Consider the following 56,432-nt stretch of genomic DNA (forward strand, 5'->3'; position numbering starts at 1 on the left):
GAACAGAGGGTTTTGCCACAAACGTTCGAGCATCGCCGCGCCGATTTCCTTGGCCAGCGGGTGGCCTTCGGGCAATTGCAGATTGTGTTTGGCTTTGGCGGACTGATGCCCAGCGGTAATTTTTCCGTCGGCCCAATCGGCACTTTCCAGGGCTTGGCGGATGCGCTGCACTTCCTCGCGAGAGAACAGGCCGGGAATGTGCAGCAGCATGGGGCAATACCTGTAGGCAGAGAGGCGCCAATGGTATTGATTCTTATCCGCCCTGTAAAACGCCATGACGGACGAGTCTGTAAAAACCGTAAGCCAAAAGTGTAAAGAATGTAAATTCAGCGCAATTAGCAATGTATCGCAATTGATATGAATACTTGTTCACCCTATATTCCGCGGCCTCACATCCTTGGGGAAAGGACACGTCATGTCGCGCACTACGCTAAAAACAACTGCCAGTTCACCGCGTTTGCTGGCCTCGGCCATCGGCGTCGCCCTCGGTGCCAGTTCTGTCGCCCATATGGCGCAAGCGGCCGAAGACACAGAACAAAAAGGCCAGCGCAACAGCATCTCCCTGGGCGCCACCAGCATCACCGGGGAAGAACAGGACGCCACCTCCTACCAGGTCGAGAAAGCCTCTTCGCAGAAATACACTGCGCCTCTGGTGGACACGCCACGTTCCGTCACCGTCGTGCCGCAACAAGTACTCAAGGACACCGCCGCTACCTCGTTGCAGGATGCCTTGCGCACCGTACCGGGCATTACCTTCGGCGCCGGCGAAGGCGGCAACCCTCAAGGTGACCGTCCATTCATCCGCGGCTTCGATGCCCAGGGTGACACCTACCTGGACGGTGTTCGCGACACCGGCGGCCAGAGCCGTGAGATTTTCGACATCGAGTCCATTGAAGTCAGCAAAGGCCCGAACTCCTCTTTCGGCGGTCGTGGCTCGGCCGGTGGCAGCCTCAATCTGGTGAGCAAAACCCCGCAAGCCCGGGACTTCACCAACGGCGGTTTCACCTACGGTTCCGACCAGACCCGTCGCTACGTGCTCGATGTAAACCGCCAGTTCCTCGACGACAGCGCCGCGTTCCGCCTGAACCTGATGACCCATGAGCAGAACGTGGCCGGCCGTGACGCCGTGAATTACGACCGTTGGGGCGTGGCCCCGTCGCTGACCTTTGGCCTGGGCACCCCGACCCGCGTCAACCTCAGCTACTACCACATGGAAAGCAACGACCTGCCGGATTCGGGCATTCCCTACGGCTATAGCTCGTCGACCGCCACCACCCACGGCCATGACAAGCCCACCGACGGCGGCGACAGCAATAACTTCTACGGTCTCAAGGATCGTGACTTCCGAAAGACCCGCGCCGACATCAGCACAATCTCCATTGAGCACGACCTGAACGACGACATGACGCTGAAAAACACCCTGCGCCATGGCAGCACCGGCCAGGACTACGTCCTTACCCAGCCCGACGACAGCCAGCGCAACGTCAACCGTTTCGGTACCGTTTGGCGCCGCGCCAACACCCGCGTGTCGACCACCACGACCACCACCAACCAGACCGACCTGTTCGGCAACTTCCAGGCCCTGGGCTTCAAGCACAGTTACTCCACCGGTCTGGAATTCACCGGCGAAGAAACCCGCGTCAGCGGTTACACCGTCAGCCCGAACACCAACCCGACCTGTACCGTGGCCGCCGGCAGCCTGGGCGGTCAGTGCACCTCGCTGAGCAACCCGAACCCGGATGACGCATGGACCGGCAGCATCGCGCGCAACTACAACGGCACCAACACCAAGGCCACCAGCCGCGCCGCCTACGTGTTCGACACCATTGAGCTGGACCCGAAATGGTTGCTGAACGTCGGCCTGCGCTACGACACCTTCGACACCGAAGCCAACACCAATGCCGTGCCCTCCTCGACGGTCAAGGCACGCAGCAAGGTCAAGGACGACAGCCAGTTCTTCAACTGGCAAGCCGGTCTGGTCTGGAAGCCGTTGGACAACGGCAGCATCTACACCTCCTACGCCACTTCGGCATCGCCGGCCGGCGGCCTGGTGGGTGAAGGCGTCGACAACAACGCGATCCCAACCGGTATCAACACCAGCGACCTGAAACCCGAAGAAACCGTCAACTACGAGCTGGGCACCAAGTGGGACCTTTTCCACAACCGCCTGTCCCTGGCTGCAGCGGTGTTCCGCACCGAGAAGAAAAACACCCGCATCCTGGTGGATTCCAACACCTACGAAACCGCGGGCGAGTCGCGAGTCGATGGCCTGGAACTGTCGGCCAGCGGCAAGATCACCGATCAATGGCAAGTGTTCGCCGGCTACAGCTACCTGCAAGCCGAACTGGTTGACCCAGGCAAAAACGGTAACCGCCAGGGCGTGGTCCAGGCCGGTTCCAACAAAGGCAACCAAATGCCCAACACCCCGAAGAACGCCTTCAGCCTGTGGACCACGTACGACGTAACGCCGAAGCTGACCGTCGGCGGTGGCGCGTTCTACGTCGACCAGGTTTATGGCGATGCGGCCAACACCGTGTACGTGCCGTCCTACACTCGCTACGACGCCATGGCCAGCTACAAGCTGACCAAAAACGTCGACCTGCAGTTGAACGTGCAAAACCTCACGGACAAGACTTATTACGACAAGGCCTACGCCTCGCACTTCGCCAACCAGGCGGCTGGGCGCACGGCGCTGGTGTCCACCAGCTTCCACTTCTAAACACCGCTCCACATAGCAAAAAGCCCCACGCATCGGATGCGTGGGGCTTTTGCGTGTTAAACAGAATGTTTCTCGACAGGCCACGGCATAATGCGCGCCGTGCCCTACATACCCAGATAGACGAGGCGGTCAGACGTGTTGAAGAAAACCCTGTTCCAGTTGCACTGGTTTTTCGGCATTACTGCCGGGCTGGTGCTGGCCTTGATGGGGATCACCGGGGCTGCGGTCTCGTTCCAGGATGAACTACTGCGGGCTCTCAACCCCCACGTACTGAGCGTAGAAAAACGCGAAGCCGGCGTGCTTCCGCCTGCCGAACTGGTGCGCAAACTGGAAGCCACCGAAGGCAAGACCGTGTCCATGCTGTTCGTGGAAAGCGAAAGTGGCAACGCCGCGCGCGTGTTCTTTACCCCACCGCCGGGTGAGCGACGTGGCCAACTGCGCTACTTCGATCCCTACACCGGCGACTACATGGGCGACGCGGTTGGCCAGGACTTCTTCGGTTTTATCCTGCAACTGCACCGCTTCCTCGCCATGGGTGAAACCGGGCGAAATATCACGGGCGCCTGCACGCTGATCCTGGTGTTTTTCTGCCTGTCCGGCCTGTACCTGCGCTGGCCGCGCCAGGTGGCAAACTGGCGTGTGTGGCTGACCTTGGACTGGCGCAAAAAAGGCCGCAGTTTCAACTGGGACCTGCACTCGGTATTCGGCACCTGGTGCCTGCTGGCGTACTTGCTCGCGGCGCTCACCGGGTTGTCCTGGTCCTATGACTGGTACAGCCAGGGCCTGAACAAACTGCTGTCCGATGCGCCGCAAACCGAGCGGATGCGCAAGCGCGGCCCGCCGCCGGAAGGCCCAGCACCGGTAGCCAACTATGACGCGATGTGGAGCAGCATCTACAGCCAGGCCGGCCCGGGTTTGAATGCCTATAACATCCGCATGCCCGCCGTTGCAGGGCAACCGGCGACCGTCTACTACCTGCTGAAAGACTCGCCCCATGACCGTGCCCTCAACCAGATCAACCTGGACCCGGCCACCGGCGAGGTCAAATCCCATGACCAGTACGCCAGCAAAAGCTTCAAGGCGCAGTTGCTGACCAGCATCTATGCGCTGCACACCGGCAGTTACTTCGGCCTGGCCGGGCGAATCATCCTTACCGTCAGCTCATTGCTGATGCCGCTGTTCTTCATCACTGGCTGGTTGCTGTACCTGGACCGTCGCCGCAAAAAACGCCAGGTGCGCGACGCCCGCAACGGCCTAAGCGCCAACCACAGCGACGCTCCGGCCTGGCTGATCGGCTTTGCCAGCCAGAGCGGGTTTGCCGAGCAACTGGCCTGGCAGACCGCCGGACAATTGCAGGCAGCTGGCCTGCCAGTGAAAGTGCAGTCCTTGGGCAGTGTGAGCCAGGACGACCTGCGCCAATCAGAAAATGCGCTGTTCGTGGTCAGCACCTTCGGCGACGGCGAAGCCCCGGACAACGCCCGTGGTTTTGAACGCTCAGTGCTCGGCCAGGACCTGTCCCTCAAGGGCCTGAATTACTCGGTGCTGGCCCTGGGTGATCGTCAGTACGAACACTTCTGCGGCTTTGCCCGGCGCCTGCATTTCTGGCTGACCAACCAGGGCGGCAACCCGCTGTTCGCCCCGGTGGAAGTGGACAGCGGCGACACGGCCGCGCTGCTGCATTGGCAACAAGAGCTCGGACAGTTAACCGGTCAGGCACCGGCCGCTGCATGGCCGACGGCCCAGTACGAACACTGGACACTCACCCAACGCAGCCTGCTCAACCGCAACAGCACGGGCTCGGACGTTTACCTGCTCGGCCTCACCCCGCCTTCGCCACAAAGCTGGCAAGCCGGCGATTTGGTAGAAGTGCTGCCCCGCAACTGCCCATGGGCCATTGAGCACTTCCTGAGTGGGCTTGGCCTTACCGGCACCGATGGCGTGTTGATCGACGGTTTGTCCACTCCACTCGCTCAAGCCCTGGCCACGCGCCAACTGCCGGGAAACCGTGCGCATCTGGTGGGCATGCATGCCCAGGCGCTGGTGAACGCATTGGCGCCCTTGGGCATGCGCGAATACTCCATCGCCTCGATTGCCAGCGACGGCGTGCTGGAGTTGATCGTGCGCCAGGAACGCCACCCCGACGGCAGCCTGGGCCTGGGTTCCGGCTGGCTCACCGAACACGCAGCCCTCGGCACGGGCATCAGCCTGCGCCTGCGGCGTAACAGTGGCTTCCACCTGCCGAACGTCCCAGTGCCGCTGATCCTGCTGGGCAATGGCACCGGCCTGGCGGGCTTGCGCAGCTTGCTCAAGGCGCGGATTGCCGATGGCCAGCAGCGCAACTGGCTGCTGTTCGGCGAACGCAATATCGCCCACGACTACCTGTGCCAGGACGAACTGCAAGGCTGGCTGGCCAGCGGTGATTTGGCGTTGCTGGACCTGGCATTCTCCCGCGATCAGGAAGAGAAGATTTACGTGCAGGACCGCCTGCGCGAATCGGCCGATGTGCTGCGCAAATGGCTGGCCGATGGCGCAGCGATTTACGTGTGCGGAAGTTTGCAGGGGATGGCGGCCGGGGTGGATCAGGCGCTGGTCGACATACTGGGAAGTGAAGCGGTGGAGCGCTTGATCGAACAAGGCCGCTACCGCCGGGATGTCTACTGATGTGATCCAATGAGGGAGGGGGCAAGCCTCCTCCCTCATTTAGAGTGCATTTCAAGTCAGACCGGTTGCAGTTTTTGCTGGAATACCGAGACCCCATCCAGGTCGCGCAAAGTCACAGTCAACTCCGCTGTCTGCCCATCAATCTGCACTTCGCCAAAAAACTGAAACCCGGCAAACGGCGAGGTGTTCTGCGCGGGTGGGGCCTTCTCGAACACCACCTCAGGGCCAAAGGTTTTATCCAAGGGGTTCGGGCCGAAGCTGCCCGCATTCAAAGGCCCGGCAACAAACTCCCAGAACGGCTCAAAATCCTGAAACGCCGCCCGATCCGGGTGATAGTGATGCGCCGCGCAGTAGTGCACATCCGCCGTCAGCCACACATGATTACGTACCTTCTGCGCGCGCAGAAATGCCAACAGTTCGGCGATTTCCAGCTCGCGCCCTTGCGCCGGGCCGGGGTCACCATTGGCAATCGCCTCCCAGCGCGGCACGCCGGGGGTGACTTCACCGTCGGGCACACCCAGGCCAATGGGCATGTCGGCGGCGATCACTTTCCATTGCGCCGTCGAAGCCTTGAGTTCGCGCTTGAGCCAGTCCAGCTGTTCGCTGCCAAGGAAGGGTTTTTCACCGCCCAGATTGTCATCGTTGCCGCCGCGATAGCTGCGCATATCCAGCACAAACACATCCAGCAGCGGCCCGTAGCTTAGCTTGCGATAAATCCGCCCGCCGCCATCGGCGCGCTGCAAACGCATCGGCGCATATTCCAACCAGGCCTGGCGCGCACGACCGACCAGGGTGTTGATGTCCTTGGTCTGGTAACGCTCATCGAGTTGCTTGCTGGGCGACCAGTTGTTCACAACCTCGTGGTCGTCCCACTGCCAGATCTGCGGCACTTCAGCATTGAAGCGGCGTACGTTTTCATCCAGCAGGTTATAGCGGTAGTTGCCGCGGTATTCGTCGAGGGTTTCAGCAACTTTGCTCTTGGCCTCGGTGGTGATATTGCGCCAGATGCGTCCGCCTTCGGTGGGCAGTTGCGCCGGCACCGGGCCGTCGGCGTAGATGGTGTCGCCGCTGTGGATAAAGAAGTCCGGCAGGCGCAGGCGCATGGCTTCGTAGATGCGCATGCCGCCGATGTCCGGGTTGATGCCGAAGCCTTGGCCGACGGTGTCGCCACTCCACACAAACCGGATGTCGCGACGCTGTTGCGGCACGCTGCGCAGGTGGCCGAACCACGGCTCGCTGGCGACACCGGTTTGCGCGTCTTCGAAGTGCACACGATAGAAGATCGCCTGGTCGGCGGGCAGTCCGGTGAGTTCGACGCGGGCGGTGAAGTCGCTGCGGTTGTCGGCCAAAGGCGAGATGAATCGGCGTGGGTTGCTGAACACGCTACGGGTGTCCCACTCCACCACCATCCTCGCCGGGCGGTCGCTGCGGCTCCAGATAAGGGCGCGGTCGCCCAGTAGGTCGCCGGACTGCACGCCGTCGGTGAGTTGCGGCCGGTCCTTCACCGAAGCAATCACCGCCGGCGCCAGACCCGGCAGCAAAAGGCCGGCGCCGACGACTTGCATCACACGGCGCCGGCCCAGATCGAAATGGCTCATGCAGGTGCCCTCTTGAGTATCAAAAGGGCCACTTAAGCACGCGCTTATGACACCGGTGCGACAGCCAGTTCCACCGTTTCAGGACGTTTGATCACGGCATAGACCAAACCGGTCAACAGGCTACCCGCGACAATCGCCAACAGGTAAAAGAGCGCGTGGTTGATCGCACCCGGGATCACCAGCACAAACAGCCCACCATGGGGCGCGGCGAGTTTGCAGCCGAAATACATCGACAAAGCGCCAGTCAACGCGCCACCGGCGATGCAGGCCGGGATCACCCGCAGCGGGTCTTTAGCCGCAAACGGGATCGCGCCTTCAGAGATAAAGCACAGGCCAAGGATCATCGCGGCCTTGCCGGCTTCGCGCTCGGTCTGGGCAAATTTACGACGCGCCAGGAACGTTGCGATGCCCATGCCAATCGGCGGCACCATGCCGGCGGCCATGGTCGCGGCCATCGGCGCCCCACTGGACGCTGCCAGCAAACCCACCGAAAACGCATAGGCTGCCTTGTTGATCGGCCCGCCCAGATCCACGCACATCATGCCGCCCAGCAGGATGCCCAACAGCACCGCATTGGTGGTGCCCATGGTGCTGAGGAAATCCGTGAGACTGGTCAGCATGCGCGCCACAGGCGGGCCCACCAGATAGATCATCGCCAGGCCGGTAATCAGGCTCGCCAGCAACGGGATGATCAGGATCGGCTTGAGCGCCTCCATGCTTTGCGGTAATTGCACAGCACGGGTGATCAGCTTGACGCAGTAACCCGCCAGGAAACCGGCAAGGATGCCGCCGATAAACCCCGCCCCCAACGTGCCGGCCAACAGGCCGCCGATCATACCCGGTGCGATACCCGGACGGTCGGCAATCGAGTACGCGATATAACCCGCCAACAGCGGCACCATCAGCGTAAAGGCGCTGTTGCCGACGGTTTTCAACGCGGCCGCCAAAGTACCTTCCTGCTCGAACGCGTGAATGCCAAAGGCAAACGACAAAGCGATCAACAAGCCGCCCGCCACCACCATCGGCAACATGAACGACACCCCGGTGAGCAGGTGTTTGTACACGCCGGTTTTTTCTTTCTTGGCCACGGCAGCGTTGCCCGCGTTTTCCACGGCGCCTTCGGCCAAGGCCTTGTTAAGGGTCGCTTCGGATTGCTTGAGGGCAATGCCGGTGCCGCAGCGGTAGATCTTCTTGCCGGCGAAGCGCTCGGTGGCGACTTCAATGTCCGCCGCGAGCAACACCACGTCCGCGTTGGCGATAGCCTCCGGGCTCAGCGGCGTGCGTGCGCCGACCGAGCCTTGGGTCTCGACCTGCAAGTCATAGCCCAGGCGCTTGGCCGTCTGCTGCAAGGCTTCGGCGGCCATGAAGGTATGGGCCACGCCAGTGGGGCAAGCGGTAACCGCGACGATACGCGGTGCCTGCTTCGACGCCGCTGGCGCTTGGCTGGCGACATGCACCAGTGCTTCTTCAGCGCCCCGCCGCAATACCGCTTCAACATCCGCCAGCGCTTGGGCCGGCGTGCTCTGGAACACGCGCTTGCCAACAAAGCGCTGCATATCCACCGGCGTGCTGCTGACCAGCAACACCCACTCGGCAGCGTCGATGGTCGCCTGGGACAGCGCGCGTTCCGGGTGCTGCACATCCACCACTTCAACGCTGGTGCTCCAACCCTGGCGTTGCGCGGCAGCGTCCAACAAGCGGGCACACAGCACACTGGTGACCATGCCGTTCGGGCAGGCAGTAACAATGGCTAACTTCATCACAAACCCTCTTATTGTTCTGTCAGCGGGCGTACGAGGACGCCGCTTTCGAGGTGCGCCAACTGCGCGTCATCGCTGATGCCAAAACCGATCTGCGTCACCGCCATCGCAGCAATCGCAGTGGCGCGGCGCAGGGTGTGCTCGGGGGCTTCGCCGCTGAGCAGACCGTGGAGCATGCCGGCCAGCAGCGAGTCGCCGGCGCCTACGGTGCTGGCCACCGCGACCTTGGGCGGCGTCGCATGCAGTGTGGCGCCCGAGCTGTACCAGCTCACGCCTGCGGCACCGTCGGAGACCACCACATGTTCCACACCTTGTTGATGCAGTTGGCTGATGGCATCCGCAGCGTTATCCAGAGCGTCGGCGAGTTCCTCAGTATTGGGTTTGACCAACCATGGGCCCGCCTGCAAACCGGCGCGCAACGCTTCGCCGCTGGTGTCCAGCGCGACTTTCAAACCGAGGTGTTTCAACTGCACCAACACCCCATGCAACCACTGCGGGGTGACGCCGCGAGGCAAGCTGCCGGCGACCACCACCGCGTCATGCCCGGGGGCAATTCGCGTGAGTTGATCGAGCAACGCCTGTTGCGCCTGCTCACTGACCAGCGGCCCTGGCGCGTTGATGTCGGTGACCCGGCCGTCCTGCTCGGCAATCTTGATATTGCTGCGGGTTTCGCCGGGGACGCGGATAAACGCGTCAGCAAAACCACGGCGCGCGATCAGGGCCTCAAAAGCTTGAGGATTGTCCTCCCCCAGAAAGCCGCCCACGGTCACCTGATGCCCAAGATCTGCCAACACTTGCGCCACATTCACACCCTTGCCGGCGGCATGGGTGAGCACGGTGTCGCTGCGGTTGACTTCACCGGGTTCCAGGCGCGGCAGGCGCACCGTAAGGTCCAACGCCGGGTTCAGCGTCAGGCTTAGAATCCTTGCCATTTACACGGCCTCCACAAGGGCACGCACTTCAGCAGGAGAACCCACCGCCAGTGCTTTTTGCGCCAGGCCCTGGGCCTCGCTCAGACTGAATTCACGCACCCGCGCCTTCACTTCAGGAATGCTGCGGGCGGACACACTCAACTCATCCACACCCAGCCCGACCAGCACCGGCACCGCCAGCGGGTCTGCCGCCAGCTCGCCGCATACGCCGACCCATTTGCCATGGGCATGGGCCGCACGCACGGTGATATCGATCAGTTGCAGTACTGCCGGGTGCAGGCCATCGGCCTGGGCCGACAAGGTCGGGTGGCCACGGTCGATGGCCAGGGTGTACTGGGTCAGGTCGTTGGTGCCAACGCTGAAGAAGTCGACCTCTTTGGCCAGCACCGGCGCCAACAACGCAGCGGATGGCACTTCGATCATGATGCCCAGTTGCAGGTCGGCCACCGGGATTTCCAGGCGCAGGCGCTCGGTCATGTCCCGGGCTGCGCGCCATTCATCCACGCTGCCGACCATGGGAAACATGATGCGAAGGGGACGGTTATCCGCCGAGCGCAACAGCGCGCGCAATTGCGCCTCCATGATCTGCGGGCGTTGCAGCGTTAGGCGAATGCCACGCACACCGAGGAAGGGGTTTTCTTCCTCGGCAATCGGCCAGTAAGGCAACGGTTTATCGCCGCCCACATCAAGGGTGCGCACCACCAGCGGGCGCCCGTCGAGGCCGTCGAGAACGCGGCGGTATTCGGCTTCCTGGGTGGCTTCGTCCGGGGCTTGCGGGTGGGCCATGAAGATCAGTTCGGTGCGCAACAGGCCAATGCCTTCGGCGCCCTGCTCGACCGCTTTGGCAACACCTGCGCTCTCGCCAATATTGGCAAACACTTCCACGGCGTGGCCGTCACGGGTGACAGCTGGCTCGTGACGCTGGGCCGAGGCGGCTTGCAAGCGTTGTTCGCGGGTGTCGCGCTCGACGGTAGCGCGTTGCAGGGTGGCGGCGTCGGCGTCCACGTGCAGGCGACCGCGCTGGCCATCCAGCAACAGCGGCGTGCCGGAAGCCAGCAGCAACACGGCCGGACCGGCGCCGACCAGCGCGGGGATGCCAAGGGCACGGGCGACGATAGCGCTGTGGGCCGTAGCGCCACCACGGGCGGTGAGAATGCCGGCAACGCGAGCCGGGTCCAGACGGGCAACGTCTGAAGGGCCGACTTCGTCCATCACCAGGATGTAGGGCTCGGTAGGCTCTTGGGCGGTTTCGACACCGCACAGTTGGGCCAGCACCCGCCGACCAATATCACGCAGGTCGGCGGCGCGTTCAGCGAGAAGAGCATCCTGCAACGACTCCTGCTGCTTGGCGGCGGCTTCGATCACGCTCATCCAGGCGGCTTCGGCGCTTTCGCCTTGCTTGAGACGGGTGTCGACTTCATCGGTGAGTTCCGGGTCGTCGAGCATTTCCTGGTGGGTGATAAAAATCTCGCGAATCGCCTTGGATTGGCTGCGCTCGATCAGGCCATGGATATCGCGGCGTACCTCAGCGAGTGCATCTTGCAGGCGCTGGCGCTCAATGGCCGAGGACTCACCGCGCAGCGGGTAATCGAACACTTGCTGGATCTGCACATGCGCAGGGCCGATGGCAATGCCGGGCGCAGCGGCGATGGCCTGGACCTGGCTGCCGGCCAGCGGTGCGCTGAGCGTGGGTTCGGCCTCAACGATGGCAGGCTGGGCGCTCGCGGTCGGCAATGGCTCGACCTCTTCACCCAGGCCCTCTTCTACTGCCGCCAACAGCGCGGGCAGCGCATCACCAGCAATGGTCGGCTCGGCGACAAACTCCAGCACCTGGCCGCGACGGGCGCCCAGGCTGAGCAACTTGCTCAGGCTCTTCACCGACACGGCGCCCACGGGGCCATCGACGATGCGCACACGGATGTCGCCTTCAAAACTTTTTGCCAATTGCGCGAGGATCTTCGCCGGCCGCGCGTGCAGGCCATGGGCGTTGGCCAGGGTGATGCGGGCACTCGGCCAGTCCGGCGGCAGTTCACCTCCCAGCACTTCGAGTACCTCACGGCTGCTGGTGGCGCGACCCAATTCCTGGCCTCGGCCTTCGATCAACAGCGCGCACAGGCGTTCAAGCAACGCCTGATGGGCTTCGCCCAGGCTGGCCAGGCAGAACAGGCCATTGAGCGGCTGACCGAGATAGCGCATGGGTTTGTCGGGCGTGACGAACGCCAGACCAGGGCGCTTGACCGTCTGCTCGCTGTGCAACCACCACAAGCCATCGCCCAGGGGCAACGCATCGACCTGCTGCAACACAGCGGCGAAACCATTGCTCACACAATCGGCCTGGCGCAACAGGCGTGCGCCTCTCCAGACAAGCTCTTCGAAGTCATCGGCGGACACGCCCAGGCTGATCATCTGCGCGTCCAGCGCCAGCTCCTGCGGGGCGCCTTGCAGCAGTTTCAGCAACGCTTCAGCGCTGCCAGCACGGCGCAAGGCCTGGCCCAGATCGGTTTCACCGAGGGCGCGGGTGAGCAGTTGCAGCAGGCGCAGGTGTTCATCGGACTTGGCGGCAATGCCGATGGCCAAGTAGACAATCTGACCGTCGCCCCAGTCCACCCCTTCGGGGAACTGCAACAGGCGCACGCCGGTGGAAAACACTTGGTCGCGGGTTTCGGGAGTGCCGTGGGGGATGGCAATACCCTGGCCGAGAAAGGTCGAGCCTTGGGCTTCACGGGCTTGCAAGCCGCTGAGGTATCCCTCGGCGACCAGGCCATCAGCCACCAGTTTGTCAGCGAGCAGGTGCAAGGCAGCAGATTTATCCGCAGCCACTTGGCCCATGGATATCTGCTCTACAGTGAGCTCAAGCATGCCGTTCTCCTAGTTAGTGCAATGGGTGCACTAGGTATTGTTTTGAATAAAACAGTGTAGAGGCGTTCGGTAATAACTGACTGAGTAGTCAATTGGCAGTAGGCACTCAGTAGCGAACGTCGTAAAAATACGCTGGCTGAAACGTTTAATCTAGAATTTAAGGCAGATTACGCGTTAATTGTGCATCCTTGAAGGACCACTCGGCACTTGAGCTGGAACATGGGTCGTAGGCTGGAATCGGTTACGATTGGAAAAAATGTCGGGGCAAGCTCCAAAAAACAAGGAAATCCCGGTTTGAAACTCAGTGATATCGCGCGTCTAGCCGGTGTGTCCGTGACCACCGCCAGCTACGTCATCAATGGCAAGGCCGAACAGCAACGCATCAGCAACGCCACCGTTGAGCGAGTGCGTGCCGTGGTCGAAGCCCATGGTTTTACGCCCAACCCCCAAGCCGCCGGGCTGCGAAGTCGGCACACGCGCACCTTGGGCTTTATTCTGCCCGACTTGGAAAACCCCAGTTACGCACGAATCGCCAAGCTATTGGAACAAGGCGCCCGCGCGCGCGGCTACCAGTTGCTGATCGCCAGTTCCGACGATGAGGCGGACAGCGAGCGCCAACTGCTGCAACTGTTCCGCGCGCGGCGTTGCGATGCGTTGTTCGTGGCCAGTTGCCTGCCCGCCAGCGATAACAGCTACCGCGAGCTGCAAGCCAAAGGTTTACCGGTGATCGCTATCGACCGGGTGATGGAACCAGACCAGTTCTGCTCAGTGGTCAGCGACGACCGCCAGGCGTGCCAACAACTGACCAGCAGCCTGCTGCAACCACTGCCCAAACAGATCGTGCTGATCGGCGCACGGCCTGAGCTGAACATCAGCCAGGAGCGTGCCGATGGTTTTCGTGAAGCGCTGCAAGGCTTCACAGGCGAGGTGATCGTCGAACACGGCGAATCCTTCAGCCGTGATTGCGGCAGACAGTTGATGGAACAACTACTGCAACGACTGGGGCATTTGCCTGACGCACTGGTGACCACGTCCTACGTGCTCTTGCAGGGTGTGTTTGACGCGCTGCATGACTTCCCACTCAAGTCGCGCCCGCTGCGCTTGGGCACCTTTGGTGACACCCAACTGCTGGATTTTCTGCCGCTGCCGGTCAACGCCATGGCCCAGCAACATCAACTGATTGCCGACGCTGCCTTGCGCCTGGCCTTGGCCGCGATTGAAGAAGAACAGTACCAACCGGGCGTGCATGCGATCGGCCGGACCTTCAAACAGCGGATCCACGAGGCCTGAGCGTGGAGCTGATCGACACCCATACCCACTTGGACTTCCCGGACTTCGACAACGATCGCCCGCAAGTCCTCGCCCGCAGCCGTACACTCGGGGTGCAACGCATGGTGGTGTTGGGGGTGTATCAGCAAAATTGGCAGCGACTGTGGGATCTGGTGCAGGCGGATGAAGGATTGTTCGCGGCTTTCGGCTTGCACCCGGTGTACCTGGACGACCACCGTCCCGCCGACCTCACGGCATTGGGCGACTGGCTGAGCCGCCTGCACGGCCACCGGCAACTGTGTGCGGTGGGCGAAATTGGCCTGGATTACTTCCTTGAACACCTGGACCGCGAACGCCAGCAGAGCCTGTTCGAAGCCCAGCTCAAACTGGCCGTGGACTTCCAACTGCCGGCGCTGCTGCACGTACGCCGCAGCCACGCAGCCGTGATCGCCACCCTCAAGCGCATCCGCCTGCCACGAGGTGGCATCATCCACGCGTTCGCCGGAAGCCGGGAGGAAGCCCACGAGTACATCAAGCTGGGCTTCAAGCTCGGCCTCGGCGGTGCCGCCACGTGGCCCCAGGCTTTGCGCATGCACAAGGTGCTGGCGCAATTGCCGCTGGACGCGGTGGTACTGGAAACCGACGCCCCCGACATGGCACCGGCCATGTACCCAGGCCAGCGCAATAGCCCTGAGCACCTGCCCGAGATCTGCACCGCCCTCGCCGAACGCATGGGCACCAGCCCGCTATTGCTGGCCGAGGCGAGCACACGCAATGCGTGGGAGCTGTTCAAGTGGTAAGGCCGGGATCACTGCTTGCAGGTTAAGGGTCATTCGCTGCCGATGGCGGGCGTAGCGCAGCACCAGGAAATGCACCAACAGCACCAACAGTGACACGTTGAGCTGGCCGATCACGCTGATCAGCCCCACCCATTCAGTCACAAGTGCCACGATCAGCACCACGCTGGTCAATATCGCCATGCTCGGGCGTACCAGCGCCCAGTGGTCCAGCGCTTTGAAGTGGCGCAATTGCCGTGGGCAGTTCAGTTCCAACACATGCTGACAGTAGGGGCAGTCGAAGGGTTCTTCGATGGCGATGGCATTCAGTTGCCAGGGCTTGAGTTCAAACGTGATGTCGCAATGGGCGCAGTGCCCCTTGATGCCAGCGGCGGTGGTCATCGTCGTGCCTCCCCTTAAGCGGGATTGAGTGAAATAAATTCTCACTCATTCCCGCGAACAAAAAAGGCACCCAGAGAAATCCAGACGAGAACTACATCACCAGAAGACCAATCCTACTCCGCCCCCTTACACGCGAAAGGCCCCGATCAATTGCTTCAACTCGATCACCTGCAATGAGAGCTGCCGGCTTGCCGCCTCGGTCTGATGTGCGCCTTGGGCCGCATGTTCGCCGGCCCGATTGATTTCGACGATGTTCTGGTCGATATCGTGGGCGACGGCAGTCTGTTGTTCCACGGCGGCAGCGATTTGCTGGTTCTGGTCGACGATCATGCCGACGGCGCCGAGGATATTTTCCAGCGCCTGCTGGACCTTTTCCGATTGGCCGACGGTACCGCTGGCCATTTCATGGCTGGTGCCCATGGCCTTCACTGCCGCGCCGACACCGCTGTGCAGGCGGCTGATCATCTGTTCGATTTCTTCGGTGGAATGCTGAGTGCGCCGAGCCAGCGTGCGCACTTCATCGGCCACCACCGCAAAACCGCGTCCCTGCTCACCAGCCCGCGCGGCCTCAATCGCCGCGTTGAGCGCCAGCAGGTTAGTTTGCTCGGCGATGCTTTTAATGACTTCCAACACGCTGCTGATCGACTGGCTGTCAGTGGCCAGTTGGTTGATGACCCCCACTGACAAATCTATCTCTGAGGCCAGCCGCGCAATGCTGCTCTGCTGGGATTGCACCAGGCCACGGCCACTTACGGTTTCATCGTTAACGCTGTGAGCACTGCTGACCGCCGCGGCCGCACTGCGCGCCACTTCCTGGGCGGTGGCCGACATCTGGTTCATGGCCGTCGCCACTTGTTCGATTTGCGTGCGCTGGCCAGAGACCGCTTGATTGCTGCGGGCCGAAACTGTTTCCACTTGTCCGGCCTGCAGTTCGACCTGGCTGACGGTGTGACCGACGCGTTCGATCAAGTCATGGATTTTCGCCACGGTGCCGTTGAACACCTGGCCGAGATCGCCCAGCTCGTCGCGGCTTTGGGCAACAAACGTGACGGTCATGTCGCCGGCCGCCACCTTGTCCATCATCGCCCCCAGGCGTCGCAGGGTGGTGCGCGTCGAGGCGTAGAAGCCTGCGTACAGATAGAAGATCAGCAGAAATACCGCTGTCAGTGCCGAGACCAGTACCACCATGTGTGTACGGTTTTGCGCCAGGCGCTGATCCAGTTGCTGCCCGAGAAAACTCAGGGTGGCGTCATCGAGCTGATAGGTCTTGGCCATCAATTGGCTGACGCTGTCGTAGAAAGCCTGCCAAGGAGCTTCGAGGGTTTCAGCCATGACCACCTGCTCTTCAAACAACTCGCTGCCTTGCTTGAGGCTGGCGTTGCTGGCCTTCGCCAAGCCATCAAGCGCAGCGTGAGCGGCTTTGCTGGAGCCCAGGGCGTCCTGCAATTTTAAGCCGTATTCGGCCTGGAGTTTTTCCAGCTGTTGCAGCAGTTCGTCAAAACGGGTGCTTGAGGAGGAATTGAGGAAGCCCTGTCCCAGAGAGTAAGCGCCCATCGCCCGCCCCTCTCCCAGGGTTTGAGTGACTTGGGGGGTGACACTGGTGATCAGTTCGCTGAGTTGTCGTAAATCGCTCTGCGGGTCACGGCTCAAGCCGGATTGGCTGGCAATGATCTGGCTGAGCATCTGCGCTTTATTCAGCAACTTGCCGATCAGCGCACTTTTGCTCAGCAACGAAGTTTCCTGTTGCTGGGCCTTGAAGGCGGCGATCAGTTCGTCGCGCTTGCCTTCAAACACGGTGATTTGCTCGGGCTCGGTGGCCATCGGGTTGAGGCCTTGCAAACGGGTGAGCACGCTCTGCTCCAAGGCGTCGATCTTGGCCTCAAGGTCACCGGCTTTGCCGGACTGGCCGAGGGTTGCGTTGATCTGCACCTGGTTATTCAGGGTCTCCAGATCTCGGCGCAGGGCCAGGCTGCTGCCGAGCAGATCAAGGCTTTGCAGTTCGACACGGGTGCCCTGGAATTCGCGCCAGGAATCACGCACCAGGTAATAGTTGGTCGCGAGCATCGGCAGCAGGAACAGCACGCTGATCAGGCTGAACTTCATACCGAAGCTCAGGCGATTCATCAGCGCGATGGCGGGATAGAGCAAGCTCTTCACAGGTGAACTCCCTTTTCTTTTATTTTTATTGAGGCGCAGGGCGGCGGCAGAAAGCCACTATTTGGCGCTCTGTCTATATAGCTCAATTTGAAAGGGAGTTTTGTAACTTAAGGTTAACGACAGGAGCGAAGGACTCGCTCCTGTCGGAGGGTCAAGGCAGCACAGTCCAAATGGCGAAACCGGCATACCACAGCACTGCCGCGCGCAGCAGCAGCTCCCAAAGCCGATCCAGGCTATTGATGCCGTCTGCACCTACCACCGGCGGCGGGATTTCAGCAGCGACCAGGCCGACTTTTTCCACCAGTTGCGCGGCGCTGATGTCCCAGTTCAGCAGCTCGTGAAGCATGACACGACTGACCGCGACGAAATTGCCCACCAAGGCAAAGCTGGCCGCCAGCAGGCGCACCGGCAACCAGTCAAACGCATGACGCAATTGCCCGGCGCGTTCGGCCACCAGTGGGTTCTGGCTGTGCTCACTGGCCAGGGCCAAAAGCCGATAGGCCAGTGCAGCGACCGGCCCCAACAGGAAGTACCAGAAAATCACTGCGAAAAAGCTCTGGTAAGCCTGCCACAACAAATGGCCCTGAACGCGTTCCAGCAGTTGCTCACCGCTGTCGGCACCCAGCTTCAGGTCGCGCTCGGCCACGTGCTCGGAAGCTTGCAGATCACCCCGGCGCCAGGCGTCGCGAAACGGCCCGAGCCCGGCCAACAGATCACCACGGCCCAAGCTGTAGATCACCACCAGCAGGTGCACCGGTAGCGCCAACAAGCCATAGGCCACTGGTTCCAGCACCAGCAGCAACAACGCCAGCAACGCCACCGGCAGCAACACCAACAGGACCAGAATCAGCCAAGGTTGCTTGCCCAGGCGCGGGCTCGACTCCAACTTGGCCAATTCACGCAACCAGCCGCCGTCACGCTGCAATCGCTGGCGCATGGCCGAGAACTTCTCGATCCACACCGCCAGCACCAATACCAGAAAACTCATCGTGCGTGTCCTCCATCCTGCAGAGCGCTGCGAAAGCGCGTCCAATCAAAAGCGGGGCCGGGATCGGTCTTGCGCCCCGGGGCGATATCGCTGTGACCGCATATGCGCTGCGGCGTAATACCGGGATAGGCTGCCAGCAACTGAAGGGTAAGGTCGATCAGCGACCTATATTGGGCGTCGGTGAAGGGCAGGTCATCCGTGCCTTCCAGCTCTATACCCAAGGAAAAGTCATTACAGGTTTCACGCCCTTCGTAGCATGAAACCCCGGCATGCCAGGCGCGGTCGATGCAGGACACAAACTGCGTCACCGCGCCGTCGCGCTCAATCAGAAAATGCGCAGACACCCGTAGCTCTGCAATCCCTTCAAAGTAGGGATGTTCCGTGACATCCAGGCGATTCTGGAAAAACTCCTGCACCTTGCCAGTGGCGAACTGCGCCGGTGGCAGGCTGATGTTATGCACCACCAACAGTGAGATTTCGCCTGTGGGGCGCTCGTTGAAGTTGGGCGAAGGGCAATGGCGAATGCCCTGGCACCAACCGCTGGCGGGGTCCAACTGCATACAGGATCCTTGAACGTGACTAAGTGTGACCAGTATGCCGCGTTCGACCCCGTGGTTGCGATCACTTGCCGCGATTGAGTTGACGCAGTTGCCCCACCACTGCCGCCAGTGCTCGCTCGAACAGCGGTCCATCATCCAGGATGTAAAGCGCCCCACGCTTGAACGCCAGCGCCAGTTGGCCTGCACTTTTATCCAGGACTTTGAGCCCGGTGCGGCCAACAAAAACGTAGGTATTGGCCGGTGCCATGATCGCCATCAGCTTGCACCGCAGAGCGCTGGGCTGCCCTGGCTGGAACACGACCCAGTCACCGATCCGCAATTTGTAAACCTTGAGCAGGTCCGGATCATCCGCCGGGAGATCTTCAACTGAACCAGGCGGCGTTGTGCTGAGCACTAAAGGTTCGCGCACTTCGATCAACCCATCGACACCCTCGGTCGGCTGGACATGCAGGGCCTGCAAACGAACAAAAAAATCACGGGTGCTGAAGGGGTCGAAGGCTGCGCTGGTCAACCCGTCGCGCAGGGCCTTGAGCAAGCCCGGCAACTGCTCTGCTAAATGGCCCCCGGCTTCGGTGTCTTGCGGCAGGCTCACACTCCAGATCAGCTCATCCATGGTGCGCAGCGCTGCTTGCCATTGCACCGACTGCTCGCCGTACTTGAGGCTGGCCAGCAACAGCACCTGACTCCAGGCCTGTTGCAGAAACAGCACCACAGCTCGCGGTAAAACCTTGCCCAATAGCCGTCGATTGAGCACCTCGGCCACCCGTGCTCGCGCCGCGTCAGTGCGCACGCGCCCTTCTTCGGCGTCGCGAGTGTGCTGCTCAAGCAACTCGCAGCGCCGACGCTCATCAGCGGTAAACGCATTGAACTCAGTCAGCAACAGGGAAAAAATCGCCGGGTCTTCGACATACTCATTGAGCAAACGCTGAACCACCTGCTCGATGCGCAGATACAGACTGTCGCGCTGGTAGTCAGCGACCGGGCTCCAGCCCATGGCGGTCGTGGCAATTTCATTCAACAGGCGCCGCGCTGGGTGGCTGGCACGGCTGAAAAAACTCTTGTCCAGCACCGCCACTTTCAGCAGTGGGATCTGCAGTCGGCCGATCAAAGCCTTGAAGGCGTCCGGCACGGCGCGGTCGTTGAGGATAAATTCGAACAGCAAGGCGATCAGGTTGATTACATCTTCGTCCGCATCCTCCACGACCCGCGACTTGCCACTTTTGACGCTGACACGGGTGAGCAATTGCTCAAGCTGGTTACGCAGGTCGAAATCATCTTCGACTTCCGGTTCCGGCACGTACTGCTGCAAATGGGACAACAGCCGCAACAGGTCGCGGGTGGCGATGGGCTGGGGTTCTGCGCTGGCCTCAAGCGTAGGCGACACGCTACCGCGCACGGGGGCCAACAGCGCCTGCAAAGCGGCGAAGGCTTGCTGGCCATTCTCGTCGACGGGTTGCTCCGCGCTGGGTAATGCTGCTTCACGCTGGTAATCACGAGCGGCGCGCTCGCCGGGACGACGGGAGGGTACAGCCTTGAGTTCCGGCAATACGCCGGTGGCGCCCAGCAACTGGTTGGCTTCCCCGTAGAGTTGGTCGGCGTCACTGAGCACGTATTTTTCAAACAGTTTGAGCATGATCAGTTTGACGCGGATCTCCACACCCAAACTGCGCCCCGCACGCAGGAAAAACTCGCACAGTAGCGCCGGGCCCAAAGGGTTTTCACGATCATCCAGGTTATTGCCCAGCAAGGCACTCAAGCGCGCGGTCAACTGCCCAAGCGCCAGGCCGTCTCGGTTGCGCACCCGGCCGACCATGGCCTCAAGTGCCACGGCTTTTTCCAATTCATCCTTGGATGAACTTGGCGCCGTGTCATAGGACATCACCGGCACCATCTGAAGCTCGCCCCTCCCCGCCTGACCCAGGCCGCCAAAGGCTTGGAATAACCGCTCCATGAACACGCGCTCGAAATTCTTGCGCTTGAGGCGCAGGTCGCGCATCGCTTCAAAGAAAATATGGTGATCCACGTTGCTGCGGGCCTTGTCGGCCATCTCGAACAACGTGTCGTCGGCGTTATCGAACAATTCCTGCAGCCCCTGCTGCAACTGTTGCGCGGCTCTGTCGCGAACCTGCAGCAGTACCACCGGCAGGCGCGCGAGCGGCGATGGCGTGGCGTGTGCCCTGTTGATTGGCACCACCTTTCCGTCATTGTGCATCCTGGCCTCCTGAAACGGCGGTATTGAGTTGGGGAAAGATCGGGTACAGGCCCGTTGGGCGCTGTGGAAACCGCTCATCACCAGGACGTCAAAGCTATGACGCCAATTGCAAGGCGCAGGATTATCTTGCAAATGAGGGCCGTTGCGCCAGCACCCTCTGACATTGCGTGGTAAATCAGCGGTGACTCTGGGTTCGAATGCACGCTACCCCTATAATCGGGGCACTTTGTTTGTGGAGCCTGTTATGCCGAACCTCCGTCTTGCCGACCTCACCGCCGAAATCGAAGCCAACGTGCGCCGTGCACTGCTGGAAGACATCGGCAGCGGCGACATCACCGCGCAGTTGATCCCGACCGAACGGCTGGCCACCGCCACCATCATTACCCGCGATATCGCTGTGATTGCCGGTACGGCCTGGGTAGACGCAGTCTTCCGCCAACTGGACCCAAGGGTCGCCGTGCACTGGCAAGTGGCCGACGGCGAGCGCGTCAGCCCCAACCAAGCCCTGTTCCACCTCGAAGGCCCGGCGCGCTCGTTGCTCACCGGCGAACGCTCTGCCCTGAACTTCCTGCAGTTGCTGTCCGGGGTCGCCACACGCGCCCGGTTCCTCGCAGATTTTGTCGCCAGCACCCAGGTCAAGCTGCTGGATACCCGAAAAACCCTGCCCGGCCTGCGCCTGGCGCAGAAATACGCCGTGACCTGTGGTGGCTGCCACAACCACCGGATTGGCTTGTATGACGCGTTCCTGATCAAGGAAAACCACATCGCGGCCTGCGGTGGTATCGCCCAAGCCATTACCGCCGCCCACAAAATCGCGCCCGGCAAGCCGGTGGAAATCGAAGTGGAAAGCTTGGACGAACTACGCGAAGCACTGGCAGCGGGCGCCGACATCATCATGCTGGATGAATTGAGCCTGGAAGATATGCGTGAAGCCGTGCGCCTGAACGGCGGCAAGGCGAAGCTGGAAGCCAGTGGCGGGATCAATGAAAGCACCCTGCTGCCCATCGCTGAAACCGGAGTGGACTACATCTCCATCGGCGCGATGACCAAGGATGTTAAGGCGGTGGACTTGTCTATGCGACTGAGCATCTGAGGTCAATATTTGATGCTTGATTGTGGTGAGCGGGCTGCCCCGCACACCACACAAGTACGTCGGCGTCAGACGACCAGGTTATTCATCTCGCAATACTCTTCCCAATCAACACCCAGCACCTCGGCCGCCTCTTTGTGCAAGGCCAGCCGTGCGGCTTCGAACTCTTCCGGTGTCGAGGTGTACTTGAGGGTCAACTCCCAAGGCTGGAGGCCCTGGCTCTCGGCCTCGTCCTCGAATGCCCACTGGATCTGGTCGCGCTGATCATCGGCGCTCAGGTCCTTGATCTCTTCTTTGAGCTGCGGCGATTCCCCGATGTATTTTTCGAGGGCTGCTTGATGTCGAACTTCCTGGGTCATTTCAGTCGTGGTCATGTTGTTCTCTTAGATCGAGGAATGGGGATGCATCTGGGTCATCAAGGTTGCGCAGATACAAAAGAGCGGGCATGAATGCCGACTCGTCTGGCCTTCAGAACCATTCTGGGATCATCTGAAAACGTTGCCGTTTAAACACTGCATCTAAAACAGTAGCGCCTTTATGCCCGAGACAGGAATCGAACCTGCGACCTTCGCGTTACGAGTGCGCTGCTCTACCAACTGAGCTACACGGGCGATGGGCTAAAGCTAGCACCGCATCGGGCGTCCGGCAACTTACACCCCTCAGCGAGCAATGACCCCCTGGGCCCAGAAACGTGGTTGCAGGTGATTTCCATGGTCACTCAGGTATTGCTGCTGGGCTTGCGCGATGTGAGGGACATCGCGAAGTGCAATCGCAATCAACAGACCAACGGCCAGCACACTCAGTACTTTCCAAGCCCACCCAACCAGCGGTAGCGCAACCGTTGCCGAGGCGCCCCACACATGCAGCGCCATTAGCCAGCCGATTGTCAGTGCCAGCCAGACTTGGGAAATGGGCATCACGATCACGCCGTCGACCATGGACTGCACCAAGGCGCCGACCAACGCTGCAAACAGACATAAGCGCAACAGATCAACGCGCTCGGCAGACAGCGCCCTCTCACGCAGCACACCAAGCGTGGCCCATCCGGAACGCCACGCCAACACCGCCACGCAGAGTGCCGACGGCACACCCCATTCGCTGGCCCATTGCAAAACGGACTGATGCGGATGGGCGGCGATCTCGTTGGCAATATCAGCAAAATGCATCGGCCCGAACCCGAGCCATGGCCGCTCGACAAGCATATGCCATGCCTGCCACCAGATTGGACCACGCCCAGACAGCGAGGTGGTGAGGCGATCACCGGCTCCACTGGAAAGCACAATCCCCAAGTGGTCGGCCAGCGCCGTAAATACCAGCCAGTACAACAACAGGCCGCCTGCGACAGCGGCCAACTGCCACCCCATCCAGCGTCGCCCCCAGGGCCCCAGCAGCGCCAGCAGTAAACCCGCCGCGCCCATCCCTAGCCATGTACCGCGCGTACCACCGCTTATCGCAATCAGCCACCAGACGCACAACAAAGCAAACGCCGCACCTCGCAGGGCGCGGGAGATATTGGGTATCAGCAGGGGAAGCACCAGTAACGGCAGGGTGAATGTCTGGAACTGACCGTAGAAGCGCTTGTTGGAAAAGCCTGACAGCAACAGGTCTGGATCCAGCGTGCGTGCACCACTGGTGAATGCGAGCGCACCGGCATACAGATATTGGATGGTTTTGATCAGGCACAGCAGCACCACAACCAGTATCAGCACACGATCCATCGGCTCACCGCCGTGGCGCCGGAGTAAGGCAAACGCTACGGCAATCGCAGCGCAACTGAAAAACAATGCCACCTCGGTGAAGGCCCAGAGCGGCTGATGGGCCAGTACCGAAGACACCATGCCCATCACCAGAACCAGCGCCAGGCCCCAGCCCGTAAACCTATCCACCAAGGGTTCAAGCCTGGTAACCGACAGCCCATACAGCACCGCACAGACCCCGATGGCAATCTGCACTACGCGCTGCAGATCGTGCCCACTGAACGGTGCGCAGATCCCAATCGTCAGCAAGCACACCACTGCTACCAGGAACACACCGCCTCGCTGCTGTACGGATAACGCCATCGGCCACCTCTACTTCCCTGTGGATGGTTTAGCAGTTATGCGCCGCAACCCTTGCCGGCATATTTCTCTTCAGCAGTTGTAGTGCATTTCCAGCCGGTGGCGCTGCGCGTCAGGCTGATGGTCTTGCCCAGCACAGGCGCTGGCGCATCAAGTATTTCGCAACTGATGGAGCCCACGCCCGTCGTGACGTCGCCTGCCACATCGATCTTGCAGTTGGCGGTTGGGGTCGTGCCGCCAATCAAGGCCACGGTAGGTACGGTGCCCTGATTGAAGGTGTCTTCGTAGCCGGCCTTCAAGGCAGTAATTTCAGCCAGGCCGGCAGTGAACTTGGCCTTGGCCTGGTGTGTGGTGTACATCGGGAGGCCGATGGTGGCCAAAATGCCGATGATTGCCACGACGATCAACAACTCGATCAAGGTAAAGCCTTTTTGACTCATCACATTCACTCTCCAGAATAGAACTCATGACAAGGCGCGTCCTGCACCCCGTTTTTTTCAGCGGCGCCAGTGTACTCACCCGTAAGCGGTCAATCGCGCACAAGACGCACATTCTGACATTTTATCCTGCGCCCTCGACACGCCCGAATCCGTCACCTGACTACGCTATAAATCTTCGAAGGTTTATATGCGGAACCGCGACATGAACAACGCTTCAACGATTTATGCTTGGGAAGGCATCAACCGAAAAGGGCGCAGGGTGTCCGGGCAAACCAAGGCTCACAACCCTGCCCTGGTCAAGGCGCAACTACGCCAGCAAGGCATCAGCCCTGGCCGTGTGCGCAAGCACTCCCCGATGCTGCCAAGCCTTACTCATTCGGTTAAAGCCACTGACATCACGCTGCTCACTCGCCAACTGGCCACTCTGCTCAAAGCCGGAATACCCCTTCTGCAAGCCTTCGACATCATCAACGAAGGCTTCGACAACCGCGCGGTGCGTGAGCTGGTACAAGACCTGAAACAGCACATCGCAGCCGGCACTAGTCTGGCCGAGGCGTTGCGTAAACAACCGCGCTACTTCGATGAGCTGTACTGCAACCTGGTGGCCGCGGGCGAACAAGCGGGTGCGCTGGAGACCCTGCTGGACCGGGTAGCGATCCACCGCGAAAAGAGCGAGCAACTCAATGCCAGGATTAAAAAGGCCATGACCTACCCCGTTGCGGTCCTGGTGGTTGCCAGCCTGGTCACCGGCATACTGCTGGTTCACGTAGTTCCGCAGTTCCAGACCCTGTTCGCCGGGGTTGACGGTAAGCTGCCAACGCTTACCTTGCAGGTGATCGCCTTGTCGGCATTCGTGCAGCAAGCCTGGTGGATGCTGGTGTTGGGCATTGCCGCCGGAATCATGGGGTTGCGTAAGGCCTATCGGAGCTCGCCGCGTTTTCGCTACTGGCTCGACGCCGGTTTGTTGAATGCGCCCTTGGCAGGCAAACTGCTGACACAATCCGCAGTGGCCCGCTACGCCCGTACGTTGTCCACCACCTTTGCAGCCGGTGTTCCACTGGTACAGGCTTTGGACTCAGTCGCCGGCGCCGTGGGCAATGCCCCGTTCAAACAGGCAATCGAACATATGCGTCACGATGTATCCACTGGCATGCAGTTGAATCACTCCATGGGCAACAGCGGCCTGTTTCCCAGTATGGCGATTCAGATGACAGCAATCGGCGAAGAATCGGGCATGCTGGAACAGATGCTGGAAAAAGTCGCCAACCACTATGAGAACGACGTGGACAACCAAGTCGACAGCCTCACCAGCCTGATGGAACCGCTGATCATGGTGGTTCTGGGGGGGATTGTCGCGACGCTGGTCATCGCCATGTACCTGCCGGTCTTCCAACTGGGGAGCGCATTTTGAATTTGCTGTTGAGTGAGCACCCATGGGCCTTTGTGGCGATAGCGTCGGTACTGGGGCTGATCGTCGGCAGTTTTCTCAATGTGCTCGTGTGGCGCCTGCCAAAAATGCTCGAACGGGAATGGCGTGCTCAGGCCCACGAAGTGCTCGGTTTACCTGCTGAGCCTGCCGGGCCGACCTACAACCTGATGCACCCCAACTCGTGCTGCCCGCACTGTGATCATCCGATCCGGCCGTGGGAAAACATCCCGGTGCTCAGTTACCTGATACTCCGAGGCCGCTGCGCCCACTGCCAGGCAACCATCAGCACACGCTACCCCTTCACCGAGCTTGCGTGCGGGCTGATCTCGGCCTGGGTCGCCCTACATTTCGGCTTTGGCTGGCAAGCCGCAGCAGTGCTGATATTGAGTTGGGGGTTGCTAGCAATGAGCCTGATCGACGCGGACCACCAATTACTGCCGGATGTGCTGGTGCTGCCATTGCTGTGGCTGGGGTTGATCGTCAACAGCTTTGAATTACTGACGACTTTACCCGACGCCCTTTGGGGCACAGTGATCGGCTACATGAGCTTATGGAGCGTGTTCTGGCTGTTCAAATTGGTCACCGGTAAGGACGGCATGGGCCACGGCGACTTCAAGTTACTGGCACTGCTAGGCGCCTGGGGTGGTTGGCAGATTTTGCCGATGACACTGTTGATGTCGTCGCTGGTGGGAGTGGTTATCGGGCTGATCCTGATGCGCGTGCGCAAGACTCAGGCTTCGGCCCCGATGCCGTTTGGTCCGTATCTGGCAATTGCCGGCTGGATTGCATTGCTCTGGGGTGGTCAAATAACCGACTTCTATTTGCAGTCTGTCGGTTTCAGATGACCACTTCTGTTGCAACACCCTGGATTCTTGGCCTCACCGGCGGCATCGGCAGCGGTAAAAGCGCGGCGGCCCAGCACTTTATCGACCTGGGCGTGGACCTGGTCGACGCCGACCACGCCGCGCGCTGGGTGGTCGAGCCTGGCCGGCCGGCACTGGCACGCATCGCCGAGCACTTTGGTGCACACGTGCTGCAGCCCGACGGTCAACTGGACCGCGCCGCGTTGCGCAAGCTGATCTTTGAAGTACCTGAAGAGCGCCTATGGCTGGAAGGCTTGCTACACCCGCTGATCGGCGAGGAGATTCGCAGCCACCTGGCGCGCGCGCGCTCGCCTTACGCGATTCTGGTGTCGCCGTTGCTGATCGAGTCCGGCCAGTACAGCATGACCCAGCGCATCCTGGTGATCGACGTGCCGCAATCGGTGCAGATTCAGCGTACCCTGCAGCGCGACGGCATCAGCGAACAGCAAGTACAGGCGATTCTAGAGGCTCAGTCCAGCCGTGAAGACCGCCTGAACCATGCCGATGACGTACTGGTCAATGACCAGGACCTCGCCTGGCTGCACAGCGAGGTCGAGCGACTGCATCACTTTTACCTTACTTTGCGTGGAGGCCGATCATGAGCCAACCCTTGACCGTCGACTGCCCAACCTGCGGCGCCCCCGTGGAATGGAAAACCGACAATCTCAACCGGCCGTTTTGCTCGGACCGTTGCAAACTCATCGATCTGGGCGCCTGGGCCGCTGAAGAACACAAGATCCCCGTAGCCCCGGACGCAGAAGACGAGCTGTTTTCCGAAGATCTGCCGCCTCGCCATTAAGGCCGCATAAAGGCATATTCCTTCTGGTCGTCGAGGTTTTCTGCAAGGTATTGCAGCTCGTCGGCCAGGTCTTCAAAACTGCGCACGCCCTTGCTCTGCTGCACAACCGCACTGAGCATGGCCCGCAGGGTCAGGCCTGGGTCGAAACCGATTTCCTGCGCCGCATCCTGGCTTTTTCGCAACTCCTGCCGTGCCCACTCATACACACCCATGATCCGTGCTCCCCGCCTGCTTATCTAAAATTTGGCAGAGCATGGGCCTGCTCGCTCGCCCTGGGTTTGATCTGGATCAACGCTGCGAATCGTCATCCTTCCAAGGCGCAGAGAGGTAGCGGGTGCGGTTGAAGGTCTCCAGCCATTCGGGGCAAAACACCACCAGAGCGCTGATGACCATGCCGTTGATAAAGGCCTCTGGGAAGATGATCAGCCACAGGTAGCCGACGAAATCTTCCAGCCATTCCGGCATGGCAAAACGGCCGTCAAACCATAGCAAACCCAACCCCAGTAACAGGCAGAGCAAGGCCGACAGCGCGGCAGCAAAAAAACCGCAGCAAAAGATATACACGAAAGGATTGCGCGGCTGCGCCCGCTCGACCACAAGCGCACAGCCTTCGGTGATCAGCACCGGCAGCACGACCAGCAGCAGGCCGTTGACGCCAAGGGCCGCCAGGTCCTGGCGCCCAAGCAGCATTAACCCGAACTGGGCGGCAAAACCACCGACGATGGCCAGGGGCCAATCCAGCAGCAGGGTTACGGCGGTCATACCAATAAAGTGGTAGGACACACCAGTGTCGAAATCCCGCCGCACCAGCCACAACATGAACAGTGCGAACACCGTACCGAACAGCAAATGCTGGCGCCGCCGGTCGGAAAACAACTCGACCCAGGGCGAGCGCAGGATCGCCCATAGCAGCACCGGCGCGTACAACAGCCAGCCGATGCCCAGGGTTGTGGGCGCCAGCACTGCGGCGCTGATCACGGCCTCACCTGCTCCAGGGCCTGGCGCAATTCGGCAGCAGTGCCGTATTCGTGCTGAGAAACCAACGCACCGTTTTCCAGCTGCAGCCACAGCACTTTATCCGCCGCTGCGGGATAACGCGGCGCGATACGCGCGTCACGGTCCAGCATGACCCGGTAGTTGTAGGATTGCATGGCGGGTACCGCGAACAGTTTGGCGATCAGTCGAGGCATGCGCTGGATATCGGCGACGAACACTGCATGCCGTGCTTCTAAGTAGCCTTTAGGTTGGCCTTGCAGCGCCGCATCTACCAGCTTCGCTGCGTCCATGCTGCGCGCCACCAGCAGAATCTGCGCATGGTTATCGAGGGTATAGGCTTGGTCGAATTGATCGAGCAAGGTCCAGGGAGTAAGGCGCTCGCCCACTTCAACAGCCTGCGCCCATACCGGTAAAAGACTTAGCAACAACACCACCAGAAACTTCACTGCACGCTCCTCATTCGGGGGAATTACGCTTGAAAGGCCAGTCTACACCCTGGCTTTTGCGGCAGGACTTCCTGCGGTCATCATTTGGACGCTAAGCTGCATGCATGGATGACTCAGATTATTTGCGCCTGCTCACCGTAGCAGCCGAACAAGCCAATGCGTTCCTGTCCAATGCCCGCAAATGGGAGCGTGAGCGTTGGGTCTGCCAGCGCCTGCTGCAAGGTTTGAACGTGCCTTACCGCGCCGAAGAGTTTCATGCCGCAGGTCAAGAACCACCGGATGTGCTGTTTCGCGATGCCAGTTTCGAGGTGTTTTTCGTACTTGATGAAGGGCGGCGACTGAACGACGAATGGCGAGACGAACTGCTGCGCCGGCGTAGCGCATTCTCCCTCAGCCAACTGGTGCGGCGCGAAGCCAAGCCTCGGCGAATCCCCGCTCATGAATTCCTGCTGCGCCTGGCGCCCACGTTGCGCAAGAAGGCCCACAACTACAAAGAGCGCGGGATGGACCTGGGCGAACTGGATCTTGTCGCGTTCACCAGCCTCAAGCGCGAAGTGCTCGACCTCAACAGCCACTTCCCCCCCCCCACCGAATACTTGCGCCAAGGCTGGCGCTCGCTGTCTCTGGTGGGGCCAACGTTCGCGCGAGTGCTGTTCGCTCACCCGGACGCCCCGGATTTCTTGCGCAACAACCTGGGGCGCAGCATAGTGTTCGACGTGGGGATCAGCCTCTGATCCCACCCCGACTGTAACGTGGCGCCCTTTTGCAACGTCTACCTGACGAGGCCTTATATGACCAGTCGCCTGAACCCCGACGACCAAAAGCATGTCGAAGAGTATCTGCAACTCTCCCAAAACCGAGTCGAGCGCAAGCCTTTCCGGCCGTGGCTGCTCCTTGGTGTGGTGCTGGTGGTGGTGATCGGGCTCGGTCTGCTGAGCCGCCTTTTGAGTTACCTAACGCTATGAGCTGCCTGGCGCTCGCGAGGGTAACTGCTCCGATTTCTTTTAGCCTTGCGAGATATCCCTATGACCCATCGTATTATTATCGTCGGCGGCGGCGCCGGCGGTCTGGAGTTGGCTACCCGCCTGGGTAAGACTCTGGGCAAGCGTGGCACTGCCAGCATCACGCTGGTGGACACCAACCTGACCCATATCTGGAAGCCGCTGCTGCACGAAGTGGCCGCCGGGTCGCTGAACTCTTCGGAAGACGAACTCAACTACGTCGCCCAGGCCAAATGGAACCACTTCGAGTTCCAACTGGGGCGCATGAGCGGGCTTGACCGAGAGCAGAAGAAGATTCAGTTGGCCGCCACCCTCGACGAAGAGGGCCGCGAACTGGTGCCTGCGCGCGTTCTGAGCTACGACAGCCTAGTGATTGCGGTAGGCAGCACCACTAACGACTTCGGCACCGAGGGCGCGGCGCAACACTGCCTGTTTCTCGACACCCGCAAACAGGCCGAACGTTTTCACCAGCAACTGCTCAACCACTACCTGCGCGCACATGCCGGACAGACCGATGTCGTCGAGCAGATCAGTGTCGCCATCGTCGGCGCCGGCGCCACCGGCGTCGAACTCGCCGCCGAGCTGCATAACGCTGCCCATGAGCTGGCTGCCTACGGCCTGGACCGAATCAAGCCGGAAAACATGCACATCACCCTGATCGAAGCCGGCCCACGCGTACTGCCCGCCCTACCGGAGCGTATTGGCGGGCCTGTGCATAAAACCCTGGAGAAGCTCGGCGTGACCGTGCTGACCAACTCGGCCGTCAGCGAAGTCACCGCCGATGCACTGATTACCAGTAGCGGCCAGGTGATTCCGGCCAGTCTTAAAGTGTGGGCTGCGGGGATTCGCGCGCCAGGATTCCTCAAGGACATTGATGGCCTGGAAACCAACCGCATCAATCAGCTGCAAGTGCTGCCGACGCTGCAAACCACCCGCGACGAAAATATCTTTGCGTTCGGCGACTGCGCCGCGTGCCCGCAACCGGGCACCGACCGCAACGTACCGCCACGGGCCCAGGCTGCCCACCAGCAAGCATCGTTGCTGGCTAAGTCGCTGAAGCTACGCATCGAGGGCAAGGAGCTGCCGTCGTACAAGTACACCGACTATGGATCGCTGATCTCGCTGTCACGCTTTTCAGCGGTGGGTAACTTGATGGGCAATCTGACAGGCAGTGTGATGCTGGAAGGCTGGCTGGCGCGGATGTTCTACGTGTCGCTGTACCGGATGCACCAGATGGCGCTCTATGGCTTCTTCCGCACGGCGATGCTGATGCTGGGCAGCAGGATTGGGCGTGGTACTGAGCCGCGACTCAAACTTCACTAACAACATAAAATAATGTTGGAGGGGGCCTGCTCCCGATCGCGGTGGGTCAGCTATGTCTTCATTGGCTGACAGACTGCTGTCGGGACCAGGCCCCCTCTCACGTTTGATGCGCAGTGTTTTGAGGTTTTGCGTGCGCAAAAAAAATCCCCGTATCTTTCGATACGAGGATTTTTAATATGGTCGGGGTAGGGGGATTCGAACTCCCGACATCCTGCTCCCAAAGCAGGCGCGCTACCGGACTGCGCTATACCCCGGTAAAAAAAAGGCGACCTCTCAGTCGCCTTCTTCGATCAGCGCTTTTGGCCTCTGATCTTAAGATTCGATCCCAGCGCTAACTGGTCTCAAAAATGGTGGGTCGTGTGGGATTCGAACCTACGACCAATTGGTTAAAAGCCAACTGCTCTACCAACTGAGCTAACGACCCAAAAATGGTCGGGGTAGGGGGATTCGAACTCCCGACATCCTGCTCCCAAAGCAGGCGCGCTACCGGACTGCGCTATACCCCGGTTTGAAATTGGCTCCGTGACCAGGACTCGAACCTGGGACCCAATGATTAACAGTCATTTGCTCTACCGACTGAGCTATCACGGAACTACATATTTCAAAGTACAACTTTTACTGCTTGAAACTCTCCTCTTCGACCCTGTCCGTATCTCTACGTTAGCGTCTCTGAGGCGCGCTATTCTACAATCTTAAAAACCCCTGTCAACCCTTTAAATTGCTTTTAAGACAATGATTTGCGCTTCTTTCTGATTTCTTCTTGGGGAGAAGAAACCCGTGGGCTGACGTTGCTGCGGGGCGCACTTTACAAGCCTTTTCCTTACAGTTCAACGCCCTAACGAAAAAAAAGGTCCCGCGATGCGGGACCTTCTCTCATAACGCTGCAATCCGGGCTTAATGGAAGACGATTTCGTCGTTCTCCACAGTCGCCTCTACGCTGGTGCCTGGCATAAAGCTGCCTGAAAGGATCAACTGCGCCAGCGGGTTTTCGATCCAGCGCTGGATCGCACGTTTCAAAGGCCGTGCACCATACACCGGGTCGTAACCGACTGCGATCAGCTTGTCTAACGCCTCGCGGCTCAGCTCCAGCGACAGCTCGCGTTCTGCCAGACGACCGCGCAAGCGGCCCAACTGGATCTCGGTGATGCCCGCGATCTGATCACGCGCCAAGGGCTCGAAGATCACTACTTCGTCGACCCGGTTGATGAATTCCGGGCGGAAGTGTGTGGTCAGCGCATCCATTACCGCAGCACGCTGGGCCTCACGATCACCTACCAACTCCTGGATCTGGGAGGAGCCCAGGTTGGAGGTCATCACGATCACCGTGTTGCGGAAGTCAACGGTACGCCCGTGACTGTCCGTCAACCGACCATCTTCCAGCACTTGCAGCAGGATGTTGAATACATCCGGATGCGCCTTCTCGACCTCATCCAGCAGGATCACCGAGTAAGGCTTACGCCGCACGGCTTCGGTCAGGTAACCGCCCTCCTCGTAGCCCACATAGCCTGGTGGAGCACCGATCAGGCGAGCCACCGAGTGTTTTTCCATGAACTCGGACATATCGATCCGCACCATGGCCTCTTCAGTATCAAAGAGAAACTCAGCCAGCGCCTTGCATAGCTCGGTCTTACCCACGCCGGTCGGGCCAAGAAACATGAACGAGCCGCTCGGGCGGTTCGGGTCGGACAAGCCGGCCCGCGAACGCCGTACCGCGTTGGACACCGCCACGACCGCCTCTTCCTGGCCGATCACGCGCTGGTGCAATAGGTGCTCCATCTTCAGCAGCTTGTCGCGCTCGCCTTCGAGCATTTTCGACACAGGAATGCCGGTCCACTTCGAGACGACTTCGGCGATTTCTTCCTCGGTCACCTTGCTGCGCAGCAGCTGATTCTCGCTCTTGCCGTGCTGGTCGACCATTTGCAAGCTGCGCTCCAGGTCCGGGATGACACCGTACTGCAATTCGGCCATGCGGTTCAGGTCGCCCTTACGGCGTGCAGCCTCCAGTTCCTGACGGGACTGTTCGATCTTTTGCTGGATCTGCGCAGAGCCCTGCACTTCGGCTTTTTCCGAGGTCCAGATCTCTTCCAGGTCCGAATACTCGCGCTCAAGCCGCAAAATTTCTTCCTGGAGTTTTTCCAGGCGTTTCTTCGCAGCGTCGTCTTCTTCTTTCTTTAAAGCCTGGGATTCGACTTTCAGTTGAATCAGGCGCCGATCCAGGCGGTCGAGCACTTCCGGCTTGGAGTCGATTTCCATACGAATGCGGCTGGCCGCTTCGTCGATCAAATCGATGGCCTTGTCCGGCAACTGACGATCGGTGATATAGCGATGGCTCAATTTGGCCGCAGCAATGATCGCACCGTCAGTGATCGCCACCTTGTGGTGGACCTCATAGCGTTCTTTCAAACCGCGCAGGATAGCGATGGTGTCCTCTTCGCTCGGTTCTTCCACCAGCACTTTCTGGAAACGACGCTCAAGGGCTGCATCCTTCTCTATATATTGACGGTACTCGTTGAGCGTCGTTGCACCTACGCAGTGCAACTCGCCGCGAGCCAAAGCTGGCTTGAGCATGTTGCCAGCATCCATCGACCCCTCGCCTTTACCGGCGCCGACCATGGTGTGCAGTTCGTCGATAAACAGAATGATCTGCCCTTCCTGCTTCGACAGTTCATTAAGCAGAGATTTCAGGCGCTCTTCAAACTCGCCGCGGAACTTAGCACCGGCGATCAACGACCCCATGTCCAAGGACAGCAGGCGTTTGCCTTTAAGGCCGTCCGGCACTTCACCATTGATGATGCGCTGGGCCAAACCCTCGGCAATCGCGGTTTTACCCACACCAGGCTCACCGATCAGCACAGGATTATTCTTGGTGCGACGCTGCAGGACCTGAATGGTGCGACGAATCTCGTCGTCGCGGCCGATGACCGGGTCAAGCTTGCCTTCTTCGGCGCGCTTCGTCAGATCGACGGTGTACTTGTCCAGGGCCTGGCGCGACTCCTCGTGGTTAGGATCATTCACCGCGTCGCCACCACGCAGGTTGTTGATGGCATTTTCCAGGGCTTTCTTGCTCACGCCCTGGCCCAGCAACAACTTGCCGAGCTTGCTGTTCTCGTCCATGGCGGCGAGCAGCACCAGTTCGCTGGAGATGAACTGGTCGCCCTTTTGCTGGGCCAGGCGGTCGGCCTGGTTAAGCAGGCGCGCCAGATCCTGCGACATGTTCACGTCGCCGGTTGGATTTTGGATTTTTGGCAGCTGGTCGAGCTCTTTGCTCAACTCCTTGCGCAGGCTGCTGACATCAAAGCCCACCTGCATCAGCAAGGGCTTGATAGAACCACCTTGCTGTTCCAGAAGAGCCTGCATCAAGTGTGCAGGCTCAATGGCCGGGTGGTCGAGACCCACCGCCAACGACTGGGAGTCCGATAACGCCAACTGTAATTTGCTGGTTAAACGATCAATACGCATTAGTCACCTTCCTTTTGAGCAGGCCGGAGCTATAAAACATTCCTGAATGAAGAAACCTGCCAGATACCCTTATAGATGGGGTGGATTCTGGAAGATTCAAGCTACGGACAGTTGACGTAAGTCAGGAGAGTCTAGCGTTCGAGCCAGATAAGGGAGGCAAATCGACCGGTGCGCGGACTGCGCCGGTAAGAAAAGAAGCGCGGATCGGTCACGGTGCACAAACCACCACCGTAAACAGCCGTGACACCCCGTGCGGCAAGGCGCAGGCGAGCCAGTTGATAGATGTCGGCCATGAACTTGCCAGGATTACGGCTCGGCACAAAGGCTTGGGCAGTGGTCGGCAGTTGCTGCATGAAGGCTTCACGCACCTCAGGACCGACTTCAAAGGATTGAGGACCGATTGCAGGGCCCAACCAGACCAGTACGTCGGCAGGAGCGGTATCCAGACTTTCGAAAGCCGCTTCCAACACGCCAGCCGCCAACCCGCGCCAACCGGCATGGGCCGCTGCGACACGAGTCCCTGCGCGGTTGCAGAATAACGCGGGCAGGCAATCGGCAGTCATAGAGGTACAAGCGATGCCTGGGTTGCTGGTCCAACAGCCATCGGCTTCAGCCGTGCGGCCAGGATCAGCCTCAACCACGGTCACCCCGTGAACTTGGCGCAGCCAGGCCGGCTGAATATCAAATGCGTCGCTAAGACGACGGCGATTTTCAAGAACGGCCTCCAGGCTGTCCTCTACATGATCGCCCAAGTTGAGGCTGTCGAACGGCGCCAGGCTGACGCCGCCCGCACGGGTGGTAACGCAGGCCTTTACCCGAGCCGGCGCGGGCCAGTCAGGTATCAGCCAGTCACTCATCCAACAAACGCCTCACGGTCCTGCTTGAGCAGTGACAGCAACCAGACAAAATCGTCCGGCAGTGGCGATTCCCAGCTCATGCGCTTACCACTCGTCGGATGATCCAGTTCCAGGAAGCGTGCATGCAGTGCCTGGCGCGGGAACGTCTTGAGCGATTCAACCATTGTCTGACTGGCCGCAGGCGGAATGCGGAAGCGACCACCGTAGGCAGGATCGCCGACCAACGGGAAGTTGATGTGGGCCATGTGCACGCGAATCTGGTGAGTACGACCGGTTTCCAGCTTGACCCGAACGTGGGTGTGGGAACGGAAACGCTCCAATACACGGTAGTGGCTTACGGCCTGCTTGCCGCCCTCCATTACCGCCATGCGCTGGCGCTGCTGGCCGTGGCGACCGATAGGGGCGTTGATCTTGCCACCCGCGACGACCACGCCGATCACGATGCACTCATAGATCCGGCTGACGCTACGGCTCTGCAACTGCGTAACCAGTTGCGTCTGCGCCTGAATGGTCTTGGCAACCACCATCAGGCCGGTGGTGTCCTTGTCCAGACGGTGCACGATACCGCAGCGCGGCACGTTGATGATGTCCGGGATATGGTGCAACAGGGCATTGAGCAAGGTGCCATCAGCGTGCCCGGCCGCCGGGTGAACCACCAGGCCTGCGGGTTTGTTGATGACGAGGATGTCGTCGTCTTCATAGACGATATCCAGCTCAATGTCTTGGGCGACCCATTCTCCCTGGGCTTCCTGCTCGGCAGTCAGCTCAAGAATCGCACCGCCATGGACTATGTCTCGCGGGCGGATAACCGCTCCATCCACAGTCAGGCGGCCGTCTTTGATCCAGGCGGAAAGGCGCGAGCGCGAGTGCTCAGCGAATAATTGTGCGGCGACTTGATCGAGGCGTTGGCCGCCCAATTCGGACGGCACCTCTGCGCGAAGTTCAATTTTATCGGACATGCTCAGACTAGGCGTGGCACAGCCTTTGGTTTCGGCTGCGCGCTTGTGGTTAAATACGGCGTCTTTTGCCCCGAGGCTTTCAACGGGGCGCTCATCATAACAGGACGGCCCCGCCCAAGACAGCGGCCGTCATAGGGACGCAAGCCGCCATGCAAGTGAAACACCTGCTGCTGATCGCCATCCTCGCCATGACTGCTGCTTGCTCGTCAACAAAGGAAGTCGTCGACGAAAACCTGAGCGAAGTCGAGCTGTACCAACTGGCACAGAAAGACTTGGACAATAATAGCTACACCAGCGCCACAGCGAAGCTGAAGGCACTGGAGTCGCGTTATCCGTTCGGGCGCTATGCCGACCAGGCTCAGCTTGAGCTGATCTATGCCAACTACAAGAACGCCGAACCGGAAGCCGCCAAGTCCGCCGCCGAGCGTTTCATCCGTTTGCACCCGCAACACCCGAACGTGGACTACGCCTACTACCTCAAGGGCCTGACCTCGTTCGACCAGGATGTTGGCCTGCTGGCGCGCTTCCTGCCGCTGGACATGACCAAGCGTGACCCAGGTGCGGCCCGCGACTCCTACAATGAGTTCGCCCAGCTGACCAGCCGCTACCCGAACAGCCGCTACGCCCCGGACGCCAAGCAGCGCATGATCTACCTGCGCAACCTGCTGGCGTCTTACGAGATCCACGTAGCTCACTACTACCTGACCCGTCAGGCGTATGTCGCTGCTGCCAACCGTGGCCGCTATGTAGTAGAAAACTTCCAGGAGACCCCTTCCGTGGGTGACGGCCTGGCAGTGATGACCGAGGCCTACCAACGTCTGCACTTGGACGAACTGGCCAACACCAGCCTGGAAACCCTGAAGCTCAACTACCCGGATCACCCGAGCCTGAAAGACGGCCAGTTCGTGCCTCAGGTTGCAGAAGCGGACAACCGTTCGTGGCTGAGCAAATACACCCTGGGCCTGATCGAGTCGCGCCCACCGTTGCCGCCGGGCGAAACCCGCGCCAATCAGGACGTGATCAAGCAGTACCAGGACGCCAAGGAAGCCATTCCTTCGGAGCTCAAGCCGCACGACGAGAACGGCGACGTGATCGAAGAAGAAGAGCCAGAGGCCCTGGGCAACAATCAGGACCGCTCCTGGTTCAGCTACATGACCTTCGGTGTGTTCGACTGATCTGTCGACGCAACGCAAAAAGGAGCCCCTCGGGGCTCCTTTTTTATTGGGCAGTATTATTGCGCTGTGCGCTTGCCACGTCCTTGGCTAAACTGGCGCATTCCTTATCGAGAAACCGCCCATCATGCTTCGTCTTCTGTTCTGGATTGCCGTTATTGCTGCAGCGGTATGGTTCTGGCGCAAATTCAAAAGCCCGGCCACCAAGCAGCGACGCACAAGCGAGCCAAGCGCTGCGTTGATGGTGCGCTGCGCCCACTGCGGCGTGCACCTGCCACAGGATCGCGCCCTAAGCTCACGCCAGGAGTGGTATTGCACCCAGGCGCATCTGGAGCAGGGACCGAAGTCTATCCAGCGCTGATCCGACCTTCAGGCGCGTAAGGTGCGGGGTCGATAATCGGCGTATGCCCCAGCAACAAGTCTGCAAACAACTGACAGGACGCCGGCGCCAGAACCAGGCCGTTGCGGTAGTGCCCGCAGTTGAGCCACAGCCCTTTGAAGCCGGGCACCTGGCCAATATAGGGAATGCCTTCCGGTGAACCGGGGCGCAAACCGGCCCAATGCCCAACCACCTCGGCATCCGCAAGAGCGGGAATCAGTTCCACAGCCGAGGCCTTGAGACTTTCCAGCGCAGTTTCGGTGGGTGTCTTGTCGAAGCCCTCATGTTCAAGGGTACTTCCGATGAGAATGTGTCCGTCGCGCCGGGGGATGGCGTAACGCCCCTTGGCCAGGACCATGCTCGACAGGAAGTCCGAGGCGCACTTGTACAAAATCATCTGCCCCTTGACCGGCTCCACCGGAAGCGCCAAGCCCAGCGTGCCAAGCAACTCACCGCTCCACGCTCCTGCCGCCAACACTACATGCGCCCCCACAATCGGCCCCTCTGCCGTATTTACGCCCACCACATTGTCGCCTTCCAGAACAAATCCGGTGACTTCGCACTGTTCGTGAACGATTACGCCAGGCATCGCCAATAACGCGGCTTTAAGGGATTTGACCAAGCGAGGGTTGCGCACATTGGCCACATTCGCCATATAGATTGCCTGGCAATACCCGCCTCCCAGCACCGGCACCGCATCATGGGCGGCCGAAACATCCACTTTGGTCAGGGGCCGACCTTCACGGATCGCCCACGCCAGCGCTTCAGCCTCGTCGTCCAAGTCCAACCAGTACAAGCCGGTGACATGAACCTCCGGATCCACGCCGGTGGCGGCAAACAGGCGCTCACCCAGTTGTGGATAAAAATCCTGGGACCAATGGGCCAAAGCAGTGACCGCCGGGCTGTAGCGCCACGGATACAGCGGCGAAACAATGCCACCGCCCGCCCATGAAGACTCCTGCCCAACGCCGGCGCGCTCCAACAGGACGACCGCCTGCCCCTGGCTCGCCAGGTTGTACGCCGTCAGCAGACCAATGACTCCGCCCCCGACAATCACCACTTGCTGTTGCTTAGCCATCATTTGATCCAGCCGATAAAATAGGAACAGACGCGCCCGGCGCCCAATCATCCAGCCACCTCATCATTGCCCCCAGCATGTCTGGCGCGACATTTCAGGAGCAGCACCCGGATTGGCCCGTAGACCGGTGCTGCTGAGGCTGAAGCCACCGCAAGGGTCACCAGCCATCAACGAATCGGCGCCCGGCGTAGCGACCAGGTAGAAATCCTGAGGGTTCAACGCAGCGGTGATTCTATAGCGATCATTGCCCGTGCTGATGCCGCTTGCGTCAATAAATGTGCCGTTCCTCGTATAAAAGCGCTCCAGTAGCTGAGCTTGCTCAGTCAGCAGCGCGACAATTTCCGCGCGATAGACTTTTTTCACATGGCCGGTGTACCCGGGGTAAGCGATCCCGGCCAGAAACGCGATAATCGCCACAGCGATCAGTAACTCGATCAGGGTAAATCCCTGGCTGTCCATGCCCATTCCATTGGTCCTTATTGAAGTTGTCGCCAAGACACTCGCCTAAAACGCGAGCCACTGGCTTCGTCCACTCGCGCGTACACAGTCTCCAATACCGTGCGTGACTGACCACTGATCCCAATCGCCGTCACCCGGTACAACGTTGCTGGAGTTTGCGGTGGCAAATTCGCCAGTCCTACGCTCGGACCAAGGGATTGAATACCGTAGAGCCCCCCTTTGATGGCAATCCAGTTAACTGATGAAACAGGACTGGTACCGGCCGCGACCACCGACAACGACTCATCCGGAGGCGCACAGACAACAATCGAATGGCACTGCGGCAAATCCGCACCCTTTCGCCTCACAACTTCCTCCCCCAGCCTTAAGCCACTTTCTGCTGCTTGAAACGATTGGTTGCGATGCCACAGGCTGCCGGCAATTTTTTGCTGGGTGACTGCCCCCTGCATGGACGACAACCCGATCAACGCCAACAACAGCAGAAACACCAGGCTTATCAGCAGGACTATCCCTCTTTGTCGCGAAGAAATACCTCCAGCACTCTTCATGGCTGCCCTACCCCACACGGTTTCGCAGAGCCACCACCACGCTGTAGGTTTGATCTCTCACCTTCCCAGTGGGGTCCTGCAGCGTCATGCGGATGCGCACGCTGCGGATCAAGGCCTCATCGGATGGCATGGCGTCGTAGCCCACAACTCGCGGTGATGACGCCCTGGCAGCCACGCCGAAACTGATATCGAAATCCCGTACGTTATCCACCAGCACCACCTTGGCCGGCGCTGCGAGCGTGCTGACCTTTAACTGGCTGGTCTCGAAGGTGTAAGTCAGCTGTCGAATCGCAAAACGAATCTGTCCAGGATCAGGGGCAGGTGGATTCCCTGCATAGGCTTGAGCGTTAGTCGTGCAGTCGGACAGCACCGTCCAGTCTGGCCTGCCAACCCCTCGGCCGACATCAGTGGTGACCAGCGTTAGCGACTTTGAGCTACCCCCGGCAGTCCAGCGCACGGGCTGTTCAAAGGCTGGCGGCGCGTTATCAATAACTTCCGTGGCCAAACAGCCAAACATCCCAGCCTGACGAATGTCCTGAATCATCTTGCCCAGCGCAAACCGCGCGTCATCCTGCAACAACATGGAAGCCTGCTGGCTGGCGTAGGTAACTCGGGAGCTGATCACCACTTGGCTCCCTCCAATCACCAGTACCAAACCGACGGCCAGTGCCAGCAACAATTCCACCAGGCTGAAACCGCTAACCAGAGGCCTCATTGCATTACCCCTGGTTCATTGTCGATGCGACTGGTCAGGGACCAGGTTTCCCGCGCGCCAGGCGTGTTCTCACTTCGGCTGCCATCCCAACTGATACTGACAGTCACTTCATTTGTGCTGACCGCCACTGAACCTTTGGCACCCTCCCCGGCAAAGGCGCGAATATTGGATTCGAAATCATGGAGGTCCAAATCACGCACGCTGACGTTCCCGGTACTGGGGGCCTGCACTCCGTGGCGCAATGAGTAGTCCGCGCCAGAATTGGCGCGGACTCGGTCGAGCATATCGTAGGCAATAAAACTGGCCTGACTGGTCATCCTCGAACTTTCGGTGTACTTGAGGGCATTTAGTTGAAGCACCACTGCGCCTAACAGGCCCACGGTGAGAATCAGCATCGCCACCAGTACCTCGATCAACGTCATGCCGGTCTGGCATCGCGCAAAAGCGTGGGGAAAACAGGTGTTAAGGCAGGAAAGCATTACCGTCGTCATCCGTGTCGAAGGCCGAAGAAAGCAGGAAATCCCGCTGTGCGATCCAAGACTAGCGTCGGTTTTTCGCCCGTGCTGCCCACGGCACAAAGGGAAATACTTTGGACCTATAGGCCATCATTCGCCTCCCAGAAACGGACGCTATACCTATGCCTAGACCTGTTTCCTAAACACGCCCACGGAGAGAAAGCCGATGGAACAGCGAGGTTTTACCCTGATCGAACTGCTGCTTGGACTCCTTGTGAGCGGCACTCTGCTGCATCTGGCAGCACCTAATTTCCTGGGCCTGCTGGAGTCACAGCTGCGACAAAGCGCGGCACAATCACTTACCAGCGGGCTTCGCTTCGCACGCACTGAAGCCATCGCGCGTAACCGTGCGGTGGTCATCCACGCACTGGACGAGGACTGGAGCAAGGGTTGGCGGGTGATATTGGATATGAGCGGACACGGCCATCAGGACGACGACAACCCCGTGCTCTTGGAGCGCCAAGACAGCGGGCGAGTGCCGATAGTCGGGAATGGGCCGGTCAAAAGCCAGGTGCGCTTCAGCAGTTCAGGCGAGCCGGTGTTTTCAGGGGGAGGTTTTCGTGCTGGCACTGTGCACGTATGCGCCAGGGACTCGGCGCAAAGCCTGCACCAGTTGGTGCTGGCGCCTAGTGGGCGTATCAGCCTGCGTAGCGATAAAGCCGAACAGGCGTTGTGCCGAAGTTAATCCGGCACCCTGACGTTCAAAGCAATGAGCGAACGCGCAGCTCCTTGGGCATGGAGAAAGTGATGTTCTCTTCACGTCCTGCCAACTCATCAGCGCCGGTAGCGCCCCAGGCGTGCAGTTGCTGGATAACACCGCGCACCAGCACTTCAGGGGCAGAAGCACCCGCAGTGATGCCAATACGCTCGACGCCATCGAACCAACTGCGTTGCATGTCTTCGGCACCGTCGATCAGGTACGCCGGTGTCGCCATCCGCTCAGCCAGCTCACGCAGGCGGTTGGAATTGGAGCTGTTAGGACTGCCGACCACCAGAACCACATCGCACTCGTCAGCCAATTGTTTGACCGCGTCCTGGCGGTTTTGGGTGGCGTAGCAGATGTCATCCTTGCGCGGGCCGCCAATGGCCGGGAAGCGGCTGCGTAGCGCGTCGATCACACGGCTGGTGTCGTCCATGGATAAGGTTGTCTGAGTCACGAAGGCCAAACGATCAGGGTTGTGTACCTGAAGGCTGGCGACGTCATTCTCGTCCTCCACCAAGTAGATGGCGCCGCCGTTGCTGGCGTCGTATTGGCCCATGGTGCCTTCGACTTCCGGGTGACCGGCATGACCGATCAGAATGCATTCCCGACCATCACGGCTGTAGCGCGCGACTTCGATGTGCACCTTGGTAACCAGCGGGCAAGTCGCGTCGAACACTTTCAGGCCCCGGCCCGCCGCTTCGGTACGCACGGCCTGGGAAACACCATGGGCACTGAAGATGACGATCACGTCGTCTGGTACCTGCTCCAGTTCTTCGACAAAGATGGCGCCACGTGCGCGCAGGTCTTCGACCACAAACTTGTTGTGGACGACTTCATGACGCACGTAGATCGGCGGACCGAAAACTTCCAGGGCACGATTGACGATTTCGATCGCACGGTCCACGCCGGCGCAGAAGCCACGGGGGTTGGCGAGTTTGATTTGCATGCTGTGCCTCGTGTCTTGCAGCTACTATGGGTCAGTATTGAAGCTACTCAACTGACAATGAAGATCAAAGGTGGGAGGGGGCTTGCCCCCGATAGTGATGGGTCAGTAAAAAACTTTGACTGATGCCCCGCTATCGGGGGCAAGCCCCCTCACACAAGTCCGATCCACACATTTAGTGTGTTTCGTCAGTTAGAGCGCTTTAACGTCGATGATTTCAACGTCAAACGTCAAGGTTTTACCGGCCAGCGGGTGGTTGAAGTCGATGGTCACTTGCGCGTCATCGAACGCTTTCACCACGCCAGGCAGCTCAGTATTCGCGGCGTCGTTAAAGATCACCAGCAGGCCTTCCGACAGGTCCATGTCCTGGAACTGCGAACGCGGGATGATCTGCACGTTTTGCGGGTTAGGCTGACCAAAAGCGTTTTCCGGCAGGATCTGCAGGGTGCGCTTGTCGCCAGCCTTGAAACCGAATAGAGCCGCTTCGAAACCCGGCAGCAGATTGCCGTCGCCGACCTTGAAGGTCGCCGGGGCCTTGTCGAACGTGCTGTCGACCGTGTCGCCATTCTCCAGGCGCAATGCGAAATGCAAAGTGACTTCCGTGTTCTGGCCGATGCGTTGCTCAGCCAATACCTGATCAGTCATTGACGGTCTCTCCGGTTTTCTTACTTTTGAACATATCCAGCGCCAGCATGATTGCACCAACGGTGATGGCGCTGTCGGCAAAGTTGAACGCAGGGAAATAATGACGGTTCTGCCAATGCACCAGGATAAAGTCGATCACATGGCCCAGGGCAATGCGGTCGTACAGGTTACCCAGCGCGCCGCCCAGAACCAAGGCCAAGGCGACGGCCAGCCAGGTGTCATCGCGGCCCAGGCGCTTGAGCCAGACCACGAGCACCGCACTGACCACCAAGGCGATCAGCGCGAACAACCAGCGCTGCCAGCCGCCACCGTCAGCCAGGAAGCTGAAAGCGGCGCCGGTGTTGTAGGCGAGGGTCCAGCTGAAGTAATCCGGGATCACCACGATTTGCTGGAACATTTCCAGGGAGCCTTCGAAATGAGCCTTGCTGACCTGGTCGATGACCAGGACCAGCAAACTCAGTACGAGCCAGCCCAGACGTCCGAAACGACTGGTATTAGGCATAATGGCGAACCTCGCCTTCACCCGAGATGTTGTCGACGCAACGACCACAGATTTCTGGATGCTCAGGGTTCACGCCGACGTCTTCACGGCAATGCCAGCAACGAGCGCACTTGGCAAAGGCCGACTTGACCACTTTGAGCTTGAGGCCCGGTACTTCGGTGGCCACGGCGTCCGCTGGGGCCTGGGCGAATGGCGCCAAGCTTGCAGTCGAGGTGATCAGTACAAAGCGCAGTTCGTTGCTCAGCTTGGTCAAGTCGGCGGTCAGGCCTTCCTCGGCAAACAGGGTGACTTCGGCCTGCAGGTTGCCGCCGACGGCCTTGGCCGCACGCTGCACTTCCAGCTCCTTGTTCACTGCAACTTTGACGGCCATCACGCCTTCCCAGTACTCGCGGCCCAGTTCGAAATCGGCCGGCAGTTCGGTCAGGCCTTCGTACCAGGTGTTGAGCATCACGGACTCGTTACGCTCACCCGGCAGGTATTCCCACAGCTCGTCGGCGGTGAAGGCCAGGATCGGTGCGATCCAGCGCACCAGCGCTTCGGAGATGTGATACAGCGCGGTCTGCGCCGAGCGGCGTGCCTTGCTGTTGGCGCCGGTGGTGTACTGGCGGTCCTTGATGATGTCGAGGTAGAAACCACCCAACTCCTGCACGCAGAAGTTGTGGATCTTCGAATACACGTTCCAGAAGCGGTATTCGCCGTAGTGCTCCTGCAACTCGCGCTGCAGCAACAGGGTACGGTCCACAGCCCAACGGTCCAGGGCGAGCATGTCCTCGGCCGGCAGGATATCGGTGGCCGGGTTGAAGCCGGTCAGGTTCGACAGGAGGAAACGCGCGGTATTACGGATACGACGGTAGGCATCGGCGCTGCGGGCCAGGATCTGGTCCGATACGGCGATCTCGCCCGAGTAGTCAGTAGACGCAACCCACAGACGCATGATGTCGGCGCCCAGGGTGTCGTTGATCTTTTTTGGTTCGATCACGTTTTTCAGCGACTTGGACATCTTGCGGCCCGTCTCGTCGACGGTGAAACCGTGGGTCAGCAGCTCGCGATACGGGGCGTGATCGTCGATGGCGCAACCGGTCAGCAATGACGAGTGGAACCAGCCACGGTGTTGGTCCGAGCCTTCCAGGTACAGGTCGGCACGCGGACCGGTCTCGTGGCCCATCGGGTGCGAACCGCGTAGCACGTGCCAGTGGGTGGTGCCCGAGTCGAACCATACGTCGAGGGTGTCGCTGATTTTGTCATACTGCGGCGCTTCTTCGCCCAGCAGTTCGGCGGCGTCCAGCTTGAACCAGGCTTCGATGCCTTCCTGTTCAACACGCTGGGCCACCACTTCCATCAGTTCGACGGTACGCGGATGCAACTCACCGCTTTCCTTGTTCAAGAAGAACGGGATCGGCACACCCCAGTTGCGTTGACGGGAGATGCACCAGTCCGGACGGTTGGCGATCATCGAATGCAGGCGCGCCTGGCCCCACGCCGGGACGAACGTGGTGTCTTCGATGGCCTTGAGCGAACGCACACGCAAGGTGTCGCCGCTGGTCGGTTCTTTGTCCATGCCGATAAACCATTGCGCGGTGGCGCGGTAGATCAGCGGGGTCTTGTGACGCCAGCAGTGCATGTAGCTGTGATTGATGGTGTCGGTTTGCATCAGCGCACCGACTTCACGCAGCTTATCGATGATCGGCTGATCGGCCTTGAAGATGAACTGGCCGCCGAAGAACTCCAGCGAAGGCACGTAAACACCGTTGCTTTGCACCGGGTTGATGATCTCATCGTTGACCATGCCGTACTTCTTGCAGATCACGAAGTCGTCCACGCCATAGGCGGGCGAGCAGTGAACCACACCTGTACCCGAACCCAACTCTACGTAGTCAGCCAGGTACACCGGCGACAGACGGTCATAGAACGGGTGACGGAAGTTGATCAGCTCCAGCGCGGAGCCGGTGGTGGTGGCGATCACCGAACCTTGCAGTTCGTAGCGAGCCAGGCACGCTTCGACCATTTCCTCGGCGAGTACCAGCAGGCGATCACCGACGTCCACCAGGGCATAGGTGAATTCCGGGTGCACGTTCAGCGCCTGGTTGGCGGGAATGGTCCACGGGGTGGTGGTCCAGATCACGATGGCAGCCGGTTTGCTCAGGCTAGCCAGGCCAAACGCCTGGGCCAGCTTGGCGTCGTCAGCAATCGGGAAGGCTACGTCGATGGTCGAGGACTTCTTGTCTTCGTATTCGACTTCCGCTTCAGCCAGGGCCGAGCCGCAATCGAAGCACCAGTTCACGGGTTTGAGGCCCTTGAACACGAAACCGCCCTTGACGATTTCGGCCAAGGCACGGATTTCACCGGCCTCGTTCTTGAAGTTCATGGTTTTGTACGGGTTGTCCCACTCGCCCAGCACACCCAGGCGGATGAACTCGGACTTCTGCCCTTCGATCTGCTCGGCGGCGTAGGCACGGCACAGTTCGCGGGTTTTATCGGCACCCAGGTTCTTACCGTAGGTCACTTCGACCTTGTGTTCGATCGGCAGGCCGTGGCAGTCCCAACCCGGCACATACGGCGCGTCGAAGCCCGACAGGGTTTTCGAGCGCAGGATCATGTCCTTGAGAATTTTGTTCAGCGCATGACCGATATGAATCGTGCCGTTGGCGTAAGGAGGGCCATCGTGCAGGACGAATTTCGGACGATCCTTGCCAATCTCGCGCAACTTTCCGTACAGGCCAATACTGTCCCAGCGCTGCAGGATCTGCGGTTCGCGCTGTGGCAGGCCGGCCTTCATTGGGAAGGCGGTGTCCGGAAGGTTTAGCGTGGCTTTATAGTCGGTCATTTAAGGCTCTTCGGTTAGCGATGGGCGCTAGGTGCGGCTAGTGCACGGGCGGCGGCGACATCCGCATTGATCGCCGTTTTCAACGCCTCAAGGGAGGCGAAACGCTGCTCTTCACGCAGCTTCTGGTGGAAAACCACCGTCAAACGCCGGTCGTATAAATCACCGGCAAAATCCAAAAGGTGAACCTCCAGGTGGGCCTTGCCATCACCTGCAACCGTGGGCCTGACGCCTATGTTGGCGACTCCCGGCCACGACTGGCCGTCAATATCGACGCTAACCAGGTAAACCCCTGTCAGCGGCACACGACGGCGCTTGAGTTGCACGTTGGCGGTTGGCGTGCCCAATTGGCGCGCCAGCTTCTGGCCGTGCAGCACCCGTCCGGCAATGCGGAACGGGCGACCGAGCAAACGCTCAGCCAAGGCGAAGTCGGCAGCCGCCAGCGCATTACGCACTTGGGTACTGCTCACGCGCAGGCCATCTAATTCGACGGTTTGCGCGGCTTCGACGGTAAAGCCCTGGATGACGCCGGCGTGCTGCAGGAATTCAAAATCCCCAACCCGGTCGCAACCAAAACGGAAGTCGTCGCCGACCTCCAGATGTTGTACGCCCAGGCCATCCACGAGGATGCGGTCAACGAACTCGGCAGCGCTGAGGCTTTGCAAGCGCTGATTGAAAGCCAGGCAGAGGACGCGGTCCACACCTTCTTCAGCTAGCAGTTGCAGCTTGTCCCGCAAGCGAGCCAAGCGGGCTGGCGCCGTTTCCGGACTGAAATATTCCCGCGGCTGTGGCTCAAAAATCACCACGCAGCTGGGCACGCCCAACTCGACCGCACGCTCGCGCAGCCGGGCCAGGATAGCCTGGTGACCACGGTGAACACCGTCAAAGTTGCCAATAGTGGCGACGCAGCCCCGATGCTGGGGGCGCAGGTTGTGGAGACCTCGAACCAGCTGCATAACGCGCTTCTTGCTCATAAAGTGGTCGATTATAACCACACCCAGCCCCGGACGACAGGCAACAGCGCAGGGCAAGGTGGATGGAATCGATAAAACACCTGTTTTATCGCAGCAAACTCTCTAGCTCAGCGACTTGCGATTGAAATCGCGCAGACGGAAACCCTGCAGCAGCAACATACCGAAGTACACCACCACACCGGCGACCACCAGCGCACCCAGGCGCATGAAGCGATCTAACATGTGGCCTTGGTCCCACGCTGGCATAAAGTGCATCAGCCCAAGCAGAACCGCCGACATCATTGCCACCGCCACCAGCAATTTCAGGGCAAACATGCCCCAGCCCGGCTGCGGCTGGAACATCTGCTGTTTGCGCAGCTGATAAAACAGCAGTCCAGCGTTGATGCAGGCGCCCGCACTGATGGCCAGGGCCAGGCCGGCGTGAGCCAACGGGCCGATAAACACAAGGTTGAGCAGTTGCGTGACGATCAGCGTGAAAATCGCGATTTTGACCGGGGTGCGGATGTTCTGCTGGGCGTAGAAGCCAGGCGCCAGCACTTTGATCACGATGATGCCGAGCAGGCCAACGGAGTAAGCAACCAGCGCGTGCTGCGTCATCAAGGCGTCATGGGCGTCGAACTGCCCGTATTGGAACAGTGAGACCGTTAGCGGCTCGGCCAGGATTCCCAGCGCAAGGGCGCACGGCAACACCAGGACGAAACACAGGCGCAGGCCCCAATCGAGGATTCGCGAGTACTCCTGGCGGTCCTTGCTTGCGTAGGTACGCGCCAGGGTCGGCAGCAGAATTGTGCCCAAGGCCACGCCGAGCACGCCGGAAGGCAACTCCATCAGACGATCGGCGTAATACATCCACGACACCGAGCCCGATACCAGCAGCGAGGCAAAGGCCGTGTTGATAATCAGGGAAATTTGACTGACCGACACGCCGAGAATCGCCGGCAGCATATTGCGCATCACGCGCCAGACGCCGGTGTCTTTCAGATTCAGGCGAGGCAGCACGAGCATGCCGATCTTTTTCAGGTGCGGCAGTTGGTAGAGCAATTGCGCCAGCCCACCGGCCAGCACCGCCCAACCCAAGGCCATGACCGGCGGATCGAAGTACGGCGTGAGAAACAGCGCGAAAATAATCATGCTGACGTTTAGCAACGTTGGCACGAACGCCGGCACCGAAAACCGGTTCCAGGTGTTGAGGATCGCCCCGGCCAGGGATGACAGGGAAATCAGCAATATATAAGGAAAGGTCACTCTCAGCAGATCAGTGGTCAGCGCGAACTTTTCCGGCGTATTGGCAAAACCGGGGGCCGTCGCCCAGATCACCCAGGGAGCGGCGAGCATTCCGATGAGGGTCACCAGCATTAAAACCAGGGTCAGCAGGCCCGAAACGTAGGCAATAAAGGTACGAGTAGCTTCCTCGCCCTGCTGAGTCTTGTATTCAGCCAGAATCGGCACGAACGCTTGGGAAAATGCGCCTTCAGCGAAGATCCTGCGCAGCAGATTGGGCAACTTAAAGGCAATAAAGAAGGCATCCGTGGCCATGCTGGCGCCAAAAATGCGCGCCAGCAGGGTGTCACGCACGAACCCCAAAACCCTGGAGATCATTGTGATAGAGCTGACGGCAGCCAACGATTTGAGCAGATTCATTGAAAGAGTTTGCGCCTATAGATAAAGAGCAGGCGAACAAAGCGCCCACTTATGCGATACTGCGCGCCTGCAACAGCACAGAGCCAAAGCTCGCGAGTTTACAGGTCAAGCGCCGGAAATAAATCACCCGCCTCTTCAGATCGACCACTCAGCAGTTCGCATCAGCCGCCCTTGACAACACATCAAGTCATCGGCATGATTCGCGGCCTATTTTGTTTGCTATTTCCTAAAAAGTCTTTCGAGGAGCTCGACGGTGGCCAACACACCTTCCGCCAAAAAACGTGCAAAACAGGCTGAGAAGCGTCGCAGCCACAACGCCAGCCTGCGTTCCATGGTTCGTACCTACATCAAGAATGTAGTTAAAGCCATCGACACCAAAGACGCTGAAAAAGCTCAAGCAGCTTACGTTCTGGCTGTGCCAGTTATCGACCGTATGGCCGATAAAGGCATCATCCACAAGAACAAGGCCGCTCGCCATAAGAGCCGCCTGAATGGCCACATCAAGGCTCTGAGCGTTGCTGCTGCAGCCTAAGTGGTAACAACTGCTACGTAACCTTGGTTGCGAAACAGTTAGGAAATGCCCCGTACCGAAAGGTCCGGGGCATTTTTGTTTGTGCCTGATAACACATGCGAGAGTGGGCTTGCCCCCTGCCACAGATGGAGCTGTGATGATTTCAGGCACAAAAAAACGCCCCGAACCAGTCGGGGCGTTTTTGCTATCAGCTGATTAACGCATCAATCAGTGCTGATGACCGCCTTCACCGTGAACGTGGCCGTGAGCAACTTCTTCCTGGGAAGCGTCGCGGATGGCAACGATCTTCACTTGGAAGTTCAGGCGCTGACCAGCCAGAGGGTGGTTGCCGTCGACGGTTACGTCGTCGCCGTCCAGATCACGGATGGTCACGATCTGCATTTGGCCGTCCGGCGCGGAAGCGTGGAACTGCATGCCCACTTCCAGCTCGTCAACGCCTTCGAACATGCTGCGGCTCAAAGTGCTGACCAGTTCAGCAGAGTATTCGCCGTAGGCATCTTCAGGTTCTACGGCTACGGTCAGTTCATCACCAACTGCCTTGCCTTCCAGGGCCTTTTCCAGGCCTGGGATGATATTACCTGCGCCTTGCAGGTAGACCAGCGGCGCGCCGCCGGCGGAGCTGTCGATGACCTCACCAGCGTCGTTGGTCAGGGTATAGTCGATGGAGACAGCCTTGTTAGCGGCGATCGTCATGGGGCGAGACCTTTTGCATAAGAATGAAGAACGGACAAGTCTAAACAAGGATTTGCCCGAAAGCGAACGGAACCCGGACGGACGGGACCAATCAACGGTCATGATCATCGGTTTTCATTCGGACGAAGAAGGGCATTGGGTGGCCGAGCTGTCATGCGGCCATACCCAGCACCTGCGCCACCAGCCGCCGTGGCAATCCCGCGCGTGGGTACTCGACCCCGCACAGCGCCTGGAAAAAATAGGCCAGCCCTTTGCCTGCGGCTGGTGTGCGCAAGCGCCGAATAACGATAACCTTGACGCCTGATTCCCGGTAGGCACTCAGCCATAGAGCGCCACCGAAGCCATGCACCTCCAGAGAATTCGCATGCAGACTTTTTTTATCGCGCCCACCGATTTTGGTGTGGGTCTGACCTCCATCAGCCTAGGGCTGGTGCGCACCCTTGAACGGGCCGGGCTGAAAGTCGGCTTCTTCAAGCCGATTGCCCAACCGCATCCTGGCGACACCGGCCCAGAACGCTCCACCGAACTGGTGGCACGCACCCACGGCCTGAAGCCTCCACAACCCCTGGGCCTCGCCCATGTAGAGCGGATGCTCGGCGACGGCCAGCTGGATGAACTGCTCGAAGAAATTATCACGCTGTATCAGCAGGCCGCGGTGGGCAAGGATGTGCTGATCGTCGAAGGCATGGTGCCGACCCGCAACGCCAGCTACGCGGCGCGGGTCAACCTGCACTTGGCCAAGAGCCTGGATGCTGAAGTGATTCTAGTCTCCGCTCCGGAAAACGAAGTGCTTACCGAACTCTCAGGCCGCGTGGAATTGCAGGCCCAGTTGTTCGGCGGCCCGAAAGACCCGAAGGTACTCGGCGTAATCCTCAACAAAGTACGCACCGACGAAAGCATGGAAGCTTTCTCGGCGCGCCTGAAAGAACATTCGCCGCTGTTGCGCAGCGGTGACTTCCGCCTGCTGGGCTGCATCCCGTACCAGCCGGAACTCAACGCGCCGCGCACCCGCGACGTAGCCGACCTGATGGGCGCGCAGATCCTCAACGCCGGCGACTACGAAACTCGGCGCATGACCAAGATCATCATTTGCGCCCGCACCATGCGCAACACCGTAGAGCTGCTCAAGCCCGGCGTGCTGGTGGTGACCCCCGGCGACCGTGACGACATCATCCTCGCCGTCAGCCTGGCCGCGATCAACGGCGTACCCCTGGCCGGCCTGCTGCTGACCAGCGATACCCTGCCCGACCCGCGCATCATGGATCTGTGCCGCGGCGCCTTCCAGGCTGGGCTGCCGGTTTTGTCGGTGAGTACCGGTTCCTACGAGACCGCCAACCTGCTCAACAACCTCAACAAGGAAATCCCCATTGATGACCGCGAGCGCGCGGAGATCATCACCGATTTCGTCGCCAGCCACCTCGACGCGCGCTGGCTGCACCAGCGCTGCGGCACGCCGCGGGAGATGCGTCTATCGCCGGCGGTGTTCCGCTACCAGTTGATCCAACGCGCCCAGGCTGCCAACAAACGCATTGTGCTGCCCGAAGGCAGCGAGCCGCTGACCGTGCAAGCCGCCGCTATCTGCCAGGCAAGGGGCATCGCGCGCTGCGTGCTGCTGGCCAAGCCGGCAGACGTGGAAGCCGTCGCCCGCGCCCAAGGCATCGAATTGCCTGAAGGCCTTGAGATTCTCGACCCGGACCTGATCCGCCAACGCTACGTCGAACCGATGGTCGCGCTGCGCAAAAGTAAGAGCCTCAACGCGCCAATGGCCGAGCAACAATTGGAAGACACCGTGGTGATCGCCACGATGATGCTCGCGCTGGACGAAGTGGACGGCCTGGTCTCTGGCGTTATCCACTCCACCGCGAACACTATCCGCCCTGCCCTGCAGCTGATCAAAACGGCGCCGGGCTGCACCCTGGTGTCGTCCGTGTTCTTCATGCTGTTCCCCGAGCAGGTGCTGGTCTATGGCGACTGCGTGATGAACCCGCACCCAAGCGCTGCGGAGCTGGCGGAAATCGCCCTGCAAAGCGCCGATTCGGCGGCGGCATTCGGCATTACCCCACGTGTGGCGATGATCAGTTATTCCAGCGGTGATTCAGCCAGCGGAGAAGAAGTGGAAAAAGTCCGCGAGGCCACCCTGCTCGCCCACGAGCAGCAAAGCTCGCTGCTGATCGACGGCCCGCTGCAATACGACGCCGCCGCCAACGAAAACGTAGCGCGGCAATTGGCGCCCAACAGCCAGGTCGCCGGCAAAGCCACGGTGTTCGTCTTCCCCGATCTGAACACCGGTAACACCACCCACAAAGCCGTGCAACGCAGCGCCGACTGCGTAAGCCTTGGCCCGATGCTGCAGGGCCTGCGCAAACCGGTCAACGACCTGCCCCGTGGTGCCCAGGTCGACGACATCGTGTACACCATCGCACTGACTGCGATCCAAGCCGCCAACCGACCAATGGATATCTAAATGCTGGATTTTCTACCTGCCGCCGTGCGCGGGGTCATCGCTTCGCTGTTGCTGGCACTGAACACGATACTGCTGTGTTCATTCCTGTTCATCGTCGCGCTGTTCAAGGCGCTACCGTTTGCCAAACGCTTCAGCGAATGGCTGATGAACCACACCCACGAAGCCTGGGTAACCAACAACAAGGGCTGGATGAACCTGGTACAGCGAACGCGTTGGCATCTCAAAGGCCTTGAAGGGCTGGACTATCAGCACTCGTACCTAGTGACCAGCAACCACCAGAGCTGGGTCGACATCATGGTGTTGCAATACGTGCTCAATCGACGGATTCGCCCGCTGAAGTTCTTCCTCAAGCAGGAATTGATCTGGGTGCCGGTGATTGGTCTGGCGTGGTGGGCGTTGGGCTTTCCGTTCATGAAGCGCTACACCAAGGCCTACTTGGAGAAGCACCCGGAGAAGAAAGGCAAAGACCTGGAAACCACCCGTAAGACCTGTGCGAAGTTTCGCGCAAACCCGGTAGGGATTTTCAACTTTGCCGAAGGCACTCGGTTTACGCCGGGCAAACATGCCCAGCAGAAGTCGCCGTTTCGCTACTTGCTCAAACCCAAGGCGGGCGGAATCGCGTTTGTGTTGGATGCCATGGGGGAACAGCTGAAATCACTGGTCAACGTGACCATTCACTACCCTGGCGGACGCCCTGGGTATTGGGACTTGCTCTGCGGCAAGGTGCAGGACGTGGTGGTGCAGTTTGAAGAGGTGCAGATTCCAGCCGAGTTCGTCGGCAGGAATTATGAGCAGGATGCGGAGTATCGGCTGGCGTTCCAGGGGTGGATTAACCAGCTGTGGGAAACCAAGGATGCGTTGCTGGAGCAGCTTCACACCGAATTCCCAAGCAAGCGATGATCAACCTGCGGGAGGGGGCTTGCCCCCGATGAGGGAGTATCAGTTGATGCAGCCGTAGCTGACCCACCGCTATCGGGGGCAAGCTCCCTCCCACATTTGACCGCGCCCGATCTTGAAGATGTGAAAAAGCCCGCCACCGATCACTCGGTGGCGGGCTTTTTTGTGGCCGCGAAGTTTAGATCGCGCCGCGCTGACGCAACAGCTCCAGCACTTGCTTGACGCTCTCTTCCAACGACAGAGCCTGGGTGTCGAGTACCAGATCGGCATTCAACGGCACGTCGTACGGGAAGGACTCACCAGGGATGTTATCCCCTCCGGCAGCGTACAAACCTTGCGGATCACGCTCGGCGCACACCAACGGCGACGCTTGCACGTAGACGGTCAGCAGGCGGTCGCTGCCAATCAGCGCCTTGGCCTGTTCACGGCCTTCGGCATCCGGGGCAACGAACGCCGCCAGGGTCAGCAGGCCGGCCTCGTTGAACTGACGCGCCACGTGAGCAGCACGACGCCAGTTCTCGGTACGCCCGGCACGATCCTGAGGCAAGCCTTTGTTCAGGTCGTGGCGTAGGTTCTGACCATCCAGTACGAACACGGCACGGCCCATGTCGAACAGCTTGCGCTCAACCGCGTAGGCCAAGGTGCTTTTGCCAGCGCCCGAGAGGCCGCTGAACAGAACGGTGGCCGGTTGCTGACCAAAGCGCAGGGCACGTTCTTCAGTGGCCACATGAGCCAACTTGCCGTGCTGCGCCGCGCTGCCGTGGGTAACAGGCGGCGCGATGATCATGCCCGCGGCGACGGTGCCGTTGGTCAAACGGTCGATGACAATAAACGCGCCCGTGGTGCGATTGCTGTCGTAACCGTCCAACGCGATGGCGGCGTCGAGGCTGACCTTGACCCGGCCAATCTCATTCAGTTGCAACGAACTCGCCGGGCCTTCGGCCAGGGTGTTCACGTCCACGCGGTGCACGATGCTGGTGATGGAACCCGGCACATAGCTGGTGGCGCGCTTGATGTCGTATTTCTTGCCCGGCAGCATCGGTTCTTCGGCCATCCACACCAGCATGGCATCGAAGGCGTCAGTCACTTGCGGCACGTTGTCGGCATGCACCAACAGGTCGCCACGGGAGATGTCGATCTCGTCTTCCATGGTCAGGGTCACGGCCTGACCTGGGCCGGCGTGCTCCAGTTCACCGTCGAAGGTGACGATGGATTTGACGCGGCTGCTCTTGCCCGATGGCAGAACAACGATTTCGTCGCCCTTATGCACGATGCCGCTGGCAAGGGTGCCGGCGAAACCGCGGAAGTTAAGGTTTGGACGGTTAACGTACTGCACCGGGAAACGCAGGTCGGTGTAGTTGCGGTCGTTGGCGATCTCGACGGTTTCGAGGATTTCCATCAGCGACTGGCCGGTGTACCAAGGCGAACGCTCGCTCTTGTTCACCACGTTGTCACCCTTGAGCGCCGACATCGGCACGAATGCCAGGGTGCTCGGCTTGAACGCGATACCGTCGGCGAACTTCAGGTAATCAGCCTTGATCGACTCGAATACGCTTTGGTCAAAGCCATTGATGTCCATCTTGTTGATGGCAACGACGATGTGCTTGATGCCCAGCAACGACGCGATGAAGCTGTGGCGACGGGTCTGGGTCTGCACACCGTAGCGGGCATCGATCAGGATGATCGCCAGGTCACAGGTGGAGGCACCGGTAGCCATGTTGCGGGTGTACTGCTCATGGCCAGGAGTGTCGGCGATGATGAATTTGCGCTTTGCGGTGGAGAAGTAGCGGTAGGCAACATCGATGGTGATGCCCTGCTCACGCTCGGCCTGCAGGCCGTCGACCAGCAACGCCAGGTCGATGTCATCGCCGGTGGTGCCGGACTTCTTCGAATCGCGGGTAATGGCTTCCAGGTGATCTTCGTAGATCATCTTGGAGTCGTGCAGCAGGCGCCCGATCAGGGTGCTTTTGCCGTCGTCGACGTTGCCGCAGGTCAGGAAGCGCAACATCTCTTTGCGCTCGTGCTGGCCCAGGTAGGCGAGGATGTCCTCGCTGATCAAATCAGATTGATGCGACATGACAGCCCCTTAGAAATAGCCTTGACGTTTTTTATCTTCCATCGAGCCTGCACCATCGTGGT

General features: G+C 60.0%; 52 protein-coding genes and 5 tRNA genes (2 of these 57 running past the window's edge). 19 read left to right on the forward strand and 38 right to left on the reverse strand.

The window, feature by feature from the left end:
• Positions 1-210, reverse strand: the 5' end (the start) of a protein-coding gene (locus ACVWXD_RS20535) for a Fe2+-dependent dioxygenase (RefSeq protein WP_032886214.1). The gene continues 471 nt to the left of window position 1, outside the view; only the first 210 of its 681 coding nucleotides appear in the window; it begins with the start codon at positions 208-210; its stop codon lies beyond the left edge, outside the window.
• Between the two features lie 205 nt (positions 211-415).
• Between ACVWXD_RS20535 and ACVWXD_RS20540 the strand changes: the two genes are divergently transcribed.
• Together ACVWXD_RS20540 and ACVWXD_RS20545 are read left to right on the forward strand one after the other, a co-directional pair.
• Complete coding sequence (locus tag ACVWXD_RS20540; protein ID WP_181642858.1) at positions 416-2,719, forward strand: TonB-dependent receptor; 2,304 nt, start codon at positions 416-418, stop codon at positions 2,717-2,719.
• Between the two features lie 135 nt (positions 2,720-2,854).
• Positions 2,855-5,380, forward strand: a complete 2,526-nt coding sequence (locus tag ACVWXD_RS20545; protein ID WP_181642859.1) for a PepSY domain-containing protein — start codon at positions 2,855-2,857, stop codon at positions 5,378-5,380.
• A 56-nt stretch (positions 5,381-5,436) separates the two neighbouring features.
• Here the strand turns inward: ACVWXD_RS20545 and ACVWXD_RS20550 are convergent, their stop codons facing one another.
• The 4 genes from ACVWXD_RS20550 to ptsP are packed head-to-tail and all read right to left on the reverse strand — an operon-like array spanning position 5,437 to position 12,529.
• Positions 5,437-6,978: an alkaline phosphatase D family protein gene (locus tag ACVWXD_RS20550; RefSeq protein WP_457371283.1), complete on the reverse strand. Its 1,542-nt coding sequence runs from the start codon at positions 6,976-6,978 to the stop codon at positions 5,437-5,439.
• Between the two features lie 44 nt (positions 6,979-7,022).
• Entirely contained in the window at positions 7,023-8,738 is a 1,716-nt protein-coding gene (locus tag ACVWXD_RS20555; RefSeq protein ID WP_457371284.1) for a PTS fructose-like transporter subunit IIB, read from the reverse strand.
• Between the two features lie 11 nt (positions 8,739-8,749).
• On the reverse strand, positions 8,750-9,670 hold the full coding sequence (gene pfkB / locus ACVWXD_RS20560) for a 1-phosphofructokinase (protein WP_032886209.1): 921 nt from the start codon (positions 9,668-9,670) through the stop codon (positions 8,750-8,752).
• The gene (gene ptsP, locus ACVWXD_RS20565; RefSeq protein ID WP_457371285.1) at positions 9,671-12,529 is read right to left on the reverse strand and encodes a phosphoenolpyruvate--protein phosphotransferase; all 2,859 of its coding nucleotides are present in this window, start codon (positions 12,527-12,529) and stop codon (positions 9,671-9,673) included.
• A gap of 294 nt (positions 12,530-12,823) precedes the next feature.
• On the opposite strand from ptsP, the gene cra reads away from it, so the two are divergent.
• The gene (gene cra / locus ACVWXD_RS20570) at positions 12,824-13,819 is read left to right on the forward strand and encodes a catabolite repressor/activator (RefSeq protein ID WP_095183806.1); all 996 of its coding nucleotides are present in this window, start codon (positions 12,824-12,826) and stop codon (positions 13,817-13,819) included.
• Between the two features lie 2 nt (positions 13,820-13,821).
• Positions 13,822-14,598: a TatD family hydrolase gene (locus ACVWXD_RS20575; protein WP_099601105.1), complete on the forward strand. Its 777-nt coding sequence runs from the start codon at positions 13,822-13,824 to the stop codon at positions 14,596-14,598.
• On the opposite strand, the gene ACVWXD_RS20580 is transcribed toward ACVWXD_RS20575, so the two are convergent.
• The 5 genes from ACVWXD_RS20580 to ACVWXD_RS20600 all read right to left on the reverse strand — a co-directional run bounded on the left by ACVWXD_RS20580 (position 14,545) and on the right by ACVWXD_RS20600 (position 20,893).
• The gene (locus ACVWXD_RS20580) at positions 14,545-14,976 is read right to left on the reverse strand and encodes a hypothetical protein (RefSeq protein ID WP_032886205.1); all 432 of its coding nucleotides are present in this window, start codon (positions 14,974-14,976) and stop codon (positions 14,545-14,547) included. The two genes, ACVWXD_RS20575 and ACVWXD_RS20580, sit on opposite strands and share 54 nt — an antisense overlap.
• A gap of 126 nt (positions 14,977-15,102) precedes the next feature.
• Positions 15,103-17,133 (reverse strand): methyl-accepting chemotaxis protein, encoded by a 2,031-nt coding sequence (locus tag ACVWXD_RS20585; RefSeq protein WP_181642860.1) that lies wholly within the window; start codon positions 17,131-17,133, stop codon positions 15,103-15,105.
• Positions 17,134-17,284: 151 nt separating this feature from the next.
• Complete coding sequence (gene ampE, locus ACVWXD_RS20590; RefSeq protein ID WP_095183802.1) at positions 17,285-18,121, reverse strand: regulatory signaling modulator protein AmpE; 837 nt, start codon at positions 18,119-18,121, stop codon at positions 17,285-17,287.
• Positions 18,118-18,681, reverse strand: coding sequence for a 1,6-anhydro-N-acetylmuramyl-L-alanine amidase AmpD (gene ampD, locus ACVWXD_RS20595; protein ID WP_099601103.1), 564 nt, complete (start codon positions 18,679-18,681; stop codon positions 18,118-18,120). Before ampD ends, ampE begins: the two co-directional genes overlap by 4 nt.
• Before the next feature lie 61 nt (positions 18,682-18,742).
• Positions 18,743-20,893 carry a DUF1631 domain-containing protein gene (locus tag ACVWXD_RS20600; RefSeq protein ID WP_457371286.1) on the reverse strand — a complete coding sequence of 717 codons (2,151 nt, stop codon included), beginning with the start codon at positions 20,891-20,893 and terminating at the stop codon, positions 18,743-18,745.
• Positions 20,894-21,137: 244 nt separating this feature from the next.
• Between ACVWXD_RS20600 and nadC the strand changes: the two genes are divergently transcribed.
• Positions 21,138-21,986: a carboxylating nicotinate-nucleotide diphosphorylase gene (nadC, locus tag ACVWXD_RS20605; RefSeq protein WP_032886200.1), complete on the forward strand. Its 849-nt coding sequence runs from the start codon at positions 21,138-21,140 to the stop codon at positions 21,984-21,986.
• A gap of 65 nt (positions 21,987-22,051) precedes the next feature.
• Here the strand turns inward: nadC and ACVWXD_RS20610 are convergent, their stop codons facing one another.
• The 4 genes from ACVWXD_RS20610 to ACVWXD_RS20625 form a co-directional block, all read right to left on the reverse strand.
• On the reverse strand, positions 22,052-22,357 hold the full coding sequence (locus ACVWXD_RS20610; RefSeq protein ID WP_032886199.1) for a DUF6388 family protein: 306 nt from the start codon (positions 22,355-22,357) through the stop codon (positions 22,052-22,054).
• 164 nt (positions 22,358-22,521) lie between these two features.
• A tRNA-Thr gene (locus ACVWXD_RS20615) sits at positions 22,522-22,594 on the reverse strand.
• Between the two features lie 48 nt (positions 22,595-22,642).
• Positions 22,643-24,043 (reverse strand): O-antigen ligase family protein, encoded by a 1,401-nt coding sequence (locus ACVWXD_RS20620; protein WP_122755575.1) that lies wholly within the window; start codon positions 24,041-24,043, stop codon positions 22,643-22,645.
• 35 nt (positions 24,044-24,078) lie between these two features.
• Complete coding sequence (locus ACVWXD_RS20625) at positions 24,079-24,480, reverse strand: pilin (protein ID WP_095183799.1); 402 nt, start codon at positions 24,478-24,480, stop codon at positions 24,079-24,081.
• A gap of 202 nt (positions 24,481-24,682) precedes the next feature.
• On the opposite strand from ACVWXD_RS20625, the gene ACVWXD_RS20630 reads away from it, so the two are divergent.
• The 4 genes from ACVWXD_RS20630 to yacG are packed head-to-tail and all read left to right on the forward strand — an operon-like array spanning position 24,683 to position 27,571.
• Positions 24,683-25,891 (forward strand): type II secretion system F family protein, encoded by a 1,209-nt coding sequence (locus ACVWXD_RS20630; RefSeq protein WP_260367744.1) that lies wholly within the window; start codon positions 24,683-24,685, stop codon positions 25,889-25,891.
• Entirely contained in the window at positions 25,888-26,754 is an 867-nt protein-coding gene (locus ACVWXD_RS20635; RefSeq protein ID WP_032886195.1) for a prepilin peptidase, read from the forward strand. Before ACVWXD_RS20630 ends, ACVWXD_RS20635 begins: the two co-directional genes overlap by 4 nt.
• Positions 26,751-27,374 (forward strand): dephospho-CoA kinase, encoded by a 624-nt coding sequence (gene coaE, locus ACVWXD_RS20640; RefSeq protein ID WP_181642863.1) that lies wholly within the window; start codon positions 26,751-26,753, stop codon positions 27,372-27,374. The genes ACVWXD_RS20635 and coaE overlap by 4 nt, the downstream gene beginning before the upstream one ends.
• Positions 27,371-27,571, forward strand: coding sequence for a DNA gyrase inhibitor YacG (yacG, locus tag ACVWXD_RS20645; protein ID WP_032886193.1), 201 nt, complete (start codon positions 27,371-27,373; stop codon positions 27,569-27,571). Before coaE ends, yacG begins: the two co-directional genes overlap by 4 nt.
• Here the strand turns inward: yacG and ACVWXD_RS20650 are convergent.
• The 3 genes from ACVWXD_RS20650 to ACVWXD_RS20660 form a co-directional block, all read right to left on the reverse strand.
• The gene (locus ACVWXD_RS20650; protein WP_181642864.1) at positions 27,568-27,783 is read right to left on the reverse strand and encodes a hypothetical protein; all 216 of its coding nucleotides are present in this window, start codon (positions 27,781-27,783) and stop codon (positions 27,568-27,570) included. The two genes, yacG and ACVWXD_RS20650, sit on opposite strands and share 4 nt — an antisense overlap.
• A 76-nt stretch (positions 27,784-27,859) precedes the next feature.
• Entirely contained in the window at positions 27,860-28,549 is a 690-nt protein-coding gene (locus ACVWXD_RS20655) for an energy-coupling factor ABC transporter permease (protein ID WP_457371287.1), read from the reverse strand.
• On the reverse strand, positions 28,546-29,013 hold the full coding sequence (locus tag ACVWXD_RS20660) for a hypothetical protein (RefSeq protein ID WP_032886190.1): 468 nt from the start codon (positions 29,011-29,013) through the stop codon (positions 28,546-28,548). Before ACVWXD_RS20660 ends, ACVWXD_RS20655 begins: the two co-directional genes overlap by 4 nt.
• A gap of 104 nt (positions 29,014-29,117) precedes the next feature.
• On the opposite strand from ACVWXD_RS20660, the gene ACVWXD_RS20665 reads away from it, so the two are divergent.
• Genes ACVWXD_RS20665 through ACVWXD_RS20675 form a run of 3 tightly spaced genes read left to right on the forward strand, consistent with a single transcriptional unit; the run spans position 29,118 to position 31,337 of the window.
• On the forward strand, positions 29,118-29,747 hold the full coding sequence (locus ACVWXD_RS20665) for a DUF1780 domain-containing protein (RefSeq protein WP_032886189.1): 630 nt from the start codon (positions 29,118-29,120) through the stop codon (positions 29,745-29,747).
• A gap of 57 nt (positions 29,748-29,804) precedes the next feature.
• Positions 29,805-29,978 carry a DUF3094 family protein gene (locus tag ACVWXD_RS20670; RefSeq protein ID WP_032886188.1) on the forward strand — a complete coding sequence of 58 codons (174 nt, stop codon included), beginning with the start codon at positions 29,805-29,807 and terminating at the stop codon, positions 29,976-29,978.
• Between the two features lie 60 nt (positions 29,979-30,038).
• On the forward strand, positions 30,039-31,337 hold the full coding sequence (locus tag ACVWXD_RS20675; protein WP_032886187.1) for an NAD(P)/FAD-dependent oxidoreductase: 1,299 nt from the start codon (positions 30,039-30,041) through the stop codon (positions 31,335-31,337).
• 177 nt (positions 31,338-31,514) lie between these two features.
• Here the strand turns inward: ACVWXD_RS20675 and ACVWXD_RS20680 are convergent.
• From ACVWXD_RS20680 to rluD, 7 genes are all read right to left on the reverse strand, one after another.
• Positions 31,515-31,591, reverse strand: a tRNA-Pro gene (locus tag ACVWXD_RS20680).
• Between the two features lie 94 nt (positions 31,592-31,685).
• Positions 31,686-31,761, reverse strand: a tRNA-Lys gene (locus ACVWXD_RS20685).
• Positions 31,762-31,766: 5 nt separating this feature from the next.
• Positions 31,767-31,843, reverse strand: a tRNA-Pro gene (locus ACVWXD_RS20690).
• 9 nt (positions 31,844-31,852) lie between these two features.
• Positions 31,853-31,928, reverse strand: a tRNA-Asn gene (locus tag ACVWXD_RS20695).
• A gap of 303 nt (positions 31,929-32,231) precedes the next feature.
• Positions 32,232-34,796: an ATP-dependent chaperone ClpB gene (gene clpB / locus ACVWXD_RS20700; protein ID WP_032886186.1), complete on the reverse strand. Its 2,565-nt coding sequence runs from the start codon at positions 34,794-34,796 to the stop codon at positions 32,232-32,234.
• A gap of 131 nt (positions 34,797-34,927) precedes the next feature.
• Positions 34,928-35,653 (reverse strand): peptidoglycan editing factor PgeF, encoded by a 726-nt coding sequence (pgeF, locus tag ACVWXD_RS20705; RefSeq protein WP_095183795.1) that lies wholly within the window; start codon positions 35,651-35,653, stop codon positions 34,928-34,930.
• Positions 35,650-36,612: a 23S rRNA pseudouridine(1911/1915/1917) synthase RluD gene (rluD, locus tag ACVWXD_RS20710; protein WP_032886184.1), complete on the reverse strand. Its 963-nt coding sequence runs from the start codon at positions 36,610-36,612 to the stop codon at positions 35,650-35,652. Before rluD ends, pgeF begins: the two co-directional genes overlap by 4 nt.
• A gap of 149 nt (positions 36,613-36,761) precedes the next feature.
• Between rluD and ACVWXD_RS20715 the strand changes: the two genes are divergently transcribed.
• Positions 36,762-37,787 carry an outer membrane protein assembly factor BamD gene (locus ACVWXD_RS20715; RefSeq protein ID WP_032886183.1) on the forward strand — a complete coding sequence of 342 codons (1,026 nt, stop codon included), beginning with the start codon at positions 36,762-36,764 and terminating at the stop codon, positions 37,785-37,787.
• 124 nt (positions 37,788-37,911) lie between these two features.
• Positions 37,912-38,145 carry a PP0621 family protein gene (locus tag ACVWXD_RS20720; RefSeq protein WP_032886182.1) on the forward strand — a complete coding sequence of 78 codons (234 nt, stop codon included), beginning with the start codon at positions 37,912-37,914 and terminating at the stop codon, positions 38,143-38,145.
• Here ACVWXD_RS20720 and thiO read toward each other — a convergent pair.
• The 5 genes from thiO to pilV all read right to left on the reverse strand — a co-directional run bounded on the left by thiO (position 38,132) and on the right by pilV (position 41,442).
• Positions 38,132-39,241 carry a glycine oxidase ThiO gene (gene thiO, locus ACVWXD_RS20725; RefSeq protein ID WP_122764969.1) on the reverse strand — a complete coding sequence of 370 codons (1,110 nt, stop codon included), beginning with the start codon at positions 39,239-39,241 and terminating at the stop codon, positions 38,132-38,134. The genes ACVWXD_RS20720 and thiO overlap by 14 nt on opposite strands.
• A gap of 63 nt (positions 39,242-39,304) precedes the next feature.
• Entirely contained in the window at positions 39,305-39,706 is a 402-nt protein-coding gene (locus ACVWXD_RS20730; protein WP_457371288.1) for a type IV pilin protein, read from the reverse strand.
• A gap of 11 nt (positions 39,707-39,717) precedes the next feature.
• The gene (locus tag ACVWXD_RS20735; protein WP_457371289.1) at positions 39,718-40,248 is read right to left on the reverse strand and encodes a pilus assembly PilX family protein; all 531 of its coding nucleotides are present in this window, start codon (positions 40,246-40,248) and stop codon (positions 39,718-39,720) included.
• 7 nt (positions 40,249-40,255) lie between these two features.
• Positions 40,256-40,963 carry a prepilin-type N-terminal cleavage/methylation domain-containing protein gene (locus ACVWXD_RS20740; protein ID WP_457371290.1) on the reverse strand — a complete coding sequence of 236 codons (708 nt, stop codon included), beginning with the start codon at positions 40,961-40,963 and terminating at the stop codon, positions 40,256-40,258.
• The gene (gene pilV, locus ACVWXD_RS20745) at positions 40,960-41,442 is read right to left on the reverse strand and encodes a type IV pilus modification protein PilV (RefSeq protein WP_457371599.1); all 483 of its coding nucleotides are present in this window, start codon (positions 41,440-41,442) and stop codon (positions 40,960-40,962) included. Before pilV ends, ACVWXD_RS20740 begins: the two co-directional genes overlap by 4 nt.
• A gap of 202 nt (positions 41,443-41,644) precedes the next feature.
• Here pilV and ACVWXD_RS20750 point away from each other — a divergent pair, with 202 nt between their 5' ends.
• Complete coding sequence (locus ACVWXD_RS20750) at positions 41,645-42,163, forward strand: GspH/FimT family pseudopilin (RefSeq protein ID WP_457371291.1); 519 nt, start codon at positions 41,645-41,647, stop codon at positions 42,161-42,163.
• Positions 42,164-42,179: 16 nt separating this feature from the next.
• On the opposite strand, the gene ispH is transcribed toward ACVWXD_RS20750, so the two are convergent.
• The 6 genes from ispH to murJ form a co-directional block, all read right to left on the reverse strand.
• Complete coding sequence (gene ispH / locus ACVWXD_RS20755) at positions 42,180-43,127, reverse strand: 4-hydroxy-3-methylbut-2-enyl diphosphate reductase (protein ID WP_032886178.1); 948 nt, start codon at positions 43,125-43,127, stop codon at positions 42,180-42,182.
• Positions 43,128-43,316: 189 nt separating this feature from the next.
• Positions 43,317-43,754 (reverse strand): FKBP-type peptidyl-prolyl cis-trans isomerase, encoded by a 438-nt coding sequence (gene fkpB, locus ACVWXD_RS20760; RefSeq protein ID WP_174562729.1) that lies wholly within the window; start codon positions 43,752-43,754, stop codon positions 43,317-43,319.
• Between the two features lie 7 nt (positions 43,755-43,761).
• Positions 43,762-44,271 carry a signal peptidase II gene (gene lspA / locus ACVWXD_RS20765; RefSeq protein WP_032886176.1) on the reverse strand — a complete coding sequence of 170 codons (510 nt, stop codon included), beginning with the start codon at positions 44,269-44,271 and terminating at the stop codon, positions 43,762-43,764.
• Positions 44,264-47,095: an isoleucine--tRNA ligase gene (ileS, locus tag ACVWXD_RS20770; RefSeq protein WP_457371292.1), complete on the reverse strand. Its 2,832-nt coding sequence runs from the start codon at positions 47,093-47,095 to the stop codon at positions 44,264-44,266. Before ileS ends, lspA begins: the two co-directional genes overlap by 8 nt.
• 14 nt (positions 47,096-47,109) lie before the next feature.
• Positions 47,110-48,048, reverse strand: coding sequence for a bifunctional riboflavin kinase/FAD synthetase (gene ribF, locus ACVWXD_RS20775; protein WP_260367741.1), 939 nt, complete (start codon positions 48,046-48,048; stop codon positions 47,110-47,112).
• 120 nt (positions 48,049-48,168) lie between these two features.
• A complete protein-coding gene (gene murJ, locus ACVWXD_RS20780; protein WP_122755568.1) occupies positions 48,169-49,707 on the reverse strand; it encodes a murein biosynthesis integral membrane protein MurJ in 1,539 nt (512 codons plus the stop codon).
• Positions 49,708-49,960: 253 nt separating this feature from the next.
• On the opposite strand from murJ, the gene rpsT reads away from it, so the two are divergent.
• Entirely contained in the window at positions 49,961-50,239 is a 279-nt protein-coding gene (gene rpsT, locus ACVWXD_RS20785; RefSeq protein WP_016976313.1) for a 30S ribosomal protein S20, read from the forward strand.
• 207 nt (positions 50,240-50,446) lie between these two features.
• On the opposite strand, the gene ACVWXD_RS20790 is transcribed toward rpsT, so the two are convergent.
• Positions 50,447-50,932 (reverse strand): FKBP-type peptidyl-prolyl cis-trans isomerase, encoded by a 486-nt coding sequence (locus ACVWXD_RS20790; RefSeq protein ID WP_032886172.1) that lies wholly within the window; start codon positions 50,930-50,932, stop codon positions 50,447-50,449.
• Here ACVWXD_RS20790 and ACVWXD_RS20795 point away from each other — a divergent pair.
• Genes ACVWXD_RS20795 through ACVWXD_RS20805 form a run of 3 tightly spaced genes read left to right on the forward strand, consistent with a single transcriptional unit; the run spans position 50,901 to position 54,296 of the window.
• Positions 50,901-51,236 (forward strand): DUF3565 domain-containing protein, encoded by a 336-nt coding sequence (locus ACVWXD_RS20795; RefSeq protein WP_032886171.1) that lies wholly within the window; start codon positions 50,901-50,903, stop codon positions 51,234-51,236. The genes ACVWXD_RS20790 and ACVWXD_RS20795 overlap by 32 nt on opposite strands.
• A 60-nt stretch (positions 51,237-51,296) precedes the next feature.
• The gene (pta, locus tag ACVWXD_RS20800) at positions 51,297-53,396 is read left to right on the forward strand and encodes a phosphate acetyltransferase (protein WP_099601957.1); all 2,100 of its coding nucleotides are present in this window, start codon (positions 51,297-51,299) and stop codon (positions 53,394-53,396) included.
• Positions 53,397-54,296 carry an acyltransferase gene (locus tag ACVWXD_RS20805; RefSeq protein WP_032886168.1) on the forward strand — a complete coding sequence of 300 codons (900 nt, stop codon included), beginning with the start codon at positions 53,397-53,399 and terminating at the stop codon, positions 54,294-54,296.
• A gap of 175 nt (positions 54,297-54,471) precedes the next feature.
• Here the strand turns inward: ACVWXD_RS20805 and cysN are convergent, their stop codons facing one another.
• Together cysN and cysD are read right to left on the reverse strand one after the other, a co-directional pair.
• Complete coding sequence (gene cysN, locus ACVWXD_RS20810) at positions 54,472-56,370, reverse strand: sulfate adenylyltransferase subunit CysN (protein WP_122680396.1); 1,899 nt, start codon at positions 56,368-56,370, stop codon at positions 54,472-54,474.
• Positions 56,371-56,379: 9 nt separating this feature from the next.
• Positions 56,380-56,432: the 3' portion of a sulfate adenylyltransferase subunit CysD gene (gene cysD / locus ACVWXD_RS20815; RefSeq protein WP_032886164.1), read on the reverse strand. The gene runs 865 nt beyond the window's last position; 53 of the gene's 918 nt are visible here — the last part of the coding sequence; its start codon lies beyond the right edge, outside the window — the gene reads right to left on this strand; the stop codon is at positions 56,380-56,382.

The organism is Pseudomonas sp. TE3911, from assembly GCF_054062775.1.

Excerpts from the sequence above, each read along its gene's own strand:
- pgeF (WP_095183795.1), bottom strand. The coding sequence starts at position 35,653 with ATGAGTGACTGGCTGATACCTGACTGGCCCGCGCCGGCTCGGGTAAAG.
- clpB (WP_032886186.1), bottom strand. The coding sequence starts at position 34,796 with ATGCGTATTGATCGTTTAACCAGCAAATTACAGTTGGCGTTATCGGAC.
- ACVWXD_RS20650 (WP_181642864.1), bottom strand. The coding sequence starts at position 27,783 with ATGGGTGTGTATGAGTGGGCACGGCAGGAGTTGCGAAAAAGCCAGGAT.
- ampD (WP_099601103.1), bottom strand. The coding sequence starts at position 18,681 with ATGCAGTTGGACCCCGCCAGCGGTTGGTGCCAGGGCATTCGCCATTGC.
- murJ (WP_122755568.1), bottom strand. The coding sequence starts at position 49,707 with ATGAATCTGCTCAAATCGTTGGCTGCCGTCAGCTCTATCACAATGATC.
- ispH (WP_032886178.1), bottom strand. The coding sequence starts at position 43,127 with ATGCAAATCAAACTCGCCAACCCCCGTGGCTTCTGCGCCGGCGTGGAC.
- nadC (WP_032886200.1), top strand. The coding sequence starts at position 21,138 with ATGCCGAACCTCCGTCTTGCCGACCTCACCGCCGAAATCGAAGCCAAC.
- ACVWXD_RS20630 (WP_260367744.1), top strand. The coding sequence starts at position 24,683 with ATGAACAACGCTTCAACGATTTATGCTTGGGAAGGCATCAACCGAAAA.
- ACVWXD_RS20795 (WP_032886171.1), top strand. The coding sequence starts at position 50,901 with ATGGAGACAGCCTTGTTAGCGGCGATCGTCATGGGGCGAGACCTTTTG.
- coaE (WP_181642863.1), top strand. The coding sequence starts at position 26,751 with ATGACCACTTCTGTTGCAACACCCTGGATTCTTGGCCTCACCGGCGGC.
- pilV (WP_457371599.1), bottom strand. The coding sequence starts at position 41,442 with ATGCTTTCCTGCCTTAACACCTGTTTTCCCCACGCTTTTGCGCGATGC.
- cysN (WP_122680396.1), bottom strand. The coding sequence starts at position 56,370 with ATGTCGCATCAATCTGATTTGATCAGCGAGGACATCCTCGCCTACCTG.
- thiO (WP_122764969.1), bottom strand. The coding sequence starts at position 39,241 with ATGGCTAAGCAACAGCAAGTGGTGATTGTCGGGGGCGGAGTCATTGGT.
- ACVWXD_RS20580 (WP_032886205.1), bottom strand. The coding sequence starts at position 14,976 with ATGACCACCGCCGCTGGCATCAAGGGGCACTGCGCCCATTGCGACATC.
- pfkB (WP_032886209.1), bottom strand. The coding sequence starts at position 9,670 with ATGGCAAGGATTCTAAGCCTGACGCTGAACCCGGCGTTGGACCTTACG.
- pta (WP_099601957.1), top strand. The coding sequence starts at position 51,297 with ATGCAGACTTTTTTTATCGCGCCCACCGATTTTGGTGTGGGTCTGACC.
- ACVWXD_RS20600 (WP_457371286.1), bottom strand. The coding sequence starts at position 20,893 with ATGCACAATGACGGAAAGGTGGTGCCAATCAACAGGGCACACGCCACG.
- ACVWXD_RS20670 (WP_032886188.1), top strand. The coding sequence starts at position 29,805 with ATGACCAGTCGCCTGAACCCCGACGACCAAAAGCATGTCGAAGAGTAT.
- ribF (WP_260367741.1), bottom strand. The coding sequence starts at position 48,048 with ATGCAGCTGGTTCGAGGTCTCCACAACCTGCGCCCCCAGCATCGGGGC.
- lspA (WP_032886176.1), bottom strand. The coding sequence starts at position 44,271 with ATGCCTAATACCAGTCGTTTCGGACGTCTGGGCTGGCTCGTACTGAGT.
- ACVWXD_RS20750 (WP_457371291.1), top strand. The coding sequence starts at position 41,645 with ATGGAACAGCGAGGTTTTACCCTGATCGAACTGCTGCTTGGACTCCTT.
- ACVWXD_RS20715 (WP_032886183.1), top strand. The coding sequence starts at position 36,762 with ATGCAAGTGAAACACCTGCTGCTGATCGCCATCCTCGCCATGACTGCT.
- rluD (WP_032886184.1), bottom strand. The coding sequence starts at position 36,612 with ATGTCCGATAAAATTGAACTTCGCGCAGAGGTGCCGTCCGAATTGGGC.
- ACVWXD_RS20675 (WP_032886187.1), top strand. The coding sequence starts at position 30,039 with ATGACCCATCGTATTATTATCGTCGGCGGCGGCGCCGGCGGTCTGGAG.
- ACVWXD_RS20805 (WP_032886168.1), top strand. The coding sequence starts at position 53,397 with ATGCTGGATTTTCTACCTGCCGCCGTGCGCGGGGTCATCGCTTCGCTG.
- ptsP (WP_457371285.1), bottom strand. The coding sequence starts at position 12,529 with ATGCTTGAGCTCACTGTAGAGCAGATATCCATGGGCCAAGTGGCTGCG.
- ACVWXD_RS20735 (WP_457371289.1), bottom strand. The coding sequence starts at position 40,248 with ATGAAGAGTGCTGGAGGTATTTCTTCGCGACAAAGAGGGATAGTCCTG.
- ACVWXD_RS20625 (WP_095183799.1), bottom strand. The coding sequence starts at position 24,480 with ATGAGTCAAAAAGGCTTTACCTTGATCGAGTTGTTGATCGTCGTGGCA.
- yacG (WP_032886193.1), top strand. The coding sequence starts at position 27,371 with ATGAGCCAACCCTTGACCGTCGACTGCCCAACCTGCGGCGCCCCCGTG.
- ileS (WP_457371292.1), bottom strand. The coding sequence starts at position 47,095 with ATGACCGACTATAAAGCCACGCTAAACCTTCCGGACACCGCCTTCCCA.
- ACVWXD_RS20610 (WP_032886199.1), bottom strand. The coding sequence starts at position 22,357 with ATGACCACGACTGAAATGACCCAGGAAGTTCGACATCAAGCAGCCCTC.
- ACVWXD_RS20740 (WP_457371290.1), bottom strand. The coding sequence starts at position 40,963 with ATGAGGCCTCTGGTTAGCGGTTTCAGCCTGGTGGAATTGTTGCTGGCA.
- ACVWXD_RS20790 (WP_032886172.1), bottom strand. The coding sequence starts at position 50,932 with ATGACGATCGCCGCTAACAAGGCTGTCTCCATCGACTATACCCTGACC.
- ACVWXD_RS20720 (WP_032886182.1), top strand. The coding sequence starts at position 37,912 with ATGCTTCGTCTTCTGTTCTGGATTGCCGTTATTGCTGCAGCGGTATGG.
- ACVWXD_RS20550 (WP_457371283.1), bottom strand. The coding sequence starts at position 6,978 with ATGAGCCATTTCGATCTGGGCCGGCGCCGTGTGATGCAAGTCGTCGGC.
- ACVWXD_RS20620 (WP_122755575.1), bottom strand. The coding sequence starts at position 24,043 with ATGGCGTTATCCGTACAGCAGCGAGGCGGTGTGTTCCTGGTAGCAGTG.
- ACVWXD_RS20730 (WP_457371288.1), bottom strand. The coding sequence starts at position 39,706 with ATGGGCATGGACAGCCAGGGATTTACCCTGATCGAGTTACTGATCGCT.
- ampE (WP_095183802.1), bottom strand. The coding sequence starts at position 18,121 with ATGAGTTTTCTGGTATTGGTGCTGGCGGTGTGGATCGAGAAGTTCTCG.
- ACVWXD_RS20540 (WP_181642858.1), top strand. The coding sequence starts at position 416 with ATGTCGCGCACTACGCTAAAAACAACTGCCAGTTCACCGCGTTTGCTG.
- ACVWXD_RS20555 (WP_457371284.1), bottom strand. The coding sequence starts at position 8,738 with ATGAAGTTAGCCATTGTTACTGCCTGCCCGAACGGCATGGTCACCAGT.
- ACVWXD_RS20665 (WP_032886189.1), top strand. The coding sequence starts at position 29,118 with ATGGATGACTCAGATTATTTGCGCCTGCTCACCGTAGCAGCCGAACAA.